This is a genomic window from Halalkalibacillus halophilus DSM 18494 (genome assembly GCF_000423105.1).
Lineage (GTDB): Bacteria > Bacillota > Bacilli > Bacillales > Alkalibacillaceae > Halalkalibacillus > Halalkalibacillus halophilus.
In genome coordinates, this window is sequence record NZ_AUHI01000011.1 from 57,238 (window position 1) to 103,440 (window position 46,203).

Annotated in this window: 46 protein-coding genes, 1 rRNA gene, 2 riboswitches and 1 other annotated feature (1 of these 50 only partly in view); of the genes, 32 read left to right on the top strand and 15 right to left on the bottom strand. The window is 37.6% G+C overall.

From position 1 onward, the window contains the following. A protein-coding gene (locus G532_RS0108085; protein ID WP_027964353.1) for a hypothetical protein crosses the window boundary here: on the top strand, positions 1-461 show its 3' portion. It extends 94 nt beyond the left edge of the window; 461 of the gene's 555 nt are visible here — the last part of the coding sequence; its start codon lies off the left edge, out of view; its stop codon occupies positions 459-461. A gap of 82 nt (positions 462-543) precedes the next feature. Here the strand turns inward: G532_RS0108085 and G532_RS0108090 are convergent, their stop codons facing one another. Next, positions 544-1,533, bottom strand: coding sequence for an NAD(P)/FAD-dependent oxidoreductase (locus G532_RS0108090; protein ID WP_027964354.1), 990 nt, complete (start codon positions 1,531-1,533; stop codon positions 544-546). A 303-nt stretch (positions 1,534-1,836) separates the two neighbouring features. Between G532_RS0108090 and G532_RS0108095 the strand changes: the two genes are divergently transcribed. From G532_RS0108095 to G532_RS15015, 3 genes are all read left to right on the top strand, one after another. Then, entirely contained in the window at positions 1,837-3,057 is a 1,221-nt protein-coding gene (locus tag G532_RS0108095; protein ID WP_211220359.1) for an NAD(P)/FAD-dependent oxidoreductase, read from the top strand. A 100-nt stretch (positions 3,058-3,157) separates the two neighbouring features. Further along, the gene (locus G532_RS0108100; RefSeq protein ID WP_027964356.1) at positions 3,158-3,475 is read left to right on the top strand and encodes a YuiB family protein; all 318 of its coding nucleotides are present in this window, start codon (positions 3,158-3,160) and stop codon (positions 3,473-3,475) included. Between the two features lie 66 nt (positions 3,476-3,541). Next, the gene (locus G532_RS15015) at positions 3,542-4,390 is read left to right on the top strand and encodes a 3D domain-containing protein (protein WP_051189110.1); all 849 of its coding nucleotides are present in this window, start codon (positions 3,542-3,544) and stop codon (positions 4,388-4,390) included. Between the two features lie 56 nt (positions 4,391-4,446). Here G532_RS15015 and G532_RS0108110 read toward each other — a convergent pair whose 3' ends face one another. Then, complete coding sequence (locus tag G532_RS0108110) at positions 4,447-4,920, bottom strand: divergent PAP2 family protein (RefSeq protein WP_027964357.1); 474 nt, start codon at positions 4,918-4,920, stop codon at positions 4,447-4,449. Positions 4,921-5,084: 164 nt separating this feature from the next. Between G532_RS0108110 and G532_RS0108115 the strand changes: the two genes are divergently transcribed. After that, positions 5,085-6,581, top strand: a complete 1,497-nt coding sequence (locus tag G532_RS0108115; RefSeq protein ID WP_027964358.1) for a leucyl aminopeptidase — start codon at positions 5,085-5,087, stop codon at positions 6,579-6,581. Between the two features lie 64 nt (positions 6,582-6,645). Here the strand turns inward: G532_RS0108115 and G532_RS0108120 are convergent, their stop codons facing one another. The 3 genes from G532_RS0108120 to G532_RS0108130 form a co-directional block, all read right to left on the bottom strand. Beyond that, on the bottom strand, positions 6,646-7,251 hold the full coding sequence (locus G532_RS0108120) for a biotin transporter BioY (RefSeq protein WP_035512778.1): 606 nt from the start codon (positions 7,249-7,251) through the stop codon (positions 6,646-6,648). Positions 7,252-7,590: 339 nt separating this feature from the next. Further along, on the bottom strand, positions 7,591-8,304 hold the full coding sequence (gene deoD / locus G532_RS0108125; RefSeq protein ID WP_027964360.1) for a purine-nucleoside phosphorylase: 714 nt from the start codon (positions 8,302-8,304) through the stop codon (positions 7,591-7,593). A gap of 156 nt (positions 8,305-8,460) precedes the next feature. Beyond that, positions 8,461-9,273 (bottom strand): VLRF1 family aeRF1-type release factor, encoded by an 813-nt coding sequence (locus tag G532_RS0108130; RefSeq protein WP_027964361.1) that lies wholly within the window; start codon positions 9,271-9,273, stop codon positions 8,461-8,463. Positions 9,274-9,476: 203 nt separating this feature from the next. Here G532_RS0108130 and G532_RS0108135 point away from each other — a divergent pair, with 203 nt between their 5' ends. From G532_RS0108135 to G532_RS0108165, 7 genes are all read left to right on the top strand, one after another. Further along, complete coding sequence (locus G532_RS0108135; protein WP_051189111.1) at positions 9,477-10,160, top strand: phosphatase PAP2 family protein; 684 nt, start codon at positions 9,477-9,479, stop codon at positions 10,158-10,160. 63 nt (positions 10,161-10,223) lie between these two features. Beyond that, positions 10,224-10,358, top strand: a riboswitch (FMN riboswitch). Between the two features lie 32 nt (positions 10,359-10,390). Beyond that, complete coding sequence (gene ribD, locus G532_RS0108140) at positions 10,391-11,494, top strand: bifunctional diaminohydroxyphosphoribosylaminopyrimidine deaminase/5-amino-6-(5-phosphoribosylamino)uracil reductase RibD (RefSeq protein WP_027964363.1); 1,104 nt, start codon at positions 10,391-10,393, stop codon at positions 11,492-11,494. Further along, on the top strand, positions 11,494-12,147 hold the full coding sequence (gene ribE / locus G532_RS0108145) for a riboflavin synthase (RefSeq protein WP_027964364.1): 654 nt from the start codon (positions 11,494-11,496) through the stop codon (positions 12,145-12,147). Before ribD ends, ribE begins: the two co-directional genes overlap by 1 nt. 11 nt (positions 12,148-12,158) lie before the next feature. After that, entirely contained in the window at positions 12,159-13,346 is a 1,188-nt protein-coding gene (locus G532_RS0108150; RefSeq protein WP_027964365.1) for a bifunctional 3,4-dihydroxy-2-butanone-4-phosphate synthase/GTP cyclohydrolase II, read from the top strand. Positions 13,347-13,362: 16 nt separating this feature from the next. After that, positions 13,363-13,830 carry a 6,7-dimethyl-8-ribityllumazine synthase gene (ribH, locus tag G532_RS0108155; RefSeq protein ID WP_027964366.1) on the top strand — a complete coding sequence of 156 codons (468 nt, stop codon included), beginning with the start codon at positions 13,363-13,365 and terminating at the stop codon, positions 13,828-13,830. Between the two features lie 92 nt (positions 13,831-13,922). Continuing rightward, positions 13,923-14,120 carry a hypothetical protein gene (locus G532_RS0108160; protein WP_027964367.1) on the top strand — a complete coding sequence of 66 codons (198 nt, stop codon included), beginning with the start codon at positions 13,923-13,925 and terminating at the stop codon, positions 14,118-14,120. Positions 14,121-14,255: 135 nt separating this feature from the next. Further along, positions 14,256-14,828: a superoxide dismutase family protein gene (locus G532_RS0108165; protein WP_035512781.1), complete on the top strand. Its 573-nt coding sequence runs from the start codon at positions 14,256-14,258 to the stop codon at positions 14,826-14,828. A 45-nt stretch (positions 14,829-14,873) separates the two neighbouring features. On the opposite strand, the gene G532_RS0108170 is transcribed toward G532_RS0108165, so the two are convergent. After that, a complete protein-coding gene (locus G532_RS0108170; protein WP_027964369.1) occupies positions 14,874-16,058 on the bottom strand; it encodes a MalY/PatB family protein in 1,185 nt (394 codons plus the stop codon). Between the two features lie 332 nt (positions 16,059-16,390). Between G532_RS0108170 and yugI the strand changes: the two genes are divergently transcribed. Further along, on the top strand, positions 16,391-16,789 hold the full coding sequence (gene yugI, locus G532_RS0108175) for a S1 domain-containing post-transcriptional regulator GSP13 (protein WP_027964370.1): 399 nt from the start codon (positions 16,391-16,393) through the stop codon (positions 16,787-16,789). Between the two features lie 106 nt (positions 16,790-16,895). Continuing rightward, positions 16,896-18,059, top strand: a complete 1,164-nt coding sequence (locus tag G532_RS0108180; protein ID WP_027964371.1) for an iron-containing alcohol dehydrogenase — start codon at positions 16,896-16,898, stop codon at positions 18,057-18,059. Between the two features lie 338 nt (positions 18,060-18,397). On the opposite strand, the gene G532_RS0108190 is transcribed toward G532_RS0108180, so the two are convergent. Next, on the bottom strand, positions 18,398-19,372 hold the full coding sequence (locus G532_RS0108190) for a quinone oxidoreductase family protein (RefSeq protein ID WP_027964372.1): 975 nt from the start codon (positions 19,370-19,372) through the stop codon (positions 18,398-18,400). Positions 19,373-19,506: 134 nt separating this feature from the next. Here G532_RS0108190 and G532_RS0108195 point away from each other — a divergent pair, with 134 nt between their 5' ends. Beyond that, positions 19,507-19,923: a YugN family protein gene (locus G532_RS0108195; RefSeq protein ID WP_027964373.1), complete on the top strand. Its 417-nt coding sequence runs from the start codon at positions 19,507-19,509 to the stop codon at positions 19,921-19,923. On the opposite strand, the gene G532_RS0108200 is transcribed toward G532_RS0108195, so the two are convergent. The 4 genes from G532_RS0108200 to G532_RS0108220 form a co-directional block, all read right to left on the bottom strand. Then, the gene (locus tag G532_RS0108200) at positions 19,903-20,907 is read right to left on the bottom strand and encodes a potassium channel family protein (RefSeq protein ID WP_027964374.1); all 1,005 of its coding nucleotides are present in this window, start codon (positions 20,905-20,907) and stop codon (positions 19,903-19,905) included. The genes G532_RS0108195 and G532_RS0108200 overlap by 21 nt on opposite strands. Before the next feature lie 102 nt (positions 20,908-21,009). Next, positions 21,010-21,351 carry a TraR/DksA C4-type zinc finger protein gene (locus tag G532_RS0108210; protein ID WP_027964375.1) on the bottom strand — a complete coding sequence of 114 codons (342 nt, stop codon included), beginning with the start codon at positions 21,349-21,351 and terminating at the stop codon, positions 21,010-21,012. Positions 21,352-21,364: 13 nt separating this feature from the next. Then, positions 21,365-21,751: a hotdog fold thioesterase gene (locus tag G532_RS0108215; RefSeq protein ID WP_027964376.1), complete on the bottom strand. Its 387-nt coding sequence runs from the start codon at positions 21,749-21,751 to the stop codon at positions 21,365-21,367. A 48-nt stretch (positions 21,752-21,799) separates the two neighbouring features. Further along, positions 21,800-22,729: a 1,4-dihydroxy-2-naphthoate polyprenyltransferase gene (locus G532_RS0108220; protein WP_027964377.1), complete on the bottom strand. Its 930-nt coding sequence runs from the start codon at positions 22,727-22,729 to the stop codon at positions 21,800-21,802. 187 nt (positions 22,730-22,916) lie between these two features. Here G532_RS0108220 and G532_RS0108225 point away from each other — a divergent pair, with 187 nt between their 5' ends. The 9 genes from G532_RS0108225 (at position 22,917) to ytkD (ending at position 32,231) form a co-directional block, all read left to right on the top strand. After that, on the top strand, positions 22,917-24,308 hold the full coding sequence (locus G532_RS0108225; RefSeq protein ID WP_027964378.1) for an isochorismate synthase: 1,392 nt from the start codon (positions 22,917-22,919) through the stop codon (positions 24,306-24,308). Then, on the top strand, positions 24,308-26,044 hold the full coding sequence (gene menD / locus G532_RS0108230) for a 2-succinyl-5-enolpyruvyl-6-hydroxy-3-cyclohexene-1-carboxylic-acid synthase (RefSeq protein WP_051189112.1): 1,737 nt from the start codon (positions 24,308-24,310) through the stop codon (positions 26,042-26,044). The genes G532_RS0108225 and menD overlap by 1 nt, the downstream gene beginning before the upstream one ends. Before the next feature lie 2 nt (positions 26,045-26,046). Further along, positions 26,047-26,841, top strand: a complete 795-nt coding sequence (gene menH / locus G532_RS0108235) for a 2-succinyl-6-hydroxy-2,4-cyclohexadiene-1-carboxylate synthase (RefSeq protein WP_027964380.1) — start codon at positions 26,047-26,049, stop codon at positions 26,839-26,841. Between the two features lie 13 nt (positions 26,842-26,854). Beyond that, the gene (gene menB / locus G532_RS0108240; RefSeq protein WP_027964381.1) at positions 26,855-27,673 is read left to right on the top strand and encodes a 1,4-dihydroxy-2-naphthoyl-CoA synthase; all 819 of its coding nucleotides are present in this window, start codon (positions 26,855-26,857) and stop codon (positions 27,671-27,673) included. Positions 27,674-28,015: 342 nt separating this feature from the next. Next, on the top strand, positions 28,016-29,476 hold the full coding sequence (locus G532_RS0108245) for an o-succinylbenzoate--CoA ligase (protein ID WP_156882568.1): 1,461 nt from the start codon (positions 28,016-28,018) through the stop codon (positions 29,474-29,476). Continuing rightward, positions 29,476-30,588: an o-succinylbenzoate synthase gene (gene menC, locus G532_RS0108250; protein ID WP_027964383.1), complete on the top strand. Its 1,113-nt coding sequence runs from the start codon at positions 29,476-29,478 to the stop codon at positions 30,586-30,588. The genes G532_RS0108245 and menC overlap by 1 nt, the downstream gene beginning before the upstream one ends. A gap of 44 nt (positions 30,589-30,632) precedes the next feature. Continuing rightward, entirely contained in the window at positions 30,633-30,971 is a 339-nt protein-coding gene (locus G532_RS15020; protein ID WP_035512784.1) for a hypothetical protein, read from the top strand. Between the two features lie 189 nt (positions 30,972-31,160). After that, complete coding sequence (locus G532_RS15025; protein WP_051189113.1) at positions 31,161-31,733, top strand: hypothetical protein; 573 nt, start codon at positions 31,161-31,163, stop codon at positions 31,731-31,733. A 30-nt stretch (positions 31,734-31,763) separates the two neighbouring features. Next, on the top strand, positions 31,764-32,231 hold the full coding sequence (gene ytkD / locus G532_RS0108265; protein ID WP_027964384.1) for an RNA deprotection pyrophosphohydrolase: 468 nt from the start codon (positions 31,764-31,766) through the stop codon (positions 32,229-32,231). 81 nt (positions 32,232-32,312) lie between these two features. Here ytkD and pckA read toward each other — a convergent pair whose 3' ends face one another. Further along, complete coding sequence (gene pckA, locus G532_RS0108270; RefSeq protein WP_425402128.1) at positions 32,313-33,896, bottom strand: phosphoenolpyruvate carboxykinase (ATP); 1,584 nt, start codon at positions 33,894-33,896, stop codon at positions 32,313-32,315. 188 nt (positions 33,897-34,084) lie between these two features. After that, a riboswitch (SAM riboswitch) is annotated at positions 34,085-34,189 on the top strand. Between the two features lie 145 nt (positions 34,190-34,334). Here pckA and metK point away from each other — a divergent pair. Then, positions 34,335-35,534 carry a methionine adenosyltransferase gene (gene metK, locus G532_RS0108275; protein ID WP_027964386.1) on the top strand — a complete coding sequence of 400 codons (1,200 nt, stop codon included), beginning with the start codon at positions 34,335-34,337 and terminating at the stop codon, positions 35,532-35,534. A gap of 192 nt (positions 35,535-35,726) precedes the next feature. Beyond that, on the top strand, positions 35,727-37,640 hold the full coding sequence (gene asnB / locus G532_RS0108280; protein ID WP_027964387.1) for an asparagine synthase (glutamine-hydrolyzing): 1,914 nt from the start codon (positions 35,727-35,729) through the stop codon (positions 37,638-37,640). Here asnB and G532_RS15030 read toward each other — a convergent pair. Together G532_RS15030 and G532_RS0108290 are read right to left on the bottom strand one after the other, a co-directional pair. Beyond that, the gene (locus G532_RS15030) at positions 37,621-38,499 is read right to left on the bottom strand and encodes a C39 family peptidase (protein ID WP_051189114.1); all 879 of its coding nucleotides are present in this window, start codon (positions 38,497-38,499) and stop codon (positions 37,621-37,623) included. The two genes, asnB and G532_RS15030, sit on opposite strands and share 20 nt — an antisense overlap. 5 nt (positions 38,500-38,504) lie before the next feature. Next, entirely contained in the window at positions 38,505-39,023 is a 519-nt protein-coding gene (locus G532_RS0108290) for a gamma carbonic anhydrase (RefSeq protein ID WP_027964388.1), read from the bottom strand. Positions 39,024-39,140: 117 nt separating this feature from the next. Between G532_RS0108290 and G532_RS0108295 the strand changes: the two genes are divergently transcribed. Both G532_RS0108295 and G532_RS0108300 read left to right on the top strand, forming a co-directional pair. Beyond that, positions 39,141-39,926: an alpha/beta hydrolase gene (locus G532_RS0108295; RefSeq protein WP_027964389.1), complete on the top strand. Its 786-nt coding sequence runs from the start codon at positions 39,141-39,143 to the stop codon at positions 39,924-39,926. A gap of 28 nt (positions 39,927-39,954) precedes the next feature. Further along, complete coding sequence (locus tag G532_RS0108300; RefSeq protein ID WP_027964390.1) at positions 39,955-41,031, top strand: tetraprenyl-beta-curcumene synthase family protein; 1,077 nt, start codon at positions 39,955-39,957, stop codon at positions 41,029-41,031. Positions 41,032-41,199: 168 nt separating this feature from the next. Here the strand turns inward: G532_RS0108300 and mnmM are convergent, their stop codons facing one another. After that, positions 41,200-41,763, bottom strand: coding sequence for a tRNA 5-(aminomethyl)-2-thiouridylate-methyltransferase MnmM (gene mnmM, locus G532_RS0108305; RefSeq protein ID WP_027964391.1), 564 nt, complete (start codon positions 41,761-41,763; stop codon positions 41,200-41,202). A gap of 227 nt (positions 41,764-41,990) precedes the next feature. Then, positions 41,991-42,200 (top strand) — a binding site (T-box leader). A gap of 63 nt (positions 42,201-42,263) precedes the next feature. Between mnmM and leuS the strand changes: the two genes are divergently transcribed. From leuS to G532_RS0108325, 4 genes are all read left to right on the top strand, one after another. After that, the gene (gene leuS, locus G532_RS0108310; RefSeq protein WP_027964392.1) at positions 42,264-44,678 is read left to right on the top strand and encodes a leucine--tRNA ligase; all 2,415 of its coding nucleotides are present in this window, start codon (positions 42,264-42,266) and stop codon (positions 44,676-44,678) included. 126 nt (positions 44,679-44,804) lie between these two features. Further along, on the top strand, positions 44,805-45,263 hold the full coding sequence (locus G532_RS0108315; protein ID WP_027964393.1) for a DinB family protein: 459 nt from the start codon (positions 44,805-44,807) through the stop codon (positions 45,261-45,263). Between the two features lie 110 nt (positions 45,264-45,373). Continuing rightward, the gene (locus G532_RS0108320; protein ID WP_027964394.1) at positions 45,374-45,685 is read left to right on the top strand and encodes a rhodanese-like domain-containing protein; all 312 of its coding nucleotides are present in this window, start codon (positions 45,374-45,376) and stop codon (positions 45,683-45,685) included. A gap of 276 nt (positions 45,686-45,961) precedes the next feature. Further along, a 16S ribosomal RNA gene (locus G532_RS0108325) occupies positions 45,962-46,203 on the top strand; the annotation flags it as partial.

Sequence of the window (46,203 nt, forward strand, 5' to 3'; positions counted from 1 at the left end):
AAGAATCTACATCCAGTCAAGATGAGGCAGAGAACGGGCAAGAAGAACAATCATCTAATGGCGAAGAAGTGGTAGAACCAACTGCATTAACGGAAAATCATGCTCAAGAATTAATCGAAGGCTTACAGATGAACTTAATCGCAGAAACGGATGAGAATCAGCAGGTTGTTGCCCATGATTCTATGATGAATTTGATTACTCAAATTACGCCGTTCGTTTCCTTAGAACTAGCAGAGGAGTTAGTCGGCGAATATTATTATATGGAAAATGGTAATTTATTTCTTATTCCACGTAGTGTGCCAGTTTTAATGGAGCATGATCGCTCTTTTGAAATGGAAGAAGAAGGCGATTATACGTATATTGTATCCCAAGAAGCGGAATCAGATGAGGAAACAACCATTTATTATGAGATCGCATGGCAGGAAAAATCTTATCGTATAACCGATATTCGATTAGACTAATTAATCGCTTTCTTTAACGAACTAATAAAAGTTGAAAAAAAAGCTTGGAAGCATATCTCAATTGATATACTTCCAAGTTTTTTTATTCATTGAACATATGCGTAGAATGTTTCGGTTGAACACGTGCACTTGGATCAATTCTAGCCATAGCATTATTTACAGCAGTTGGACCTTCTCCGAAACCAGCTGCGATTAATTTTACTTTACCTGGATACGTAATAATATCCCCTGCTCCGTAAATTCCCTCAACACTAGTTTCCATCCGGGTATTCACTTGAATATTATTTTTCTCAAGGTCAAGTCCCCATTGCTTAATCGGTCCTAAACTAGAAACGAAACCGTAATTCACAATTAAGTCATCGACGTCTATGGTGAGTGTTTCTTCCCCTTTTACTTTTTGTAAAATTACTTGATTAATCTGATCGTCCCCGTCTAGACCTACTGGTACATAGGGAGTGATTAACTCTACACTAGATTGTTCGAGTTGTGCTACACTATGCTCATGCGCCCGGAAAGTATCCCGGCGGTGTACAAGTTGTACTTTACTTGCGATTGGCTCTAGCATGAGTGCCCAATCTACAGCAGAATCACCACCACCGCAAATTAATACTTTTCGGTCTCTAAATGACTCAAGATTAGTAATATAATAATGTAAGTTCTTATCCTCGTATTTCTCCGTACCTTCGATGCGCAGTTTTCTAGGCTCAAATGCGCCGTTTCCAGCAGTTATAATCACCGCCTTCGTATAGAAAGTGTCTTTATCAGTTGTTAAGCGGAATAAGTTCTCCTCCACCTTTTCGATCGACTCTACGGCATGGTCTAATGTGATTTCAGGATTAAAAGGTTTTGCTTGTTCATATAAATTATCCACTAATTCTTGTGCACGAACCTTTGGAAATCCAGCCACATCATAAATATATTTTTCAGGATAAAGTGCTGAAAGTTGACCACCGATATGTGGCAAGCTTTCAATTATTTGAACGTTAGCTTGTCGTAAACCACCATAAAAGGCAGTAAACAAACCAACTGGACCCGCACCAATAATTGTTAGATCGCGAATGTCTTCATTCATATCTCTACCTCCCCATACATTGTTACGTTTGGAACACCATCAAATATTATAACATTATCCATATTGAATGATAAATAAATCTGTTTTTTTGTAACTTATCGACATTGTTTGACTGAAAAGTGGGAAGATATAATTATCAGAAACATTAGAAATTGTTGAAAGGGTTGAAAAAAGCAATAAAAAGTTCTATTATTGTTGTTAGGCGAACTATTACGATTTTTTGACATTTTAATGCATGAGTACGTGAAGTAAATCACAAAGAAGTAGTTCTTTATTTAAAAATTTCGGATGGATGTGATGATGATGAACAAACCAAATATTGTCGTTTTGGGTGCAGGTTATGGTGGGATCATGACTACAATTAAATTGGAAAAGATCCTCGGTGATAACGATGCAAATGTTACTTTAGTAAACAAGCATGATTACCATTATCAAACAACTTGGTTACATGAAAATGCAGCTGGTACGCTTCACCACGACCGTACACGTATTCCTATTAAAGATGTAGTTAATTTTAATAAAATTAACTTCGTTCAGGACACTGTAAAGTCAATCGAACCAAGCAATAAAAAAGTTATTTTAGAAGATGGGGAGCTTACATATGATTACTTAGTAATCGGATTAGGCTTCGAATCTGCAACGTTTGGCATCGAAGGCTTAAAAGAACACGCTTTTAGTATTTACAGTATTAATAGTGCTCGTTTGATTCGTGAACATATTGAATATAACTTTGCTCGTTATACAACGGAACCAGGAGACCGTCGAGACTTATTAACAATTGTAGTAGGTGGCGCAGGTTTTACTGGTATCGAGTTTATTGCTGAAATTGCTAACCGTGTTCCAGAGTTATGCCAAGAATACGATATTGATCCAGAGAAAGTTCGTGTGATGAATGTTGAGGCAGGACCGGCTGCATTAGCTGGCTTTGACGAAGAGCTTGTGGAGTATGCAATGAATCGTTTAGAAGAAAAAGGCGTAGAATTCCGTTTAGGTACTATGATTAAACAGTGTAATGAAAATGGCATTCTAGTTGAAAAAGACGGTGAACAAGAAACAATTGATTCACAAAACGTTATTTGGGCAGCTGGTGTAACAGGTAATTCAATCGTTGAAGAGTCTGGTTTTGAAGTAAGTCGTGGTAGAGTACCTGTTCGTGAGGATCTACGCACACCTGACCATGACAATGTCTTTGTAGTAGGTGACTGTGCAGTACTCTTTAATCCGGAAACGGAACGCCCTTATCCACCAACAGCGCAAATCGCGATGCAAATGGCTGATACTGCAGCTCATAACTTGAAGCAATTAGTAACGAATTCAAGTGAGCTAGAAACTTTCAAACCAAACCTTCAAGGTACGGTAGCATCACTTGGTCATACAGATGCAATCGGTGTTGTATTTGATGGTAAGAAGTTGTACGGTCGTTCTGCTTCGATCATGAAAAAAGTAATTGATAATCGTTATTTATTAAAACTTGGTGGAATCGGTCTTATGCTTAAAAAAGGTAAGTTAGATATGTTCCGCTAAAAAATTCACAAAGATGGCAAAGGTAGTTGATGTAACTACCTTTGTTTTTTTATTTACATAATGTAAAATAAGTGAGAATTAGATTTTAGGAGGAGCGCATATGGGAATTATTCAGGCGTTCGTAGCGTCACTATTATTTTTTATCTTATTTTTTGGGATAGCCTTTATCTTAAATATGTTACTTAGAGCTACTTGGTTGATGGCAATAATTTTTCCTGTGATTATTATTTTCATTATAGATGATGTTCCAATCACTTCTTATTTCACAAATCCTGGAGAAGCTTTTCCAGCAGTGTGGCAGGATTTTATTAACTTACAAGTTGTAGATACGATCATATTAACGGCGGGCTTTATAGGTACAATCGTTTCAGGGCTTGTTATTCGTACACTACGTAAAAAAGGTTATCAAATGTTTTAATTTTTCAAATAAATGTATAAAAGCTTTTAATATTGGAAACGCTTGTTGGCAAAGAGGTGGTCAAAAGTGAGAAACCAAATTAAAAGCTTTTTTTTATTAGGTAGCATCATCCTTTTATGTCTAGGGGTAGGATATTGGATGACAATTACGATTACTGCAGAAGAGAATAATCCTATGCGTGCTGATATAAAAGAGGAACATCAACCTTTTCATAAAAGTAGTAAAGAACGTATGCCAATGGATGAAATACAAGATGAAGAAGAGAAAGTGGACTGGGTGGAGGATGATCAGCTCATTTCTGTAGCAAACATTACAAAGGACGATGAAGAAGAATCTGACGAGCTAGAGTTAGAGATAAGTTCTGATACAAATGAGAACGTGGAAGAACAGAATGATACAGAAGAAGTTGTAGAAGTTAAGGAAGAAGAAACTACCGAAGAAAGTCAAGATCAAGTTAAGGAACCAGAAGAAGAGGAACAAGAAATAGAACCTACTGCTGAAGTAGCCTATAAAGAATATCCCAAGAAAACTGTTGTAGCAACGGGTTATACTGCAGGCTATGAATCGACTGGTAAAACAGAGTCTCACCCTGAGTACGGTATTACCTTTTCAGGCTTAAAAGTGCAAAGAGATACTATATCTACAATTGCAGCTGATCTAAGCGTATTTCCTCTTGGTACGGTTCTATATGTGCCTGATTATGGATACGGAATCGTCACTGATATTGGAGGAGCAATTAAAGGAAATATAATTGACTTATATTATGAAACAGTGGATGAAGTATTTGTAGAGTGGGGCAAAAGAGAAGTAGATGTGTATGTAATTGAAGTTGGCGATGGGGTAGTCACATCCTCCGACTTGAATTATTGGGAAGAACAAATTATCACAGAAGCTGTTACAGCTCACGTAGAATAATAAAACAGTTCCAGCAATGCTTATGCTGGAACTGTTTTTATATTTTCGTTTTACTATTAAAAAATCGAATAGATACTAATTGCTAATAATATACCTGTAACTGCACCGAAGAACACTTCGCTAGGTTGGTGTCCTAGCAATTCTTTTAATTCTTTTTGTTTTTCACTTTCCTCTTTTTCAGGCCAGCTTTTGGCGTCTTCTACAATTCGTTGGAAGTCTTTTACTAACTGATTTAATAAAGTCGCATGTTCCCCAGCATGACGACGGATCCCCGTTGCATCATACATGACTATAATACTTAATACACAAGCAATTGCGAAATATGGTGACTCTAAGCCATGTTCGATTCCAACTGCTGTTGTCAGCGAAGTTACTGCAGCGGAGTGACTACTAGGCATGCCTCCTGTACTTACAGCTAATCCGAAGTTGATTTTTCTAGTTGCGATATATTGGATTGGAATTTTAATAACTTGTGCGAAAATAACGGCAAACAAAGCGATTATTAAAGGGGTATTATTTAAAATTTCCATATGACTTATTTCACCTTCCTCTTTCTATCATCATACCCTATTTATTCGATTAAAAAAACGTCATAAAAGAAAATCCTTCAATCAATATTTCGATTTATGAAATAAACTGATATACTCGTATTAATTACTTGAAAAGAAGAATAAGTAAATTTCGGAGGTGCAACATGTTTAAAGTGAGTAATGAAACTGTAGAGAAGCACGAAACAGAAGCATTAATCGTAGGACTTTTTGAGAAAAATAAACAAGATCAACTGGAATACCAATCTTTAAACGAAGCTTTTCAATCAGAGTTGGATACACTTGTTGAAAGTGGCGATATATCAAATGCTTATGGCAAAGTATCTAAAGTTCACACGTTCGGGAAAGTCCCCGCAAAAAGAATCTATTTCATTGGATTAGGTAAAGAAGATGATCTTACTACAAATAAGACAAGAAATGCTTTTGGGAAGTTGTTTAAGAAATTATCTGAAGATCAAATTTCTCAAGCTTGCATCTCGTTACCAAGCATTACACATGCTAATTCAGAACTAGAGGATGTTGTAGAAGCAATAAGTGAAGCAGCTGCCATGGCAACTAATGTATTATCAACTTATCATACAGAGCAAGACGATCAACCGAAAGTAGAGTTGGAACAGTTACACTTTATAGGTTCAGATGAGGATTCATTAGTGTCAGCTGCAAGTAATGGGTATGCCCTTGGAAACGGTGCAAATGTTGCAAGACACCTAGTTAATTTACCTGGAAATTTATTAACTGCTGTAGATTTAGCTGCATTCGCAGAAGATATGGCAGAGAAACACCAATTTGATATTGAAATTTATGAAAAAGAAGGAATTGAAGAACTTGGAATGGGAGCATTATTATCAGTAAACCAAGGTTCTTTAGAGCCTCCACGGTTTATTGTGATGAAATTTCAAGGGAAAGCAGAATGGGATAACCCTGTAGCATTAGTAGGTAAAGGAATAACATTTGATACTGGTGGCTATTCCTTAAAACCGAAAGACGGAATTATTGGAATGAAAATGGACATGGGTGGAGCAGCTTCCGTATTAGGTGCGATGGATGCCATTGGACATATTCGTCCAGAGGAAAATATCATTGCTCTTATTCCAGCTACCGATAACATGATCAGTGATCGTGCTTATAAACCAGATGACGTCATCGTAACAATGAGTGGAAAAACTGTTGAAGTAAGAAATACAGATGCAGAAGGTCGTTTAGCTTTAGCTGATGCAATAACTTATGCGCGTCAACAAGGGGCACGCAAAATTGTAGATGTTGCAACATTAACTGGTGGTGTAGTTGTTGCATTAGGAGATCAAGTTACTGGAGCGATGACAAACAATGAGTCTTGGTTAGGTGAAATCCAAGCAGCATCTGAAAAAGTCGATGAATTGATTTGGCAGCTCCCTTATTTAGATGTATATAAGAAAGCAGTACGAAATAGTCATATTGCTGACTTAAATAATTCACCTGGACGAAAAGGACATGCAGTACTTGCTGGTTCCTTTGTTGGTGCATTTGCAGAAGATACGCCATGGGTACACTTAGATATAGCTGGAACGGCAATGGCAGAAGCTCCACATGACTTAGGACCCAAAGGACCGACCGGCGTTATGGCACGTACATTAGTAAAGACAATGATGAACAGCTCGAAGTAAATAATAATAATAAAGACCTACGTAGAAGCAAGAAGCTTCCGTAGGTCTTTATTTTTGTTGGTTGTCAGGAACGAATGGTGTTAAGGGAAGGGGTGGCTAGTGAAATCCTTGTAAGTAATTTCGGTAACAATATTGCAGCCCCCATAGTAATAACAAAATCTTTAATAAAAAATGGTAACATAACCATAAACCCTGTTTGCATCGTCATTGGTACTTCCATCACAATATTCATCGATCCTACCATATAAGGAGTACCTATTAAATAGTTTGCTAGAAGACCTGCGAAAGATGCTACTAAGTACGTTTTAATCGTTGGTTCAGCACTTTTTTCTACGATCCACCCAGAAACAAAGGCAACTGCAATAAATGATAATAAGAATCCTCCAGTTGGAGAGATAAATGCGAATGGCCCTGACTGCATTTCCGCGAATACAGGAACACCAGCCAACCCGATTAACAAATAAACGAGCACAGAAAATGTACCAAGTTTCTTACCTAATATAATTCCAGCTAAAATGGCAAAAAACGTTTGAAGAGAAAGCGGGACAGACCCTCCAGCATATGTAATCTTTAATACAGGAAACCATACAGCAATGTTTGCTCCGATCATAAGTAAGACCACGAAAACAGATCCTAATGTTAAATCAATTGGACGAAATTTATTTTTCATTATTTTATGTCCCTCCTTTACAAGAACTATCATAGCGAATAATCACTTTCATTGTCAACCTGAATTTTATTTAGGTGAACAATAGATTTGAAAAGAGGCTGGGACAAAATAAAGTGATAGCATGAAATCAGAACAAAGCAAATGAAAAGTGGATGAAATAGACGGAGACTCCTGCGCGAAATAGAGCTCAGGTGAGACCCCACAGAGCTTGCTCGAGGAGGCTCACCAGCTCCGCGCGGAAAGCGCAGTCTATTTCAGGAACGAGTTAGTCGCACCACATTTCATTGTTCGGATTATTCATGACTACAGACACTTTTGTCCCAGCCTCTTTAAAAGTGATTATTTTGTCTGAATACTAGCGTCTAATGCCACTTCAATCATGTCACTAAACGTATTTTGGCGTTCCTCTGAGGTAGTTTCTTCTCCAGTTAGAATGTGATCACTCACTGTTAAAACAGATAGTGCTTCTCGATTGAATTTAGCTGCTAATGTATATAAGGCAGTTGTCTCCATTTCAACAGCTAATACGTTGTAAGATGCAAGTTGTTTGAAGAGATCCATGGCGTTATCACGATAAAAACTATCGCTTGTAAAAACATTACCTACTTTTAGGTTTAACCCTTTTTTCTCTCCTACTTCATACGCATTTTTTAATAATTGAAAGTCAGCTGTAGGTGCAAAATCAATTCCTCCAAATTCCATCCGATTCATTTGAGAATCTGTTGTGGAAGTTGAAGCAAGAATCACATCACGTACTTTAACATCTTCTTGTAGTGCTCCACAGGAACCAACTCGAATGAGTTTTTTTACATCGAATTCCTGGATAAGCTCGTTTACGTAAATAGAGATACTTGGTACACCCATTCCTGTACCTTGAACGGAAATACGTTCTCCTTTATACGTTCCTGTGTACCCATACATTCCACGGACTTCATTATAGCAAGTTACATCTTCTAAGAAATTTTCTGCGATATATTTTGCACGAAGGGGATCACCCGGTAATAAAATCGTTTCTGCGATATCGCCTTTTTTAGCGCCAATATGTGTGCTCATCATCATTCCTCCATTTTCAGTTTTCATGTTTACCCTACCACAATCGATTTTACGAAAGCAATTATACAAAAGTTATAACAAAACTCATAATATTGTTATAACTTTGTGCTAGAGCGTAAAAAGAGGAAGTGGATTCATCCAACTTCCTCTAGTTTGCTATGAAGAATATACGACTTCTTCAAGTACTTTCATTTCTTCATGGTCTAATAAATTTTTATTAACAAAATGGTCTGCTGTTTTATTCATGTTTGCTTCCAAATCATCAAGTTCTTCTTTATTTCCTACGAAATATATGCGTTCCCAACCATAATCTTTTGCTAGTTTATCTAATTTAGGTGCTAAGCTTTTATACCATCTATAACGGTTCGCTTCGACACGTTGTTCAAATTGTTCTTTCTTAGATGTCTTTTGACCACCAGAGCCCATAGAAGCATCAGCACGATGCGGTCCTTGGTGTAAACGCCAATCTTCTGTATCAAGGTCAAGTTCGTAATGTTGAATGTCATTAACATTTCCTAAAGCTGCATCAATTACTTTGATTTCATTTTTTTGAGTTAAGATGAGTCCAGTTTGTGGGAAATTATTTTGCATTTCTTTCAATTGATCAAGTTGAGGTTGTTCTTCCCAATAGAATTTACTTTCAACTGGCATTTGGAATTTTTCTGCAAACCAAATTTGCTCATCAGAAGAAGCTATAATTACTAAGCTCTTTTTGAAATCTTTTTGATGTTCTTCTACATAATTTTCTACATATTCTTTGATCTTCCAATAGTTTCGTTTCTCATCTGAATCTCCGTCTTCTTGTAAGTAAGATTCGAAGTTATTTAAACCATTTTTTAAATGAATTTTCCATTCGCCCCCTTGGTTATCAGGGCTTGCAGGATCTGTGTCTAAGTACATTGTAAATACTCTGTCAGGTGATTCTGCGTATACTGCCTCTAGTCGTTTTATTTCTTTGTTTAAATCCATATGGTTGTTCATCTCCTTTTGCGGAATTTGCTTTCCTACTATGAACTTTCCCAGAACGTTGTGAATTCAAACATGCAATTGCTAACGTTCTATTGTCGAAGCTTTATATAAAATATATTACTTAAGGACAAACTGTTATCATGTTTGCAAGATAGGGTAATGTTTGAATACGTGAATGAAGAATACAAGATTGAGGTGAAGAAATGGAATTTAAAGAATCGTTTCGAAAGATCCCAACGAGTGTATATGTTTCAATTTTTATAGCATTATCTGTTGTTGCAATTTGCTTCTATTTCTTCATAGAATTAGCCGATGAGGTATTAGAAGAAGAAAGAATCATTATTGATGGATTTGCTTCTCAATTTGTTCAATTGATCGAAAGACCTATATTAGATAGTATTTTTGGTGTGGTAACACATTTGGGCTCCGTAACTACCTTAGTTATCGGATCAATTCTTTTAGTAATTGCGATTATTGTTTATTATGGTCGTCGGTGGTGGAGAATCATATACTTTGCTATTGCTATGATTGGTATTTCCATACTAACGCATACGTTAAAAATTGCTTTTTCGAGAGAACGACCAAACATTGTAGAACAATATGATGGGACAGGTTTTAGTTTTCCGAGTGGTCACTCAACAGCTCCGATGGTGTTTTATGGATTTATTATTTATTTAGTCCTTAGAAGTTATGTAAATAAAGCTTTAAAGTGGACCCTCATAGGGTTTTTATCCCTACTTATTATGTCCATTGGGTTTAGTCGAGTATATTTAGGCGTCCATTATATTTCCGATGTAATAGCTGGATTTACACTAGGTTTAAGCTGGTTAATTACTTGTATACTGGTACTGGAATTCACCCTTTACCGTAGAGGAAAAAAATTATAATTCAGTAAGAGCTAGATGATTCCTTTCTAGAACTTTCGTGTGCTATAATAACACTGTTAGGAAATGATCTTTCGGGGCAGGGTGAAAATCCCGACCGGCGGTGATGAGTCTTGCACTCTAAGTCCGTGACCCGCTTCTTGCGGTGGATTCAGTGAGATTCTGAAGCCGACAGTATAGTCTGGATGGGAGAAGGATCTGATCGTTAACCTAAATAAAGAGGAGGTTAGCGATTGAAAAATGCACAGTTTTATATGCAGCATGCGATTGACTTAGCTGAATTAACTATTGGACAAACGAGACCCAATCCATCTGTTGGCGCTGTTATTGTAAATAATGGTGTTGTAGTTGGAACGGGTAGTCATTTGCGAGCTGGTCAGCCACACGCAGAAGTTCACGCGCTGAGACAAGCAGAAGGTCAAACAATTGGTGCGGAAATGTATGTAACACTTGAACCATGTTCCCATTACGGTCAGACTCCACCTTGTGCAAAAGCAGTAGCAGAAAGTGGTATTACAAAAGTGTATATAGCAACTTTGGATCCAAATCCAAAAGTTGCAGGTAATGGCGTGAAATGGTTGAAAGATGAAGGTATAGAAGTGGAAGTAGGCTTGTTAGAAGAGCAAGCTAAAGAAATAAATAAGGCATTCTTTTATTTTATGAAAAATAAAAAGCCGTTTGTTACCCTAAAAACAGCTGTATCTCTAGATGGAAAAATGACAGCAAATAGCGGGGACAGCAAATGGATTACAAGTGAAGCAGCCAGAGAAGATGTGCATACGAATCGTCATATGCACGAGGCTATTTTAGTAGGTATTGAAACGGTTCTACGTGACGATCCTCAATTAACCACCCGTTTGCCCCACGGAGGTTTAAATCCTATCCGATTTGTATTAGATACCCAGTTATCTATCCCATTAGAATCAAATTTATTAGTAAATGATGAAGCAAATACAATAGTAGTATGTGGAAATGAGGCATCTCAGGAAAAAGAAGAAGTACTGCAAGCGATTCCACATGTTAGTGTTTGGCGTTTATCAGAAAACAGAATTCAATTAACCAGATTGTTAGAAAAGATGAAGGAAGCAAACTTAATGAGTGTATATGTAGAAGGTGGTTCATCGATTCACTCTACATTTATTCAAGAAGGTTTGTTTAATCAAATTCACATGTATATGGCCGCAAAATTAATAGGAGGTTTAGACAGTAAATCTTTTTATAATCAATTAGGTTTTGATCAAGTGAAGGATGCTATTCAAGTGAAATATTCTAATGTTGAATTAGTAGGTCCAGACTTAAAGATTACTGTTGTGCCTTTGACGGAGGGGGAAGACTGATGTTTACTGGAATCATAGAAGAGTTAGGTCAAATTGAATCCATTACACAAGGCTCCGAATCACTTCAACTTACGATTCGAGTTGGAGAAATTACAAACGATATGAACTTAGGAGATAGTATTTCAGTAAACGGTGTTTGCTTAACGGTTACCTCTTTTACAAATCAACACTTCTCTACAGATGTCATGCCAGAAACTTTTCATCACACAGCGTTGCGTGGCTTGAAAGTTGGTTCGAAAGTAAATTTAGAACGAGCAATGGCTGCGAATGGCCGTTTTGGTGGTCACTTTGTATCTGGGCATGTGGATGGGGTTGGTAAGATCCAGTCAAGAGAAACGAAGGATAACGCCGAATACTTTCATATCAAAGTAGAACCAGATCTAGCGAAATACATGATGTTGAAAGGTTCTATAAGTGTAGATGGTACGTCACTTACAATCTTTGGTTTAACGAATGATACATTCACAATCTCTTTAATTCCTCATACACAAGATGCAACTATTTTAACGAGTAAAGTAGAAGGCGATGTTGTAAATATTGAATGTGATCAATTATTAAAGTATGTATATCAGTTGATGCATCCATCAGATGAACAAAAGGGAACCGGACTGAGTATGGAACAATTACGACAGTCAGGATTTTTAAATCAGTAGGAGGGGCAAGAATGTTTGATTCTATAAAAGATGCGATCGAAGATTTAAAACAAGGTAAAGTAATCATCGTAGTGGATGATGAAAATAGAGAGAACGAGGGTGACTTTGTGGCGCTAGCTGAGCATACGACTCCAGAGATACTTAATTTCATGGTTACAGAAGGTCGCGGGTTAGTGTGTGCTCCGATTACAAAGGCAAAAGCAGATCAATTACAGCTTGAGATGATGGCTGATGTAAACACTGACAGCCATGGAACAGCTTTTACAGTTAGTATTGACCACATAGAAACAACTACTGGTATTAGCGCAGCTGAGCGCGCAAAATCGATTATGCGTTTAGCCGATGACGATGTTGCACCAACTGAGTTTAAGCGTCCAGGTCACATCTTCCCATTAATTGCGAAAGATGGTGGTGTACTAAGAAGAGCTGGACACACAGAAGCAGCAGTTGATTTCGCAACATTAGCTGGCGGCAAACCTGCAGGAGCTATTTGTGAAATTATGAATGAAGATGGAACAATGGCGCGAGTGCCTGAGCTTCGTAAACTTGCAGATCAACATGATTTGAAACTAGTTACAATTGAAGAGTTAATTAAATACCGACGAAAGCATGAAAAGTTAGTGGAGCGAGCTGTGGAAGTGAATATGCCAAATGATTATGGAGATTTTCGAGCGATTGCTTATACGAATGTTATTGATGGAAGAGAACATATCGCGTTAGTTAAAGGGGATATTCAGCCGACGGAACCTACGTTGGTGAGAGTTCACAGTGAGTGTTTAACGGGAGATGTGTTTGGCTCCCACCGCTGCGACTGCGGTCCTCAACTAGATGCTGCTTTAGCTCAAATTGAAGAAGCTGGAAAAGGTGTGTTACTTTATATGCGCCAAGAGGGACGCGGAATTGGTCTACTTAATAAACTTCGCGCATACAAACTCCAAGAAGAAGGGTATGACACAGTTGAGGCTAATGAAAAGTTAGGGTACCCGGCTGATCTAAGAGATTATGGATTAGGTGCTCAAATTTTAGAAGACCTTGGAGTGCGGAAAATGCGACTTTTAACAAATAATCCTCGTAAAATTAAAGGATTACATGGATATGATTTAGAAATCACCGAGCGAGTTGGTATTAAAATGCCCTCAAATAAATCAAACCAAAAATACTTAGACACGAAGCGAGATAAACTCGGACACTTATTTTAAACTAGGAGGAGATAGAATGAATACATTTGAAGGTAATTTAATTGGAACGGATCTTAAAGTAGGAATTGTCGTTGGGAGATTCAATGCTTTTATCACTGAAAAACTATTAGAAGGTGCTATTGATGGATTAAAACGTCATGGGGTGGATGAAGCTGATATTGATGTAGCTTGGGTACCAGGTGCATACGAAATTCCAGTAGTTACAAAGAAATTAATCGAAAAGAATGATTATGATGCGGTAATCACACTTGGTACTGTCATTCGCGGAGCAACCCCGCACTTTGAGTATGTAAGTGGAGAAGTAGCAAAAGGAGTATCAACAATTAGTTTAGAAACTGGCGTACCAGTTATTTTTGGTGTGCTAACTACGGATACGATTGAACAAGCAGTAGAGAGAGCGGGAACAAAAGCAGGTAATAAAGGGTTTGAAGCGGCTGCAGGAGCAATTGAAACGGCCAATGTTATTCGTTCCGTACAAAAGTAATTGTCAATAATCCGATACAAACTTCATTTCTGTTGATACTGAATTTTGTTATACTGAGTATATTCTTAATTCGGTAAAGTAGGTGATTTGCTATGATGGAGTTTCTGTATTTTCCTGACGATAAGATGGCGTATATCCCTGCTGCAATCTCCTTAATGGTGTTTATGATTGCTGCAGTAATAGTTATGCGTTTAATCTTGAAAGTGTCAAAAAAGGAAGAACAAACTTTTGAAGAGAAATATCCAGATGCAAAAAGAGAAGAACATACTTCGGATCGTTCTTCTTCATAACGAATAAATATTATCCCCTCAAGTAACATTGCTTGAGGGGATTTTTTATGTAGTAAAGCTTGTCTGTTTAACACGGTAAATTACTTTCGTATGAATGTATTCAAATTGCTCATACTGTTAATGGAGGTGTATGTTATGCGAATTATAATATTAATTGTAGCCATTTTCCTGTTATATTCCTGTCAGTCCGAAGCGTCCACGTCAAAAACGATTGATTTGATCAATAGAGATGGGGATGTAATTGGAGAGGCCACTTTTGCTGAACAGGCAGAAGGTGTCGAGGTGGAAGTATCAGTGGTAGGGCTTTCACCTGGATTTCATGGAATACATTTACATGAGTTCCCTAAGTGTGACACTCCATCATTTGAATCTGCAGGAAGTCATTGGACAGTAGATGATGCTAAACATGGTTTGATGCATCCAGAAGGTCACCACATTGGAGACATGCCAAATTTAGAAGTGAAGCAAGATGGCACCGCAATGTTTACGTATGTCATTTCAGAGGCAACGCTCAGAGAAGGAAAAGGTTCTATTTACAGTGATGAAGGTAAATCGCTGATCATTCATGAAGATATGGATGATGGTGTTAGTCAGCCAGCAGGTAATGCAGGCGAACGTATTGCTTGCGGAGCTATTACAAAATCAAGCGAGCAGTTTGAAGAGGAAAACCCAGGAGAAGATGTGAAGGAAGAGGAAGAAGAAGCATAGGGGCAATAGCCTTGTCTATGCTTCTTTTTCTATACAAAGGAGGGTCTACTCCATGTTGTTATTCTTAGTGAATGTATGGATGATTCTTTCTACTCCTTCTTGAACAATTGAAGGTGGTGATGCAATATTCATGCGCATAAATAGGTTCCCACTTGTTTCACCGAAAGATTGTCCATCATTCAGTCCAACTTTAGCTTTGGTTTGTAATAGATTTTTTATTTCTTCGTGCGACAAATCAGTCGAGCGAAAATCTAACCAGAGTAAGTACGTCCCTTCAGGCTGAAACACTCTGATGCCTGTATTACTAGTATGGAGTCTCTCAATTACGAAATCAGCATTCTTTTTAATTAATATATTAAGCTCCTCTAGCCATTGAGCTCCACTTTCATAGGATGCTTGCATTGCTACATATGCAAATGTATTAAGCATCATAATTCCTTGTTTCATTAATTGTTTATTTAATACTTCTTTTAAATATTCATTTGGACTAATCACATAAGAACCTTGTAAACCAGCAATATTAAAAGTTTTAGATGGTGCCATTAAAGTGAATGTTAATTGTTCGATCTCTCTACTTATACTTGCACTTGGAATGTGTTTGTTATGATCAAATGCTATGTCGGCGTGAATCTCATCAGAAAATAAGAATACATTGTACTCGATACACAAATCAGCAATTTTTTTCAATTCCTCTTTTGTCCAAACCCTTCCTACTGGGTTATGAGGACTACATAAAATAAAAGCTTTTGCCCCATTTTTGAACTGTTGCTCTAATTGTTCAAAATTAATTTTATATTTTCCTTCGTCTATTATAAGTTCATTTTCTATTAGAGTGCGATTGTGGTTCCTAACAACAGAATAAAAAGGTGGATAGACAGGTGGTTGAATGACAATCTGATCTCTCTCATTTGTAAAAGCTTGTACAAGTGCATGTAAAGAAGGAATTACACCTGGACTAAAGGATAGTAGTTCTGTATTAATGGTATATTCATGTCGATTCCTGATCCAGTTTTTAATAGCCTCTATTAAATCAGGGTTGTGCATCGTGTAACCGTATAAATTATGTTCCGCTCTTTTTTGTATGGCTTCTTGAACAGCATTAGGTGCAGCTAGATCCATGTCGGCCACCCACATTGGTAAGATCTCATTCGATCCGAATAACTTTTCACGAAATTCTAATTTAACTGCTCCAGTATTTTCTCTAGATATAATGCGATTAAATTGCTCCATTGGATTCACCTCTTCACCCTAGTTTACTAAAAGATAAGTCCTTATTCGAAATAAAAGCATAAAAAAAAGGCAAAGTGCAGTGCACTTCACCAAAGGGGGAATACGAGAAAGTATTACATTATTAGGTATAACCGTTTTCAGGAAATATAAACCTGTTTTTATAAAAAAATATACTTTTTTTAAAATAAAACCGAAAAATGAAGAAATTCTTATGTTTTTTGTCGAATTACGAGGAAGAATGTAAGGTTTTATATTTCTCTTTTTGAATCTTTCTTTAAAATGTGGTACAATAACGGACGGTATTAAAGAAAAGGAATCGGGAGTTGTATAGTATGACAAACACAATTGAGCAAGGTCAGGTAATCGAAGGAAAGGTTACTGGCATTCAGTCTTATGGTGCATTCGTAGAGATTGCAGAAAACAAACAAGGACTTGTGCATATTTCAGAAATTACGCACGGTTTTGTTAAAGACATTAACCAACATCTTAACGTTGGTGATGAAGTGAAGGTTAAAGTTCTAGACGCTGAAGAAAGCAAAGGGAAATATTCTCTTTCTATTCGTGCTACAGAAGATAAACCAAAGCAACAAACAAAAGCACCACAACAAAAGAAACAAGCTTCATATGCTGCTAACACGCAAGAAGAAGCGCCAGGCTTCAACGTGTTAAAAGATAAATTAGAAGGTTGGATCGAACAGTCTAAAGAGCGCGAAGAAACGTATCGCCGCTAATTTAGATATACAAAGTGCCTTAAAGATTAAATTCTTTAAGGCACTTTTTTTGCACTATTTTGCTGTTTTATTCATAATGAAATAAGTTATTGAAAGGAGTTTGATTATGGAGAATTTTACATTTCACAATCCAACAAAGCTTGTATTTGGAAGAGGGCAGCTAGAAACATTGCCTACACTTATTCCTGAAAATGTGGAAAGAGTACTTGTCGTCTATGGTGGCGGTAGTATAAAGAGGAACGGTATTTACGATTCGACAGTAAAATTATTACAAGATCATGGATATGCAACATATGATTTGGCTGGAGTGGAGCCTAATCCACGCTTAAAAACGGTCCAAAAAGGTGCAGATTTATGTAAAAATGAAAATATTGATTTTGTACTAGCAGTTGGCGGAGGTAGCGTAATTGATGCATCTAAAACCATCGCATCTGCAGCGAAATATGATGGGGACGCATGGGATCTTGTTACACGTGAAGCAGAACCCCAAGATGCTCTACCATTAGGTACGATTTTGACATTAGCGGCAACAGGTTCAGAAATGAATGCTGGTGCAGTAGTTACGAACTGGGAGACAAACGAGAAGTATGGTTGGGGATCACCTTATTCCTATCCATTATTCTCTATTTTAGACCCTGTGCATACGTATTCTGTTCCAAAAGATCAAACAGTATATGGGATGGTAGACATGATGAGTCATGTCTTAGAGCAGTATTTCCATACACCGACTAATTCCCCTGTTCAAGATCGTATGGCAGAAGGAATTTTAAGATCGATTATTGAAACGGCGCCTAAATTATTAAATAATTTAGAGTCCTATGAGCATCGTGAAACAATTATGTATGCTGGAACGATGGCATTTAACGGTATTCTCCAAATGGGTTACCGTGGTGATTGGGCAACTCATAATATGGAACATGCCGTTTCAGCCGTATATGATATCCCACACGCTGGTGGATTATCGATTTTATTCCCTAACTGGATGAAACACAATATGCATGTGAATACAGAAAGATTCAAGCAATTAGCAGTAAGAGTGTTTGGTGTTAATCCTGAAGGTAAAACAGATGATGAAGTGGCGCTTGAAGGTATTGAACGTCTAAGCAAATTCTGGAGTGCATTAGGTGCACCGACACGTTTAGCTGACTATGATATTGATGACTCTCAGATTGAATTAATGGTTGATCGTGCTATGAAACGTGGACCATTTGGTAATTTCACGAAACTTCATGAAGGCGACGTACGTAGTATTTTACAAATGTCCCTATAAATTTTAACAGGAAAACCTGCCGAATTTGGCAGGTTTTTTTATAATTATAAAGTTACGCGCAGCTATTCCTGCTGAAAGCGCAGCGACAAAACTGAGCGCGCAGCTAACCCTGTTGAAGGCGCAGCAACAAACTGAGCGCGCAGCTAACCCTGCTGAAGGCGCAGCGGCATAACTGAGCGCGCAGCTAACCCTGCTGAAAGCGCAGCGACATAATTTAGCGCACCAATGAATCCAATTCACACGAAAAGTGCAGTCTATTACAGGGCCAATTTAGTCGCTTAATCTCAATTCATTGTTATACTATTCGCAATCGAAAAAAACACAACACATTCTTAAGCTTAAGGTTCAAGAATTAGTTTACCTGTAGTTTTTCTTGATTCCAGATCGCGATGGCAAGTTGCTACCTCTTCGAGTGGATACACGCCACCGATTGTAATGGACAATTGACCATCTGCTGCAAGTTTCATAATCTCAGATAAGCTAGAAGCGAGAAGGTCAGGTCTTCTCATAATTTGTGGTAAAAAGAAACCATTAACTGTTTTGTTTTCTTTCATTAATTCAAACGGACTAAAGGTAGGTAGTTCTCCACTCGCTGCTCCATAAAAGACTAATCTTCCAAATGTTGCGAGGAGCTCTAACGTTTGATTGAAGATTTCGCCCCCAACCATTTCTAAAGCCACATCGACGCCATCTCCATTTGTTATGTCCATAATTTCTTGCTTCCATGTGTCTTGTGTGTAGTCGACTGTGTAATCTGCTCCCATATCCATGGCAAGTTGTCTTTTTTCAGGTCTGCTTGCTGTTGCAATAATAGTTCCAGCCTTAAAATACTTAGCAAGTTGAACAGCTAATGTACCTACACCTCCAGCAGCTGCATGGATTAAAATCGTTTCATTAGGTTTCATTTGACCCATTGTTTGTATCGTATGGTAGGCCGTCAAACCTTGTAATGGTAAGGCAACTGCCTGTTTGTCGGATAAACCATCAGGAATTGGGATTACAAATTGTGCGGAAATAGTTACATATTCGCTATATGCTCCCTGGTCAATCAACGAAACAACTTTATCCCCTATATTAAGATTGGTCACTTGATCCCCACATGCAACGACTTCTCCAGCAACTTCTGAACCTGGTGTGAACGGTAAAGGCGTTGGAATGACATATTGGTCTTGACGACGCATGGTATCCGCAAAGTTCACTCCAATACTGGTTACTTTAATTAAAACTTCATCGGTATTTGGTTGTGGTTGCTCCTTTTCAGAGAGTGTTAAAACCTCTGGACCACCAAATTCGGTAATATTTATATATTTCATCTTCAAAACAACTCCTTTTCTAAAACTATGTCTTTAGAATAAAGGAGTTAAATAAGGCATGCAAAAATTTCCGTAATGATGAGCGGTAAAATGAGCACATTATAGATTATATCGACTTACGTGGAGGTGAGAATTTGGAACAATTATCGTCTGGTATTGAAAATCAAGATTATACGTTTGAGCCCTTGGAAGAAGTGCTTGGGAAGTTTGGGTTGACAATTGGTGGTAACTGGGAATACGATCATGCTTACTTTGACTATTTATTAGACCAAACGGATGAAAAATATACCCACTTGCGAATACCGGTTAATGCAGAAATTGGTCAAATAGGAGAAAAAGATGCCCATGTCCGTATAGGAAAACCATTTGTCTTATCACATCAATTTGAAGCTGGTATTGATCAACAAGGTGATTCTGGAAATTTCCAAGCTAGTATTAACCAATTTGCCTCTCCAGTTAACCCTGATGCTGAGATTGAGGCACGGTTAATTACCCGTGCAGAAGAGGTATTATTAGAAGTAGAGAAATTTCTACTGTCCAATCGATTCTAGAATAATTAGTTGATCATTTTTTACAACTTTCATCTTAGCTTTTGGATTGATAATTATTTCGTTTTCTCTTTGAATGCCAACAAGGATCTTGTCTTTTTTTATTAACGTTTGAACAATACTTTCAATAGACTGTCCTGTAAAATCATCTCCTACATGAAGCAATTGAAAATGTTGTTCAGAGAGGATTGCCATCATATATTCAAATGCACGGTTGACATGGTTTCCAGTTAATTCATGATACAGCAGGGTGCTTGTTGATTCATTGGTACAAATCACCTCAGTTGCTCCAGCTCTTCTTGCGTTCAAAAGTTGATTTTTAGTAAGTATTTCAACAAAGATAGGTAGGTCTTCGTGTAAACCTCTTGCAGTGATAGTGAGCAGTATGGAGTGAATGTCTGCATCTTTTTCTAATTTCGTTTGATCTGAGGTAATAATAATTTTTTTTGCATCTTTGATTGCAGCTCTGTGCCACGTCTCATCAATTGCTGGGTCCCCTTTCACAAAATGAACGTAACGATCATTCATTGGGTTTTTCTCAAGAGATTCATCCATCAATAAAATGGTAACTTTTTCCTCATATTTTGTTTGGATAAGGTGTATCAGGTTTTTGGTACGTTCATTCCACCCGACTAAAATATAATGACCAGCTCCATGATAATCCATTTTCCCTTTATTAAAATTTTCTTCCTGTTTTACGGTGCCGCTAGAAATTGTCACCATGTAAAAGGTAAGCAAACCTCCCCCAGCTAAGATAAGTAAAATTGTAAAAAGCCTTCCTGGAATGGATTGGGGAACAAAGTCACCATAACCTACTGTCGCACCAGTAATGAAAGCCCACCAAATCCCATCAAACACATTCGGGAATTCGTTCGGCTCGATTAAATGGATCAAGTAGCCAAATAAGGTCATAAGTAACAAAACAGTCGCCAGTAAGCGGATAAAAATTGGTATTTGGAAATAGCTACGCCAGAGCCTATAAATCATTCTTTTGCCTCCTTATTAACTAAAGGATAGTTTCACCAAAAAAAAGTTTCTTATAAGCAGGCATAAAAAAACTCCCTAGATTTATATCTAGAGAGCCATTCATTATATTTTTTCTCTTGCAGTAGGCATTGCCTTTAAACGTTCCGGATCAATTGGTTCCCCTGTACGTTCACAAATTCCATATGTCCCGTCTTTCATTTTTTGAAGGGCATGATCTACTTCCTCTAACTGTTCTTTCGCCTTATAGTACAAAGTTGTATCTTTTTCTCGTTCAAACATTTCTGTACCAGAGTCACCGGGATGTTCTGTATCTACTGAGTTTAATTCTCCTACTGATTCTTCTAGGAATGCTCCGTCACTTTTAAATTGCTCCAGTTGTTTTTGCAATCTTTCCTTTTCGTCATGAAGTTGTTTTTCTAAAGCTTTCAACGTCTCTTGTTCCATGCTATCACCTCATTTATTTAGATTGATCAACGACTCCGATTGTACAACGAGAAGTTGAAATTAACTGATCTTGTTCATTTCTCATTTGAATCTCCCATACCATCGTCATTCTGCCAATATGAATGGGGGTAGCAGTAGCAAATAAAGTTCCCTCACGCATACTTCTAACATGGTTGGCATTAATTTCGATACCAAAAACTTGCTTCTCACTAGGGTCCACATTTAGAAAGGATCCGATACTTGCAGCTGATTCGGCTAAAACGACGGAAGCTCCTCCATGTAAGTATCCCATTGGTTGGTGTACAGTTGGTGAAACTGGCATGGATAAAACAACCTTATCCTTTGTTAATTCCACGGTCTCTATTCCTAACGTTTCCATTAATGTGTTTTGAAATTCCATTAAATTGCTCCTTCAATTTAGGGTATTTATGCATGTGCATTTTCTGAATTAAAAAAGCTTTTCTAGTAGAAAACTTAGGCCGAATAAAAAGCCAAATATGGTATTCATCTGTGCGGTGTACTTCATCCCAGGCATCATCTTTAAAGGTGTTGTGTTAGCCTTGAAAGTTTGGTATGCCTTTAAAGCCTTCATCCCACTTAATAAAGTAATAAGCGCAAAGATCGGAACCACATCTAAAAGGATTAAAAGGAAGGTAAATAGAAAAGCGAATAGGAAAAATGCTAAAAGAATATTAATCGCTTTATTTCTACCAACGAGAATGGCAAGCGTTTTTCTACCGTTTTCTTGGTCCCCTTTAAGGTCTCTAATATTGTTAGCAAGTAAAATTGCTCCGATTAATAATGCAGGTGGTATCGATATCAGTACAATAGTCCAGTTCACCGTTTCTAATTGAATAAAATAACTGATTCCTATAATTACAGTACCCATAAAGAAACCTGCAAATAATTCTCCAAATGGAGAGTATGCTATTGGATAAGGTCCTCCAGTATATAAATAACCAAATAACATGGAAACTAAACCAATGACGGCAATCCAAAAGGTTGTTTCTAAACAAATATAAAATCCTAATAGTACAGCAATTCCATAAAAGATAAATGCTAAATTACGAACTTTAATGGGGTGAATTCCATCTCTAACAATCGTTCCACCTATACCAACTGATTCTTCTGTATCCAAACCTTTTACATAATCATAGTACTCGTTAAACATATTAGTGGCTGATTGAATCAACATGGAAGCTAGTAACATTGCTATAAATAATCCGATATGTATGGGTGATTCTAACAGTGCTGCCATGGTACCAATAAACACAGGGACAAAAGAGGCAGTCAGCGTATGGGGTCTTAACATTCTCCACCAAACCTGAAAGCTACTCTTTTCCCCTTGTTGGCCTTGTATGGATTGTTCTGATTGCATGCTTTCATTCCTCTCTTTTACCGTTACTAGCATTAGTTTAGATAACCGTTTATGTTGTGTCAATCTAACCGTTTTGTGTTCTTCTTGTCGTAACGGGAAAAAAGTCATAAAATAAGGGATAGGGTTTAATTTATATATACGAAAAAGTTGTTAACTATACAATTATAGTTAAAACGGAGGAACGACCATGATTGAAACAAAACTTTCTACAATTTCACAACAGATAGATTCTATTTATAATCAATTAAAAGAGAATGAGTCCATAAATGTTTCACTTGTACAAGAGGTGCAACATCAAGATCCATTAGTATTTTATCAAGTAAATCATTTATATAAAGGGTATAGATGGTATTGGAAAAATGCTGAGGGTAGTTTTAAAATGACTGGAATTGGTCATTTTAAGACGATCCATGCCTCCTCAACCGACGAACGATTCCAGGCTGTAGAGCAGGAGATAAACAGATTTAAAAGTTCGATTGTACAACACGAAAAGCAACCATCTACAGGAGTGGGGCCAGTTTTTTTCGGAGGTTTTTCATTCTTTTCTTCGATAGCTAAAAGTTCAAGTTGGGAAAAATTTTATCCAGCTAGTTTTGTGTTGCCTGAGTTTCTACTTACTCTAGATGGAGATGATTGTTATTTAACATTTAACGCGAACATGAACAAAGAGACGGATATTAATAAATTGAAACAAAAAGTAGAAGATATTCTTCCTTCACAAAGTAAACAAACACTTTCCCCTATGCCTAAGCGAAATCGAATCGTAGATGAATTAACTTATAAGCAATGGGAAGGAATCGTTAACCATGCTGTTAGGAACATTCAAGATGGTATGCTCGACAAAGTAGTTTTAGCTAGAAAAATAGACGTGGAATTTAACCATGAGTTACCTATAGAGGTTATTTTGGATGCTTTAGAAAAAAAGCAGGCAAATAGTTACGTCTTTTCATTTGAAATTGGTGACGATGTATTTGTTGGTGCTTCTCCAGAAAGGTTAGTTCAAGTGAATAATCGATCTTTGTATTCTGCGTGTCTGGCAGGTTCGATAAGGCGAGGTTCCGATTCCGTTGAAGATGATTTATTAGCTTCTGAATTACTACATGATGAAAAGAACCTACAAGAGCATGCGTATGTGGTGGATACCATTCGTTCCAGTATTGAAGCTTCTTGCGAAAAAGTTCATATCCCAAAAGAACCGGTAATTAGAGCGTTACAATCGATTCAGCACCTTTATACTCCAGTGTATGCTGAACTGAATGAGCGCACGACATTATTCCAGATTGTGGAGCAATTACACCCAACTCCTGCGTTAGGTGGGGAGCCAAAAGGTTCTGCTATGAAGTTTATCAAATCACAAGAACCGATGGAGCGAGGTTGGTATGCCGCTCCTGTTGGATGGATAGATTCCAACGGGGATGGAGAATTTGCAGTAGCTATTCGTTCGGCACTAATTCAACATGATACAGCAACATTATTTGCAGGGTGTGGCATTGTAGAAGATTCTGATCCGCAATCTGAATATGAGGAAACAGATTTGAAATTAAAAACAATGCTCTCAGCTTTAGGAGGCAACTTGTAATGACAATGGAAGCAAATACCTACTATGTATCGTACTTTATAGATGAATTATATAAAAGCGGCGTAGAGAATGTTGTTATTTCACCGGGCTCTCGTTCGACTTCTCTAGCTATGTTGGCCTCTGAACATCCTAATATGAAAGAGTGGGTTCATTTTGATGAACGTTCTGCCGCTTTTTTTGCATTAGGAATCGCCAAAGTTAGTCAAACGCCTGTTGTGTTAATTTGCACCTCTGGTACCGCTGCTGCAAACTATTATCCTGCAGTGGTAGAAGCTTACTATAGCCGAATCCCGCTTATCATCTTAACTGCTGACAGGCCTCACGAGTTACGTGACAACGGAGCACCACAAGCGATTGACCAGTTTCATATGTATGGAAATTATGCGAAAAAATTCTTTGAGATGGCGCTTCCAGAATCTGATTTTAGTATGCTTACTTATTCTAGAAGGCAAGCATCTCGTGCATGTCAAATAGCCAATTCTAGCCATAAGGGAGTTGTACAAGTCAACTTCCCATTTCGTGACCCATTGATTCCGGAGCTAGAGCTTCCTAAGCTTTGGGGCGAGTCAGAAGAAGCAGCCTTTTTAGAAACTGTACCAAGTATAGAAACGATCTCAAACGATTATATGGATCAATTAGCTAAACGCATTCCCATTCATAAACGAATCGTCATTGCGTGTGGAGAATTGGTATCTCAAGAGGAATTAATTGCGATTAAAGAACTTGCAGATGCCTGGGAAGTACCTATTTTCGCTGACGTATTGTCAAATGTTAGACAGTTAAGTCATAGCCATGTGATTTCTAGCTTTGATGTTCTGCTAAAAAACGAAGAACTAAAAAAGCTATTTCAAGCAAATGTAGTAATCCGTTTTGGTTCCATGCCTGTTTCCAAAGCATTTAACCAGTGGCTTACTAAATATCCACCTGATGAGTATTTGGTTATTGATCAAGATGCTGGGTACCGAGAACCAACAGGGAACCGCGCTACTTTAATAAATAGCGAAATATCCCCTTTTGTAAAAGGCTTATTAAAGCAAGTCCCGGTGCTTAAAAATACAGATAGTATCTATACAGCACAACTTCAGGAAGCTGATAAATTAGCAAGAAATATATTGGAAGAATCTACTCAACATGAGTTAACAGAAGGTGCGGTTGCTAATGTTTTAGCTAAAAAAGGAAACGAAGGAAGCACTATTTTTGTAGGGAATAGTATGCCCATTCGTGACATGGACACTTTTTTCTTATCTCAACAAAATGAGATAACAGTTTATTCCAATCGAGGGGCTAATGGAATAGATGGAGTTATATCAACGGCTTTAGGAGTATCCACGACTTCTACTGATACGACGTTAATGATCGGTGATCTGTCATTTCTACATGATTATACGTCTTTTTTGTTAGCAAAGAAAAATAACTTATCATTACGAGTAATTGTCATTAACAATAATGGGGGAGGTATCTTCTCCTTTCTTCCACAACATGACTATCAAACGCATTATGAGAAATTGTTTGGCACACCTTTTGATGCTCCGATTAAGGAAATGATTGAATCACTGGACATACCCTATTCACTTGTTCAAACGACTGATGAATTAGCAACACTCGTTGAACGTCCTGTTAAAGGACTAGAGGTAATTGAAGTGCAAACGAACAGAGAAGAAAACCAGCAGTGGCATCGTCATGTAACGGAAAAAGTTCACCAAGAAGTGAAGCGTCACATTAAAGGGGAAAAATAGCCATGTTTATCGAAGTTGGCGAAAATAAATACCATGTACAAGTTTATGGGGAAGGCCCGCCAGTTATTTTTTTACATGGATTTACTGGGAAAGGAACTTCCTGGGACACGACCATTGATTGCCTGAAAACGGACTTCAAATGTATTACCGTCGATCTTCCAGGTCATGGATTAACAGAAACGAAAGAAATTAATTCCATGGAAGAAGTGGTAACAGACTTGAAGGAAGTTTTAGTAAAACTGAAGCTTCAGAAAGTTCATTTGATTGGTTATTCTATGGGCGGAAGAACTGCCTTAGTGTTTGTTTCAATGTATCCAGAGTGGGTGGACCAGTTGGTGTTAATTGGAGCTTCCCCAGGTTTAGAAAATGATCAAGCACAAGAAAGAATCGAGCGAGACGAAAAATTAGCAGAACGTATTTTGAAAAATGGTGTAGAATCATTCGTTAAAAATTGGGAGAAAACCCCTTTATTCGAATCGCAACAGTATTTACCTGAAGATACTAAACTTAAGTTGAGAGAAGAAAGGTTGAGCCAGTCAGCAGAGGGGTTGGCGCTTTCTCTGAAATCAATGGGAACAGGAAGGCAGCCAAATATTTGGCCGAAACTAAAAAATATTAATCAAAATGTTTTATTAATTACCGGACAATTCGACGAAAAATTTACAAATATGAATGAAAAAATGCTACAATATTTACCGAATGCTACTCATAAAAGTATTCCTGCTGTTGGGCATGCTGTTCAATTAGAACGTCCCACAGCTGTAGTTACTGAAGTAAATAAATTTTTAGATACATAAGAGGAGGATGACAATGACAGTAGAGTGGATTCAAGAAAAAGAATACGAAGAAATCAAGTATGAATCTTATGATGGAATCGCAAAAATTTCAATTAATCGTCCACATAAGCGTAATGCGTTTACCCCTTTAACAGTGCAAGAATTACTAGATGCATTTGCACGTGCAAGAGATAATTCTAATATCGGTGTAATTGTTCTAGCTGGAGTTGGCGACGACGCTTTCTGTTCAGGTGGAGATCAATCGGTCCGAGGACATGGTGGCTATGTTGGAGATGACAGCATCCCACGACTAAACGTATTAGACTTACAGCGTCTGATTCGTGTTATTCCTAAACCAGTAGTTGCGATGGTATCAGGTTATGCAATAGGAGGAGGACATGTGCTTCACGTTGTATGTGACCTCACAATCGCTGCTGATAATGCAATCTTCGGTCAAACAGGTCCAAAAGTAGGTAGCTTTGATGCTGGATATGGTGCAGGTTTACTAGCTCGTATCGTTGGTCATAAGAAAGCTCGTGAAATTTGGTACTTATGCCGACAGTACAATGCAGAGGAAGCAAAAGATATGGGACTTGTAAATACAGTAGTGCCATTAGACCAACTAGAAGCGGAAACCATTCAGTGGTGCCAAGAGATGTTAGGTAAATCACCAACTGCTTTAAGATTCTTAAAGGCTTCTCTAAATGCTGATACAGATGGTTTAGCAGGATTGCAACAAATGGGCGGAGACGCTACTTTACTTTATTACACGACTGATGAAGCAAAAGAAGGAAGAGATGCGTTTAAAGAAAAACGCAAACCAGACTTCAAACAGTTTCCACGTTTCCCATAAACAAATTACTTTTAAAAGTCGCACATAGTTAGTGCGACTTTTTCTATATTCATTCGTAGCGGTGTGAGATTTCTGGATATAGTTGAAGTTTTATGGATAAGTGTTCTATATTGTGGATATAGTTTCGAGAATTCTGGATATCGCTTTGATTTTTCTGGATTTAAAAAAAATCTCGTGGATAAAAGCATATTTTTCTGGAAATAAAGCAACTTTTGTGGATATTACATCCTGCTAGTAATGATGAATTTAGTTCCATATCATATGATTGCATGAGAGACTCCATTCCAGTATGTTGTAGATAGAAAGATAATTATAAAAGTGCGATTGAAAGAAGTGTGAATGATGATTAATTGGTTAGATAAAAGAGCAGATTTAAGTCCTGATACGGAAGCGATTGTCCTTCCAGATGGAGCTTCTTATACATTTGAAAAACTTCGTGAAGACGCTTTGGCTATGGCTCACACATTGGTAGCTGAGGGAATTCGTCCAGGTGATCACATTGCTGTATTATCAGAAAACAGCTATCGAATGGTGGTCTTGATTTACGCTATTCACTATGTGAATGCGGTAGCAGTAATGTTAAATACACGACTTAGTCACGATGAATGGCGTTATCAACTTAAAGACAGTGGAGTAACTTTCCTCATTGCAAGTGAACAATATGAAAATAGTGCTTTGAATCTCCAAAGTCAGCAATGGTCTTTCATTAACTTAGATAATTTGAAGTTACATGTCACACCTTCTTCAGAAAACAAGTCATTCGATCAAAATCAGGTAGCGCAAATCATTTACACATCTGGTACAACTGGAAAGCCAAAAGGTGTTCAATTAACTTATGATAACCATTGGTGGAGTGCGATAGGATCGGCTTTAAATTTAGGGGTAACAAAGTCAGATCGCTGGTTATTAGCTTTGCCATTATTTCATGTGGGGGGATTATCTATACTGTATCGTAGTGTGATTTATGGAATGCCGGTTCATTTACATAATGGTTTTGACGCAAAATCTATTCATCATGAAATCATGCACAACGGGATTACAATTGTTTCTGTTGTAACGGTTATGCTCCAGTCATTAGTTGATCTGTTATCAGATAATCGATATCCTGAAACTTTTCGTGCGATGCTTTTAGGTGGAGGTCCAGCACCAAAACAATTATTAAATTTATGTAAAAAATTAGATATTCCTGTTTTTCAAACATACGGTATGACAGAGACAGCCTCACAGTTTTCTACCTTAGATGAAAATTATGCTTTAGAAAAGCTCGGATCTGCTGGTAAACCTTTATTTCCAAATGAACTAAAGATTGTAAAGGATCAACCTGAGCATCAAGCAGGAGAAATTTATGTAAAAGGACCTTCTGTGACAAAAGGGTATTGGAATCGCCAAGAAGCAAATGAGCAAGCGTTTGAACAGGGATGGTTTAAAACAGGAGACTTGGGTCAATTAGATGAGGATGGATTTTTATATTTATTAGATAGACGGAAGGATCTAATTATTTCAGGTGGAGAAAATATTTATCCTGCAGAAGTAGAGTCCGTCCTGCAACAATTTCCTGACATACAAGAAGCGGCAGTGGTTGCAAAAGAGGACAACAAATGGGGAGAAATACCAGTTGCCTATATTGTAGCTGATCAACGAATTGATGTAGAAGGCTTAAGTGAACATTGTGCAAAAGCATTAGCTAAATATAAAGTTCCAAAACAATTTATTTTTATAGATCACTTACCTCGCAATGCTTCAAAGAAGGTAATGCGGCATAAATTAAAACAACGGTTAATCGAGAAAGAAGGGGATTCGTAATGAATTTAAGAGAAATTGTAGTTAGACAAGTGTCTATGAAATTAAAACAACCCTTTCAAACAGTGAACGGCTTAGTTGTCATTCGAGAAACTATAATTGTAGAAGCGCATGATGATCATGGGAAGGTTGGTTATGGAGAATGTGTTGCATTTGCAGATCCATTTTACACACCAGAAACGATTACAACCGCATGGAATATGATGAAATATTTCCTTCTACCTATATTAAATAAGCAAAAGGTATCTCACCCGAGCGAGCTTCATTCTTTATTTCAGAGTATTCAAGGCCATCAAATGGCAAAAGCAGGTATCGAAACGGCTTGTTATGATTTATATGCGAAACAGCAAGGTGTGAGCTTAAAAGAATTAATTGGAGGAAAATATGACGAAGTAGAATCAGGTGTGGTCTTATCACTTACCGATGATGTTCAAAAGCAAGTGAAGGACTATCAAAAAAAAGGATATAAGCGCTATAAATTGAAAGTACAAAAAGGAAGAGAACGAGAAACCATTGAATCTATTCGAGAATACATTGGAGATACACCTGTGATGTTTGATGGGAATGGTGCATACCAGCCTGAAGATATGCTTCACTTAAGTAAATTGGACAACCTAAACTTACAAATGATAGAACAACCATTTAGACAAGATGATTTTTACTATCATAACCAGCTAAATAAACAGATGACAACACCAATTAGTTTAGATGAGTCTATAAAGTCAGAGCATGATGCCTTTCAAGCATTTGAGTTAGAAGCTGGGGATAACTTAAATATCAAATTAGGAAGAGTTGGCGGGTACCAGGTTGCTCTTTTAATTCATGAATACTCAAAAGTTGCAGGGGTTCCTTTATGGTGTGGTGGTATGTTGGAAACAGGTATTGGAAGGGCCCACAATGTAGCACTTGCTTCCTTAGAACAATTTACTTTGCCTGGTGACTTATCTGAGTCAGATCGCTATTGGGAGCAAGACATTATAGAACAACCTTTTAAAGTAAAAGACGGCAAGGTTAAAGTGCCAACAGAACCAGGAATTGGTGTGAAAGTTCATCATAAGCGTTTAGAATCTCGAACCATCAGAAAGTTCTCACATGCTTATGAACAACGTGCATAAAAATATATGTTCTACTTCATATTAAATATGAGGTGGTAATCAACATGACAGATCCTAGGAAGTTTTATGTCAGCATAGAGTCTAAGGAAATCTCTGAGCTTAAGGCTGGGAATAATGATGAATTTGTTATTTATGGTGGACCTGAAGATATTATAGCTTTAAGAGAATGTTTAGATGGGATGAAAGATGCAGAATTTGGAACCTTTTTGCGTTCGCATATCCCATTTAAGGAGTATCACAAAGATGGAGATAATGATGCTTATGACACGTGTTTAATGATGGCTTATAAACAAATTCATAAGCTTGGTGACGAGAAAACGAAAGAGCATATAGAGTCATTATCTTTTTTCGAAGAACTGGATAAGTTGGAAGAACTACGTTGAAATATTTTACGTAGTTCTTTTTTTAATTAATCTAGGCCATAAGCAAGTATATAGAATGATTAAGACTATCTAAACACCATGATAATTAGCCCTTTTGTTGGATTTATTAACATTGTATTACTTTTAGGTTTATATCATATTTCAATAAGGTATAGAGTAACTATAAACAAGAGGGGTGGATGGACAACAATGAAACAGTTCTTATATCAATTAACAGTGCTAGCAGTTATTATAGCTTTGCCTTTAACATATGTATCAGCAAATTCTACATCAGAACAACTTAATGCTCAAACGAATAATAGTCATCAATTTCAACTACAAAATAAAAATGTACAAGCACTATCATTAATGCAGGTCGAGGTAAATGAGGAAGAGCAGTTATCTCATGAACAGATTGTAAACGTAACGAATGAATTTATGGATCTTTTAGTACAAGATACGAATGACCAATACCAAGTAACGAATTATGATACTTTGGAAGAACTCAAAGAAGCTTTTGATACTGTGGCAGATCGTGCAATTACAGATGAATATGTAGATTTCTTTTATAAAGAAGAAGAAGACGGGTTATATATTGTTCCTACACAAACGCCACCATGGTTTGATGAGTCTGTGGATTATGAAGTAACTGATTTAGGGAATCAAACATATCAAGTAACGCAGTCCAATGAGACAGACTTATACGGTGATTACACAATAAATCTCGAGATCGAATTGAATGATAACAATGATGCCATTATAATGGGTGTACAGTACCAATAAGAAATCTTGCTAAAAAAGGATTGTGTAGGTGTGCATCAGTTTAAGGATTACTATAACAATACAGTAAAATTTGTAGAAAATGAGCAATACTTTTCAACAGAACCGAAACATGTTTGGGTAATCGCCAAGTATAAAGGGAAGTGGCTTTTAACAAAACATAAAGAGCGAGGAATCGAGTTTCCAGGTGGGAAAGTTGAAGAAGGTGAATCAGCAGAAGAAGCGGCCATTCGTGAGGTGAAAGAGGAGACGGGTGGGATCGTTTCTTCGCTTCGTTTTGTTGGACAATATTATGTGAGTGGAAAAGGTGGTACGATCATAAAAAATGTCTATTATGCCACTATTGCTCAATTAGAAGAACATACGCATTATTTAGAAACAGACGGTCCAGTGTTATTTTCTAAACTGCCACGAAACTTAAAGTACAAAAAAGACTTTAGCTTTATGATGAAAGATCATGTGTTGAAACTTTCTATGAAATTAATTAATGAAAAGCGTTAAATTAAAGTAAGTGGATATTGGAAACATAACGAACAAAAAAAGCGTTCCGGTAATCCGGAACGCTTTTTTGTATTATTCTCATTAAATTTTATAAGTTGGACCAGCTTCTGCAATGTCCTTCGTTACGTTTTCAAACTTTTCGAAGTTCTCGTGGAACTTATTCGCTAGTTCCTGAGCTTTTTGGATATAAGCATCTGGGTTTTCCCATGTTTTCTTAGGATTTAATACCTCAGTTGGAACTCCCGGGCAAGTAGTCGGGATCTGTAAACCGAATATTTGATCTTGTTCTGTTTCCACATTATTTAATTCGCCTTCTAATGCTGCATGTACCATAGACCTGGTATAGCTAAGTTTCATACGAGATCCATCCCCATATGAGCCTCCAGTCCAACCAGTATTTACTAAGAAGACTTCCACTCCTTGTTGATCGATCTTCTCTCCAAGCATCTCTGCATATGTTGCTGCCGGTAACGGTAAGAATGGTGATCCAAAACACGTAGAAAAAGTAGCTTCTGGTTCCGTGATTCCGCGCTCTGTTCCAGCTAATTTACTCGTATAACCACTTAAGAAGTGATACATTGCTTGTTCTTTCGTCAATTTACTAATAGGAGGTAAAACGCCAAAAGCATCCGCTGTTAAGAAGATAATTGTATTTGGATGGCCAGCCTTACTTGGAATTACTATATTATCAATGTTATCAATCGCGTAAGCTGCGCGAGTGTTCTCTGTAAGACTTGTATCGTCATAATCTGGTAATCCAGTAGCTTCATTTACTACCACATTTTCTAAAACAGAGCCGAACCTAATTGCATTATAAATTTGTGGTTCCTTTTCCTCTGTAAGGTTAATGCATTTTGCATAGCATCCACCTTCAATGTTAAATACACCACTTTGGGACCAACCATGCTCATCATCGCCAATCAATCTTCTGTTTGGATCAGCAGATAGAGTAGTTTTTCCGGTGCCTGATAGCCCGAAGAACAACGCAACGTCACCTTCTGGCCCAACATTTGCTGAACAATGCATAGGAAGTACATTTTGTTTTTCAGGTAGCATATAGTTCATTACAGAGAATATAGATTTTTTGATTTCTCCTGCATATTCTGTTCCACCGATTAATACAATTTTATGTTTAAAGGAAACGATGATGAATGTCTCGGATTTCGTTCCATCTACAGAAGGATCTGCTTTAAATTCCGGTGCCGAAATTACTGTAAACCCAGTTTCGTGTGATTTTAATTCCTCAAGGTCTGGTCTTATGAAAAGTTGATTTGCAAATAGATTGTGCCAAGCATATTGTGTAATTACTTGAATCGGCAGTCGGTGTCTTTCTTCTGCCCCTGCAAAGCCTTTAAAAGAAAAGATTTCTTTTTGTGATTCTAAGTACTCCGTTACTTTATTTAGAAGGTTAATAAATTTATCTTCACTAATTGGTTGATTAACTGGTCCCCACTCTACCGTATCTTTTGTTTCCTCATCTTCAACAATGAATTTATCTTTAGGAGAACGTCCTGTATACTGACCAGTAGTAGCTTTAATTGCACCAGTGGAAGTAAGGGTTCCTTCTTTTCGTGATAATACCTTTTCTACTAAGGAAGAAACAGGGAGGTTTTGATGTAAAGACTCCTTCTCTAACAAGCGAGCCACGTGCGATTGAACATTCATCGTTTTCATAAACATACCATCCTTTTTATTTAAAAATAATCTATTTATTTGTTTAATTATGTTTAATAGTATAACACATTCGATTTAATAATCCATACTAATAAATAAAATAATTTTGTGGACTTTTCACTCTTTAATAAGTTGACACAATTAAACATTCACGATATTATATTGCAGAAACGGAATTTCTCTTATCCAGAGCAGTGGAGGGAACAGGCCCTATGAAACTCAGCAACCATCACGCAGGTGACAGGTGCTATCCTGATGCAAGGTGAATCCTTGGACGATAAGAGTGAAAGGCGTAAACGGTAACCTTTCCTCGGATTTGTGCGGGGGAAGGTTTTTTTATATTTTTCAGCTTTTACATAGCTGGAAATGCTTTTCACATAGTCAATGAAGGAAGAAGAGATCCGTCAACATTCTAGGAGGGTTTTATTTATGACTAATCAGCGTCGATTATTTACTTCAGAGTCAGTCACAGAAGGGCACCCGGACAAAATTTGTGATCAAATTTCAGATGCCATTTTAGATGAAATTATGAAACAGGACCCAAATGCTCGAGTCGCTTGTGAAACAACTGTAACAACCGGCTTAGTGTTAGTCGCAGGTGAGATTTCAACAACATCATATGTTGATATTCCAACTATTGTACGTGAAACGGTGAAAGATATTGGCTATATTCGTGCCAAATACGGTTTTGATTATGAAACGTGCGCGGTACTAACATCGATTGATGAACAGTCAGCCGATATTGCTGAAGGGGTAAATACAGCACTAGAAAAACGTGAAGGAACAATGACAGACGATGAAATTGAAGCAATAGGGGCTGGAGACCAAGGGCTAATGTTTGGGTATGCTTCCAATGAAACGGAAGAATTAATGCCACTTCCAATTGCATTATCTCATAAAATATCGAAGCGTTTAGCTGATGTAAGAAAGTCGGAAACAGTTCCGTATTTACGCCCAGATGGGAAGACCCAAGTTACGATTCAATATGATGAAAATGGTGTGCCGGAAAGTGTTGACACGATCGTTATTTCTACTCAACACCATCCTGAGATTGACTTAGAACAAATTCAAGCAGATATGATGGAACATGTAATTGAACCAGTTGTTCCTCCACATTTATTAACAGAAGAAACAAAATATATTATCAACCCTACTGGAAGATTTGTTATTGGTGGTCCACAAGGTGATGCTGGATTAACTGGTAGAAAAATAATAGTAGACACTTATGGGGGTTACGCAAGGCATGGCGGCGGAGCTTTTAGTGGAAAAGATTCCACAAAAGTAGATCGCTCAGCAGCTTATGCAGCTCGATATGTTGCTAAAAACATTGTTGCGGCTGGATTAGCTGAACAATGTGAAGTTCAACTTGCTTATGCCATTGGAGTTGCTCAACCAGTTTCCATAGCTGTTAACACGTTTGAAACTGGAACGGTATCTGAAGAGAAGTTAGTAGATGCGATAAGAACATTATTTGATTTACGCCCAGCAGGTATTATAAAGATGCTTGACTTGCGCCGACCAATCTATAAAAAGACTGCAGCTTACGGACACTTCGGAAGAACCGATGAAGACTTCACTTGGGAGAAGATAGATAAAGTGGATGCGATTAAAGAATTTTTAAACCAATAATAGAAAGAAGCTTTTTGAGGTGTTTATTCATTTCAAAAAGCTTCTTTTGTATCAAGCGAGAGTCCCCTTAGATATGGTATAATCAAATAGGCAATTTCGACTTTATTCGATTTAAATGTAAAAGGTGAAAGTAGGATAAAAACTTTCGCAATAAATATATACGTGTAGAACATGGAAGTGAGGAATTAATAAATGTGTGGCTTTGTAGGGTTTATTAGACATGAGAGAATGGAAGCATCCGAATCATTCAAACAACAGTTTCAGTTACAAAATAACATCATTACCCACCGTGGTCCCGATGATGAAGGGTACTATTTTGATGATTTTATCGCATTCGGATTTCGCCGTTTAAGTATTATAGATATCGAGAGTGGACATCAACCATTACCATATGAAAACGAGCGTTATTGGATGGTATTTAATGGTGAAATCTATAATTATTTAGAGTTGAAAGAGACATTAGTTAAAGAGGGCTATGATTTTGATACAGATTCGGATTCAGAAGTTATTTTAGCGATGTTCAAAAAACATGGCGAAGATGCATTTAAGCATTTACGTGGCATGTTCGCGATCTTAATTTGGGACAAGCAAGAAGAGAAGCTAGTAGGTGCTAGAGATCCATTCGGTATCAAGCCGTTGTTTCATAGTAAAAATGCTGATGGAACATATTTTGCTTCTGAAAAGAAAAGTATTGGACTTGCAATGGAGAAAGAAGAAGTAGATCCAGTTGCATTACAACACTATTTAAGTTTCCAATTTGCGCCTGAACCATATACATTATCTAAAGGTATTAAGAAGGTGGAACCAGGTCATTACTTTACGATGAAACCTGGAAAGGATCCGGTATTTCACCGTTATTTCCATCCGCAATTCACTCCAATTGATACGGAGAAATCAAAGCTTAAAAAGCAAATTAGTGATGTGTTATATGATTCTGTTAATGTGCACATGCGAAGTGATGTTCCTGTAGGATCGTTCTTATCAGGCGGGATAGACTCAACCATCATTGTAGCTATTGCTAGGGAATTCAACCCTAATATTAAGACATTTTCAGTAGGGTTTGAGCGAGATGGCTATTCGGAAGTAGATGTTGCAAAGGAATCTGCAGATAAATTGAATGTAGAGAACATTTCCTATGTTATCTCTCCCGAAGAGTATGTGAAAAAGTTACCTAAGATTATTTGGCACAATGATGATCCACTTGCAGATCCTGCTTGTGTGCCTCTATACTTTGTCGGTCGTGAAGCTGCAAAACACGTTACAGTAGTACTCTCCGGTGAGGGGGCTGACGAGTTATTCGGCGGTTATAATATTTACCGCGAACCGGAATCTCTAAAAGTATTCGACTCGATTCCTGATCCTGCTAAAGGACTATTAAACCGTGTAGCCACAGTATTGCCTGAAGGTGTGAAGGGTAAGAGCTTTCTAGAGCGTGGAACGACTCCTCTTCATAATCGCTATATAGGGAATGCAAAGATGTTTGAAGACCAGGAAAAAGAAGCTTTATTAAAGCAATATGATTTAAATCAGTCGTATCATGACATTACACATCCATTGTTTAATAAAGTTACAGACTACCACCCGGTTAATCAAATGCAGTATGTTGATATTCATACTTGGATGCGTGGAGATATTCTTTTGAAGGCAGACCGTATGACAATGGCTCACGCTTTAGAATTACGTGTACCTTTCTTAGATAAAGAAGTGTTTAAAGTAGCAAGCCGAATCCCAGTTGATCAAAAGATTGCAAACGGAACGACCAAGTCGATTTTAAGAGAGTCTGCAGAACAATTTGTTCCAGATCATGTTTTAAATCGTAAGAAGTTAGGTTTTCCTGTTCCGATTCGACACTGGTTAAAAGAAGAATTATATGATTGGGCAAGAGGGCTGATTAGAGACAGCCAGACTGACCACTTATTGCATAAAGACTTCATTCTCGAGCTGTTAGATAAACATCGCCAAGGAAAACAAGATTATAGTAGAAAGATTTGGACAGTGTTAATGTTTATGCTTTGGCATCAAATTTACATTGAGAAAGTCTATAATATAGAAGACTTAATAGAAGAAGATAAAGTAAAAAGCAAGCTTACGACTTCTGAATCGTAATTGCTTGCTTCCCCATTTGCACCCAGGCGCCGATAAACTCGTCGATGGGTGCTTTATTTATTTCAGGTTGAAGTGGATCATTAAAGTAAATATAGTCGCTATCATATCCTGTAACCACAACTGCGTGCAGTCGCATCGTAATTTCAACTGGCCCATCAGATGTTTGCCAAGTTTCAAATTGGTTATCTGGTAACGGCGCATAACTGGCATTTGTTATAACAAACACAGGTTCATCGTTATGAATGGAAGCAATGACCGATTCAAAAGGCTGCTCTGTTAAATTTTCTACACGATCGCCAGCATAGCTCCGCGCAAGCTCTTCAATAGGTTCATGATAAACGCCATAACCTGGATTGTTTAAAGAATACATGTCCCCAACGAAGCCGTTGTTTGGATTGCCAAAGTGAATTTCCCCATCAATTACTTCATAGTCAGTAGAATCTTTAGCTACTTCACTAGCTAATTTTAATTTATCCACTTCATAGTCATGATAGTTTAATAACATCGCTAAAGCTGTAACCTCACAACCTCTTGGTAATTCCGGATACTGCTCAATAATTGGTGCATCTAGTTGTTTCGACGTATCTACTAAATAGTTTTCTAGAGTGTTTCCACGGTCTTCTTCAGAATAAGAAAAATCCATTTCCGCAAAGACAGTATCTCGCTGATCATCTGGATGAAAGACTTGCAGTAAAGTATCTTTGTGCTGTTGGACTGAAATGGAACCAAGTGTCACGGCACAGATAAAAAACATTGCTGCAAATCGGGTGCTGATTTTTTTATATGGTCGGTTCACTTTTCCATTTAGGAACAAAAATCCTGCAAATGTTATGCAGAATAATGTTAGTACAGCATACACGTATTTTACTCCTCTCCTTGTTGCTCTTTGTAGACTTGTCCTTTATCAATATAACTTTGTCTAATCCGATTCATTTCCTTAATATCTTCATCGGTCACATCGCGAATAACTTTAGCTGGACTACCAAATGCTAAACTATTAGGAGGAATGGTTTTCCCGGGTGGAACAAGACTTCCCGCACCAATAAATGCATTTTCGCCAATTTCAGCACCGTCTAAGACTGTAGCCCCCATACCGATTAGTGCGTTTTCTTTTATGTGACAAGAATGCAACAGTACTTGATGTCCGACTGTTACACCGTCTTCAAGAATTAAAGGTTGGTTAGGGCTTTGGTGAAGCATACTTTGATCTTGAATGTTAACATTTTTCCCGATTATTGTAGGAGAAACGTCACCTCGAATGACAGTTTTAAACCAAATGCTACTGTAAGCCCCTATTTCTACATCGCCACTAATCACGACATCTTCAGCTAGATAGACTGTTTCATCAATTTCTGGATATTTTCCCTTATAAGGAAGTAACATGATAAGCCTCCTTTTATTGTTTATGATATTATAATGAATAAGTAAAATTAACTATAAAATATATTGCCTGCATAAAGTATAACAAAGATGGTTTTCGAAATGTTGGGAGGAGTTTAAATGAAGGTCAGTGAGGCGAATGAAGCTCAAGGAGTAATCGTTCTCGTTCATGGAGCATTTGAACATAGTGGGCGTTATGATTGGGTGATCGATCAATTTAACCAACAAGGATATCATGTCGTTTATGGAGATTTACCTGGACATGGTACAAGTAATAAGAAAAAAGGGTATATTAAAAATTTTAATGAGAATATTGAAAAAGTGGAAGACTGGGTACAAGCGGCTTCTAATTATCAGCTTCCAATCTATATGTTTGGTCATAGTATGGGCGGATTAATAGTGGTGCGATTTTTGCAAAAGCGGAAAGGTCTGCTGGATGATATTGCAGGAGTAATCTTATCCTCTCCAGCTTTAGGAATGAAAAATCTGCCGGCTAAACCTTTATACGCAATATCTAAAGTAATGAATAAGCTTTACCCTACGTTGCAATTTCCAACGAATATTTCACCAGATATGGCAACCCGAAGTGACGCCTATATAGAGAGGGATTTGAATGATCCATTGTTTTTGAAAAAAGTATCGGTGCGCTGGTTTCATTCCTTTAAAAGAGAGATTCCTAAGGCATATAAAGATATAAAGAAATACCCTTCTATTCCAACAGTCATATATCAATCAGGGACAGATTTACTTGTTCCGAAAGAAGATGTGAAAAAGTGGTTTGATGAATTACCGATCAATGAAAAAGATTATGTTGAATTTGGAAGCTTGTACCATGAAGTTTTCAATGAACCGGAACGAGAACGCGTCTTTGAACAGGCTATAGCATTCTTAAACCGCCACCATTAGGTCGTAAGGTAAGGAGGGTTATCAGGTAATGAGGGTTCCATTATCACTACCAAGTCTTTTAAAAACATGTTACTTGGAAACATTTCCTGAAGTAAATAAGCATCTTGCTTTATGGAGGGAACAAGCTTGTCTGATTCCAAATGATGAATTGAGAAAACAAGCGATGGAAAGTATTAAGGAAAAAACGTTTCATTGTGAAGGAGGAAGTATATACGCATCTTTGGCTGGTAAAGAGTGGAGAAAGGCAATCGCTTTTATTGTCGCTTTTCAGTCGATTAGTGATTACTTGGATAATTTATGTGATCGCAGCAGTTCAATGGATCCTGATGATTTTCGTTTATTACATGAGGCCATGTTTGATGCACTGTCTTTAGAACCTGCATCAATAAAAAACTATTATCGCTTACGTATCGACCAAGATGATCAAGGGTACTTAAATAAATTAGTACGGGTTTGTAAAAACACAATTCAGGAAATCGAAAACTACCCAACAATCGAACCGGAACTAAAACAACTAGCATCCATGTATATTGACTTGCAAGTACATAAACATGTACGCGAAAAAGAAAGAGTTCCAAGGTTACAAAAATGGCATCAAGAACAGTGTCAAGATCGAGATTTAACATGGTATGAATTTGCTGCAGCCTCTGGTTCAACATTAGGCATTTTTTGTATCATTAGCTATGCACTTAATAATCGAATAAACAGTGCGCAGGTGTATCAATCCTTTTTCCCGTCCATTCAAGGGCTTCATATTTTATTGGATTATTATATAGATCAAACGGAGGACCAATTGGAGGGGGATCTAAATTTCTGTAGCTATTATTCTTCTGAAAAGGAAATGGAAGATCGAATCATTACCTTTTACAAACGGTCTAAATTTGCAGCGGGTAATCTTCCTGACCCCTCTTTTCATCAGTTGATAATTAATGGTTTAGTAGGACTATATTTATCTGATCGAAAAACAAATAGTATACAGAAATGCAAGACTTTAAAACGTTCCTTACTGCAACAAGCTGGCATGCAAGCAAACATGATTTATTGGAATGGTAGAGTGTATAGAAGAATTAAGAGGGGGGACAATAGTGTCTATAGTCATGACTAACCCGCCCCTGAAATAGACTGCGCTTTCCGCGGGGAGCTGGTGAGTCTCCTCATGCTAAGCATTCCGGGGTCTCACCTAAGCTCTATTTCCCGCAGGAGTCTCCGTCTATTTCATCCGCTTTTTTCCGCTTTGTTCGCGTTTTCATGCTAGCAATTGAATTGTCCTAGCCTATTTCTTTTCAATCGCCACTACAAAAGGTGCTCGTTCGCTTCTATTTACCATACTGTACTGAAATATATCTGCTTGTTTGGATGGGATCGCCTGTAAATAGCTTAATAAATTCTCTGTTTCTCGCTTCCCATCTTCATGTCCGGGGTATAAAACCATCACGATTAATCTCCCTTGTTGCAAAACAGCTAATAAGCTATCAACTGCCTTTATAGTTGTTTCTGCTTTCGTCGTTACAGAATGATCTCCTCCAGGTAGGTAGCCAAGGTTAAATATAGCCCCTCCAATGCTACCGACCGACTCTTCTAAAAGGACCTTTCCTATTTTCTCGTGCCCAATCAGTTGAGTTGTTACATTCGTTACTAGGTGCTCACTAAATAACTCCTCAGCATGTTCTAGTGCTTCAGACTGGATATCGACACCTATTACTTTTCCTGTTCTTCCTACTAATTTGCTTAAATATAAACTATCATGCCCATTGCCTAAAGTTGCATCTACAACGGTTTCCCCTTCTTGAACAGAAGCGGCTAATAAACTATGTGCGAAAGGTATGATTTGTTTCATATGCGTTCTCCTTGAATGGGTATATTTTGATTATTGTGGGGTATTCATCTTGGTGTTTAAGAACTGTTTTCAATATACTTGTTACATATATCATAATGCGATTATTAGTGATCTTGCAATGGAAATCAGAAAGGAGATATAGTGAAAAGTATAGAATAAACAAACCATTAATTTAAGTAGTGGTTGACAAAGCGCTGACCCTTGATTAAACTAAGTTTTAACAATATTGAAAAGCGATTATAAAGGAGCAGTAAGAATTCCTGCGATTTATAGAGAAGTAACGGTTGGTGGAAGTTACTAATTGCAGAGTCTGAACTCGCCTTTTAGTTACGTATATGAAATAAATGTAGTATACGTCGTTTTCCGCGTTAAGGAACTCGAGTGAGCATGAAAGTGCTAATTTGGGTGGTACCACGGGTATATAACTCGTCCCAACTGTTTTGTTTGGGGCGAGTTTTTTGCGTTTTTAAAACAATATAGAAACATTAGGAGGAAATGAAATGGCTTTTAACCACCGTCAAATTGAAACGAAGTGGCAAACGTATTGGCAAGAACAGGAAACTTTTGCTACAAATACTGAATCCAGTAAACCGAAATTTTACGCATTAGATATGTTTCCTTATCCATCAGGAGCAGGTTTACATGTTGGTCACCCAGAAGGCTATACGGCAACAGATATTCTATCCAGGATGAAACGTATGCAAGGGTATGAAGTGCTCCATCCAATGGGGTGGGATGCATTTGGTCTACCTGCTGAACAATATGCAATTGATACTGGAAATGATCCTGCTGTCTTCACACAGCAAAACATTGAAATTTTTAAAAGACAAATAAAATCATTAGGGTTTTCTTATGAGTGGAACCGTGAAGTAAACACAACGGACCCTGAATATTATAAGTGGACACAGTGGATCTTCATTAAACTATATGAAAAAGGACTAGCATATATGGATGAAGTACCTGTAAATTGGTGTCCTGCATTAGGTACTGTTCTAGCGAATGAAGAAGTTATTGACGGAGTAAGTGAACGTGGGGGGCATCCTGTTGTTCGAAAGCCAATGAGACAGTGGATGTTAAAGATCACTGCTTATGCGGATCGTTTATTAGATGATTTAGATGAACTTGAATGGCCAGAAAGCCTTAAAGATATGCAACGAAACTGGATTGGGAAATCAGAAGGTGCAGAAGTTATTTTTGATATTGAAGGTACGGAGGAGACGTTTGAAGCATTTACTACTCGGCCTGACACATTATTCGGGGCAACTTATGCTGTTTTATCACCAGAACATCCATTAGTTGAAAAGGTGGTTTCTCCGGAGCAAAAGCAGGCGGTTGAATCATATGTAGAGTCTGTCTCTAAGAAAAGTGATTTAGAACGAACCGATTTAGCGAAAGATAAAACAGGGGTATTTACCGGCGCATATGCAATGAATCCAGTAAATGGAGAGAGAATGCCTATTTGGATTGCAGACTATGTTCTAATGTCTTATGGAACAGGAGCGATCATGGCTGTGCCTGCTCACGATGAGCGTGATTATGAATTTGCTCAGAAATTTGATTTGCCTATTGTGGAAGTAGTAAGTGGGGGAGATATAAACGAAGCTGCTTTCACTGGAGATGGGACACTTGTTAATTCCGATTTCCTAAATGATCTAAGTAAAGAAGACGCAATTGATAAGATGATCAGCTGGTTAGAAGAAAATAATCGTGGAAAGCGTCAGACTACGTATCGACTAAGGGACTGGTTATTTAGCCGTCAACGTTATTGGGGAGAACCAATTCCTGTTATCCATTGGGAAGACGGAACAATGTCAGCAGTAGATGAATCCGAACTACCTGTAGAACTACCGAAAACAACAGAAATTAAGCCTTCTGGTACGGGAGAATCTCCACTTGCTAATATAAGCGAATGGGTGGAAGTAACAGATGAAAAAACAGGTAAAAAAGGTCGTATGGAGACAAACACCATGCCGCAATGGGCTGGAAGTTGTTGGTATTATCTACGTTATATTGACCCGAATAACAGCGAACAATTAGCAGATCCAGAAAAATTAAAAAAATGGCTACCAGTCGATATTTATATTGGTGGAGCCGAGCATGCCGTTCTTCATTTACTATATGCACGTTTTTGGCACAAGGTCCTTTACGATCTAGGGGTCGTTCCAACGAAAGAACCTTTCCAGAAACTCTTTAACCAAGGGATGATCCTAGGTGAAGGTAATGAGAAAATGAGCAAATCAAAAGGAAATGTAGTTAATCCTGACGATATTGTGCAGTCACATGGTGCGGATACATTACGTTTGTATGAAATGTTTATGGGACCACTTGAAGCTTCCGTTGCTTGGAGTACAAATGGTTTAGATGGTGCAAGAAGATTCCTTGATCGAGTTTGGAGGCTTTATGCTACAACGGATGGTAATTTGGTAGGTACCATTACAGACCAACCAAATGAAAAGTTAGATAAGGTGTATCATGAAACGGTTAAAAAGGTAACCGAATATTATGCGGACCTTCGTTTTAATACTGCTATTTCACAAATGATGGTATTTGTGAATGAGTGTTATAAAACTGATACTGTTCCAAGAGAATACGCAGAAGGTTTGGTGAAATTATTAGCCCCGATTGCACCGCATATGACCGAAGAATTATGGAGTCTGCTAGGTTACGATGAAACTATTTCATATCAACCTTGGCCGACGTATGAAGAATCGAAATTAGAAGAAGATACAGTAGAAGTGGTTTTTCAAGTAATGGGTAAAGTAAGATCTAAAGCATCTGTACCAACTGATGCAACAAAAGAAGAATTAGAAAAGATTGCGCTTGAAGATCAAACGATTCAAGAATGGATTGAAGGCAAAACAATAAGAAAAGTAGTTGCTATACCTGGTAAATTAGTGAATATAGTAGCTAATTAGAGTTGATTAACCAAGAGGGCTATCTAAAATCAAAATTATAGATAGCCTTTTGGTTTGTTTATAAATCTAATCCATGTAAAATGATCCGTAGAGGTATTTAAAGTAGAAGAAAGGGGTATGGAGAATATGAATGAAACACAATTGTTTGATCAAGCAAAATTGTGGCGCTCTTGGCTGGTAGGTTTTTTAAAAAATCTTCCAGATGAACAACTGGATGTTATTCCAGAAGGTTTTAATAATAACATCAGATGGAACGCAGGACATGTGTTGGTGACATGGGATAAAATGATGACGAGTGTATTGAATGAAGATAGTTTTCTTGTTTCTTTATATAAAGATTCATTTGCAAGAGGGACTAGCCCAAAAGACTGGACTTCTAATCCTCCGTTGAAGGAAGATTTAATAGAGCAACTGGAAAGGCAATTAGACCAGATAGAAAAGCTTTCCTCTTCTCGCTTGAATCAAGAAATACCTTTCGAGATGTTTCATATGAAAGAAGTAGGCGAAGTCTGTCAGTTTCTTATCAGTCATGAAGCGATGCATTTGTCCGTTATGAACAGTCAGAAAAAGATGTTAGAACTATAATAGTAAATGTTTAAATAGTATATAGGCGCTTCGTTTTAAGTTTATAGAAAGATTATTATTGTTAGTTTGCATTTAATCTAAGAACAATAGAGTTGAAGGGGGATTTAATAATGGATAATGAAGTAAGAGAAGTGAGCCCTGAAGAATTAGAAAAAGATCTGGACGGCGCTCAAAAGTATAATATAGTAGACGTCCGCGAAACAGAAGAAGTGGAAACAGGGATGATTCCTGGAGCTAAGCATTTGTCACTCGGTACTCTGCCAGAACATGTAGAGGGATTTAATAAAGAAGAAGAATATGTGATGGTTTGTAGGTCTGGTAGAAGAAGCCATAACGCATGTTTGTTTTTACAAGAGCATGGGATTAAGGCATATAACTTGCAAAGTGGCATGCTTGATTGGACAGGGGAAAAGGTTTTTTAAAATATTCTATTGACTTATCTTTTTTCCTTGGGTTATAATTTAAAACGTTGCGCCAAAAATACTAAACTTTTAGATGAATTAGTTGGTGGTATTTGAAAAAAAATATATTGACAATTAGTTTGATAATGTGATATATTTAATAGTGCTCAACAAGAAAAATTCGAACCTTGAAAACTAAACAAAATAGCCTGTCGTCAATTCGTTTTCTTTCTATTAAATAGGAGAAAACATTGGCAACAAAAAGAAACAAGCTAGCAAAGAGCTAATCAAACACTTTATATGGAGAGTTTGATCCTGGCTCAGGACGAACGCTGGCGGCGTGCCTAATACATGCAAGTCGAGCGCAGGAAGCAGACGGATCCCTTCGGGGTGATGTCTGTGGAATGAGCGGCGGACGGGTGAGTAACACGTGGGCAACCTGCCTGTAAGACTGGGATAACCCCGGGAAACCGGGGCTAATACCGGATAACATCAGGAACCTCCTGGTTCTTGAGTGAAAGATGGCCTTTGTGCTATCA

Coding starts and splice junctions, on each gene's coding strand:
- G532_RS0108320 (WP_027964394.1), top strand. CDS start 45,374: ATGGATAATGAAGTAAGAGAAGTGAGCCCTGAAGAATTAGAAAAAGAT.
- G532_RS0108245 (WP_156882568.1), top strand. CDS start 28,016: ATGATTAATTGGTTAGATAAAAGAGCAGATTTAAGTCCTGATACGGAA.
- G532_RS0108210 (WP_027964375.1), bottom strand. CDS start 21,351: ATGGAACAAGAGACGTTGAAAGCTTTAGAAAAACAACTTCATGACGAA.
- G532_RS0108095 (WP_211220359.1), top strand. CDS start 1,837: ATGAACAAACCAAATATTGTCGTTTTGGGTGCAGGTTATGGTGGGATC.
- G532_RS0108090 (WP_027964354.1), bottom strand. CDS start 1,533: ATGAATGAAGACATTCGCGATCTAACAATTATTGGTGCGGGTCCAGTT.
- asnB (WP_027964387.1), top strand. CDS start 35,727: ATGTGTGGCTTTGTAGGGTTTATTAGACATGAGAGAATGGAAGCATCC.
- mnmM (WP_027964391.1), bottom strand. CDS start 41,763: ATGAAACAAATCATACCTTTCGCACATAGTTTATTAGCCGCTTCTGTT.
- menD (WP_051189112.1), top strand. CDS start 24,308: ATGACAATGGAAGCAAATACCTACTATGTATCGTACTTTATAGATGAA.
- G532_RS0108130 (WP_027964361.1), bottom strand. CDS start 9,273: ATGGATTTAAACAAAGAAATAAAACGACTAGAGGCAGTATACGCAGAA.
- G532_RS0108180 (WP_027964371.1), top strand. CDS start 16,896: ATGGAGAATTTTACATTTCACAATCCAACAAAGCTTGTATTTGGAAGA.
- G532_RS0108300 (WP_027964390.1), top strand. CDS start 39,955: ATGAGGGTTCCATTATCACTACCAAGTCTTTTAAAAACATGTTACTTG.
- G532_RS0108135 (WP_051189111.1), top strand. CDS start 9,477: ATGGAATTTAAAGAATCGTTTCGAAAGATCCCAACGAGTGTATATGTT.
- G532_RS0108220 (WP_027964377.1), bottom strand. CDS start 22,729: ATGCAATCAGAACAATCCATACAAGGCCAACAAGGGGAAAAGAGTAGC.
- menH (WP_027964380.1), top strand. CDS start 26,047: ATGTTTATCGAAGTTGGCGAAAATAAATACCATGTACAAGTTTATGGG.
- G532_RS0108110 (WP_027964357.1), bottom strand. CDS start 4,920: ATGGAAATTTTAAATAATACCCCTTTAATAATCGCTTTGTTTGCCGTT.
- pckA (WP_425402128.1), bottom strand. CDS start 33,896: ATGAATGTTCAATCGCACGTGGCTCGCTTGTTAGAGAAGGAGTCTTTA.
- deoD (WP_027964360.1), bottom strand. CDS start 8,304: ATGAGCACACATATTGGCGCTAAAAAAGGCGATATCGCAGAAACGATT.
- G532_RS0108315 (WP_027964393.1), top strand. CDS start 44,805: ATGAATGAAACACAATTGTTTGATCAAGCAAAATTGTGGCGCTCTTGG.
- G532_RS0108200 (WP_027964374.1), bottom strand. CDS start 20,907: ATGATTTATAGGCTCTGGCGTAGCTATTTCCAAATACCAATTTTTATC.
- G532_RS0108120 (WP_035512778.1), bottom strand. CDS start 7,251: ATGAAAAATAAATTTCGTCCAATTGATTTAACATTAGGATCTGTTTTC.
- G532_RS0108215 (WP_027964376.1), bottom strand. CDS start 21,751: ATGGAATTTCAAAACACATTAATGGAAACGTTAGGAATAGAGACCGTG.
- metK (WP_027964386.1), top strand. CDS start 34,335: ATGACTAATCAGCGTCGATTATTTACTTCAGAGTCAGTCACAGAAGGG.
- menC (WP_027964383.1), top strand. CDS start 29,476: ATGAATTTAAGAGAAATTGTAGTTAGACAAGTGTCTATGAAATTAAAA.
- G532_RS0108150 (WP_027964365.1), top strand. CDS start 12,159: ATGTTTGATTCTATAAAAGATGCGATCGAAGATTTAAAACAAGGTAAA.
- G532_RS0108290 (WP_027964388.1), bottom strand. CDS start 39,023: ATGTTACTTCCTTATAAGGGAAAATATCCAGAAATTGATGAAACAGTC.
- ribH (WP_027964366.1), top strand. CDS start 13,363: ATGAATACATTTGAAGGTAATTTAATTGGAACGGATCTTAAAGTAGGA.
- G532_RS0108115 (WP_027964358.1), top strand. CDS start 5,085: ATGTTTAAAGTGAGTAATGAAACTGTAGAGAAGCACGAAACAGAAGCA.
- ribE (WP_027964364.1), top strand. CDS start 11,494: ATGTTTACTGGAATCATAGAAGAGTTAGGTCAAATTGAATCCATTACA.
- G532_RS0108170 (WP_027964369.1), bottom strand. CDS start 16,058: ATGGAGCAATTTAATCGCATTATATCTAGAGAAAATACTGGAGCAGTT.
- G532_RS15020 (WP_035512784.1), top strand. CDS start 30,633: ATGACAGATCCTAGGAAGTTTTATGTCAGCATAGAGTCTAAGGAAATC.
- G532_RS0108160 (WP_027964367.1), top strand. CDS start 13,923: ATGATGGAGTTTCTGTATTTTCCTGACGATAAGATGGCGTATATCCCT.
- G532_RS0108295 (WP_027964389.1), top strand. CDS start 39,141: ATGAAGGTCAGTGAGGCGAATGAAGCTCAAGGAGTAATCGTTCTCGTT.
- yugI (WP_027964370.1), top strand. CDS start 16,391: ATGACAAACACAATTGAGCAAGGTCAGGTAATCGAAGGAAAGGTTACT.
- G532_RS15025 (WP_051189113.1), top strand. CDS start 31,161: ATGAAACAGTTCTTATATCAATTAACAGTGCTAGCAGTTATTATAGCT.
- G532_RS0108225 (WP_027964378.1), top strand. CDS start 22,917: ATGATTGAAACAAAACTTTCTACAATTTCACAACAGATAGATTCTATT.
- G532_RS0108190 (WP_027964372.1), bottom strand. CDS start 19,372: ATGAAATATATAAATATTACCGAATTTGGTGGTCCAGAGGTTTTAACA.
- G532_RS0108100 (WP_027964356.1), top strand. CDS start 3,158: ATGGGAATTATTCAGGCGTTCGTAGCGTCACTATTATTTTTTATCTTA.
- menB (WP_027964381.1), top strand. CDS start 26,855: ATGACAGTAGAGTGGATTCAAGAAAAAGAATACGAAGAAATCAAGTAT.
- G532_RS0108165 (WP_035512781.1), top strand. CDS start 14,256: ATGCGAATTATAATATTAATTGTAGCCATTTTCCTGTTATATTCCTGT.
- leuS (WP_027964392.1), top strand. CDS start 42,264: ATGGCTTTTAACCACCGTCAAATTGAAACGAAGTGGCAAACGTATTGG.